Annotated in this window: 54 protein-coding genes and 3 pseudogenes (2 of these 57 only partly in view); 44 read left to right on the forward strand and 13 right to left on the reverse strand. The window is 39.1% G+C overall.

Annotated elements, in window-relative coordinates; genetic code table 11:
• From IGI38_RS15920 to IGI38_RS15970, 11 genes are all read left to right on the forward strand, one after another.
• Positions 1-412 carry the 3' portion of a PTS sugar transporter subunit IIB gene (locus IGI38_RS15920; RefSeq protein ID WP_438732379.1) on the forward strand. It extends 62 nt beyond the left edge of the window, so 412 of the gene's 474 nt are visible here — the last part of the coding sequence; its start codon lies beyond the left edge, outside the window; its stop codon occupies positions 410-412.
• Between the two features lie 15 nt (positions 413-427).
• Positions 428-1,186 carry a PTS mannose/fructose/sorbose/N-acetylgalactosamine transporter subunit IIC gene (locus IGI38_RS15925; protein WP_438732381.1) on the forward strand — a complete coding sequence of 253 codons (759 nt, stop codon included), beginning with the start codon at positions 428-430 and terminating at the stop codon, positions 1,184-1,186.
• A gap of 21 nt (positions 1,187-1,207) precedes the next feature.
• Positions 1,208-2,032 (forward strand): PTS system mannose/fructose/sorbose family transporter subunit IID, encoded by an 825-nt coding sequence (locus tag IGI38_RS15930; RefSeq protein ID WP_438732383.1) that lies wholly within the window; start codon positions 1,208-1,210, stop codon positions 2,030-2,032.
• A gap of 174 nt (positions 2,033-2,206) precedes the next feature.
• A complete protein-coding gene (locus IGI38_RS15935) occupies positions 2,207-2,878 on the forward strand; it encodes a ribulose-phosphate 3-epimerase (RefSeq protein WP_438732385.1) in 672 nt (223 codons plus the stop codon).
• A gap of 51 nt (positions 2,879-2,929) precedes the next feature.
• Positions 2,930-4,087, forward strand: a complete 1,158-nt coding sequence (locus IGI38_RS15940) for a mannitol dehydrogenase (RefSeq protein WP_438732386.1) — start codon at positions 2,930-2,932, stop codon at positions 4,085-4,087.
• A 501-nt stretch (positions 4,088-4,588) separates the two neighbouring features.
• Positions 4,589-5,614: a Gfo/Idh/MocA family oxidoreductase gene (locus IGI38_RS15945; protein WP_438732387.1), complete on the forward strand. Its 1,026-nt coding sequence runs from the start codon at positions 4,589-4,591 to the stop codon at positions 5,612-5,614.
• Positions 5,614-6,618 (forward strand): Gfo/Idh/MocA family protein, encoded by a 1,005-nt coding sequence (locus IGI38_RS15950; protein ID WP_438732389.1) that lies wholly within the window; start codon positions 5,614-5,616, stop codon positions 6,616-6,618. Before IGI38_RS15945 ends, IGI38_RS15950 begins: the two co-directional genes overlap by 1 nt.
• A gap of 82 nt (positions 6,619-6,700) precedes the next feature.
• The gene (locus IGI38_RS15955) at positions 6,701-8,038 is read left to right on the forward strand and encodes a PTS sugar transporter subunit IIC (protein ID WP_438732391.1); all 1,338 of its coding nucleotides are present in this window, start codon (positions 6,701-6,703) and stop codon (positions 8,036-8,038) included.
• 158 nt (positions 8,039-8,196) lie between these two features.
• Positions 8,197-9,012, forward strand: coding sequence for a MurR/RpiR family transcriptional regulator (locus IGI38_RS15960; RefSeq protein ID WP_438732393.1), 816 nt, complete (start codon positions 8,197-8,199; stop codon positions 9,010-9,012).
• Between the two features lie 25 nt (positions 9,013-9,037).
• Positions 9,038-9,358: a PTS sugar transporter subunit IIB gene (locus IGI38_RS15965; RefSeq protein WP_438732395.1), complete on the forward strand. Its 321-nt coding sequence runs from the start codon at positions 9,038-9,040 to the stop codon at positions 9,356-9,358.
• A gap of 3 nt (positions 9,359-9,361) precedes the next feature.
• Positions 9,362-9,673 (forward strand): PTS lactose/cellobiose transporter subunit IIA, encoded by a 312-nt coding sequence (locus tag IGI38_RS15970; RefSeq protein ID WP_438732397.1) that lies wholly within the window; start codon positions 9,362-9,364, stop codon positions 9,671-9,673.
• Between the two features lie 190 nt (positions 9,674-9,863).
• Here IGI38_RS15970 and IGI38_RS15975 read toward each other — a convergent pair whose 3' ends face one another.
• The 5 genes from IGI38_RS15975 to IGI38_RS15995 all read right to left on the reverse strand — a co-directional run bounded on the left by IGI38_RS15975 (position 9,864) and on the right by IGI38_RS15995 (position 14,196).
• On the reverse strand, positions 9,864-10,631 hold the full coding sequence (locus tag IGI38_RS15975; RefSeq protein WP_438732399.1) for a CPBP family intramembrane glutamic endopeptidase: 768 nt from the start codon (positions 10,629-10,631) through the stop codon (positions 9,864-9,866).
• Entirely contained in the window at positions 10,612-11,235 is a 624-nt protein-coding gene (locus tag IGI38_RS15980; RefSeq protein ID WP_438732401.1) for a TetR/AcrR family transcriptional regulator, read from the reverse strand. The genes IGI38_RS15975 and IGI38_RS15980 overlap by 20 nt, the downstream gene beginning before the upstream one ends.
• A 253-nt stretch (positions 11,236-11,488) precedes the next feature.
• On the reverse strand, positions 11,489-12,433 hold the full coding sequence (locus tag IGI38_RS15985; protein WP_438732403.1) for a sugar-binding transcriptional regulator: 945 nt from the start codon (positions 12,431-12,433) through the stop codon (positions 11,489-11,491).
• A 24-nt stretch (positions 12,434-12,457) separates the two neighbouring features.
• A complete protein-coding gene (locus IGI38_RS15990; RefSeq protein ID WP_438732405.1) occupies positions 12,458-13,231 on the reverse strand; it encodes a DeoR/GlpR family DNA-binding transcription regulator in 774 nt (257 codons plus the stop codon).
• Between the two features lie 14 nt (positions 13,232-13,245).
• Complete coding sequence (locus IGI38_RS15995) at positions 13,246-14,196, reverse strand: sugar-binding transcriptional regulator (protein ID WP_438732407.1); 951 nt, start codon at positions 14,194-14,196, stop codon at positions 13,246-13,248.
• Positions 14,197-14,514: 318 nt separating this feature from the next.
• On the opposite strand from IGI38_RS15995, the gene IGI38_RS16000 reads away from it, so the two are divergent.
• The 17 genes and pseudogenes from IGI38_RS16000 to IGI38_RS16080 all read left to right on the forward strand — a co-directional run bounded on the left by IGI38_RS16000 (position 14,515) and on the right by IGI38_RS16080 (position 30,586).
• Positions 14,515-14,907, forward strand: coding sequence for a transcriptional regulator GutM (locus IGI38_RS16000; RefSeq protein WP_438732409.1), 393 nt, complete (start codon positions 14,515-14,517; stop codon positions 14,905-14,907).
• Positions 14,908-14,922: 15 nt separating this feature from the next.
• Positions 14,923-15,468 carry a PTS glucitol/sorbitol transporter subunit IIC gene (gene srlA / locus IGI38_RS16005; RefSeq protein ID WP_438732411.1) on the forward strand — a complete coding sequence of 182 codons (546 nt, stop codon included), beginning with the start codon at positions 14,923-14,925 and terminating at the stop codon, positions 15,466-15,468.
• Positions 15,469-15,549: 81 nt separating this feature from the next.
• Positions 15,550-16,481, forward strand: a pseudogene (locus IGI38_RS16010) (PTS glucitol/sorbitol transporter subunit IIB).
• Between the two features lie 12 nt (positions 16,482-16,493).
• Positions 16,494-16,871, forward strand: a complete 378-nt coding sequence (locus IGI38_RS16015) for a PTS glucitol/sorbitol transporter subunit IIA (protein WP_438732413.1) — start codon at positions 16,494-16,496, stop codon at positions 16,869-16,871.
• A 14-nt stretch (positions 16,872-16,885) separates the two neighbouring features.
• Positions 16,886-17,428 (forward strand): glycyl-radical enzyme activating protein, encoded by a 543-nt coding sequence (locus IGI38_RS16020; RefSeq protein ID WP_438732415.1) that lies wholly within the window; start codon positions 16,886-16,888, stop codon positions 17,426-17,428.
• A 78-nt stretch (positions 17,429-17,506) separates the two neighbouring features.
• On the forward strand, positions 17,507-18,454 hold the full coding sequence (locus IGI38_RS16025) for an IS30 family transposase (protein ID WP_438725454.1): 948 nt from the start codon (positions 17,507-17,509) through the stop codon (positions 18,452-18,454).
• Positions 18,455-18,497: 43 nt separating this feature from the next.
• On the forward strand, positions 18,498-18,833 hold the full coding sequence (locus tag IGI38_RS16030) for a hypothetical protein (protein ID WP_438732417.1): 336 nt from the start codon (positions 18,498-18,500) through the stop codon (positions 18,831-18,833).
• Between the two features lie 5 nt (positions 18,834-18,838).
• Positions 18,839-21,250 carry a pyruvate formate lyase family protein gene (locus tag IGI38_RS16035; RefSeq protein WP_438732419.1) on the forward strand — a complete coding sequence of 804 codons (2,412 nt, stop codon included), beginning with the start codon at positions 18,839-18,841 and terminating at the stop codon, positions 21,248-21,250.
• Positions 21,251-21,397: 147 nt separating this feature from the next.
• Positions 21,398-22,264: a ketose-bisphosphate aldolase gene (locus IGI38_RS16040; RefSeq protein WP_438732421.1), complete on the forward strand. Its 867-nt coding sequence runs from the start codon at positions 21,398-21,400 to the stop codon at positions 22,262-22,264.
• 74 nt (positions 22,265-22,338) lie between these two features.
• Positions 22,339-23,564 (forward strand): annotated as a pseudogene (locus IGI38_RS16045) (L-sorbose 1-phosphate reductase).
• A 78-nt stretch (positions 23,565-23,642) separates the two neighbouring features.
• Complete coding sequence (locus IGI38_RS16050) at positions 23,643-26,258, forward strand: sigma 54-interacting transcriptional regulator (protein ID WP_438732422.1); 2,616 nt, start codon at positions 23,643-23,645, stop codon at positions 26,256-26,258.
• A gap of 174 nt (positions 26,259-26,432) precedes the next feature.
• Positions 26,433-26,837, forward strand: coding sequence for a PTS sugar transporter subunit IIA (locus tag IGI38_RS16055; protein ID WP_438732424.1), 405 nt, complete (start codon positions 26,433-26,435; stop codon positions 26,835-26,837).
• Positions 26,838-26,853: 16 nt separating this feature from the next.
• Positions 26,854-27,357 carry a PTS sugar transporter subunit IIB gene (locus IGI38_RS16060; protein WP_438732426.1) on the forward strand — a complete coding sequence of 168 codons (504 nt, stop codon included), beginning with the start codon at positions 26,854-26,856 and terminating at the stop codon, positions 27,355-27,357.
• 18 nt (positions 27,358-27,375) lie between these two features.
• Positions 27,376-28,173: a PTS mannose/fructose/sorbose/N-acetylgalactosamine transporter subunit IIC gene (locus tag IGI38_RS16065; protein WP_438732428.1), complete on the forward strand. Its 798-nt coding sequence runs from the start codon at positions 27,376-27,378 to the stop codon at positions 28,171-28,173.
• Entirely contained in the window at positions 28,170-28,991 is an 822-nt protein-coding gene (locus tag IGI38_RS16070; RefSeq protein ID WP_438732430.1) for a PTS system mannose/fructose/sorbose family transporter subunit IID, read from the forward strand. The genes IGI38_RS16065 and IGI38_RS16070 overlap by 4 nt, the downstream gene beginning before the upstream one ends.
• Before the next feature lie 17 nt (positions 28,992-29,008).
• Positions 29,009-29,698: a transaldolase family protein gene (locus IGI38_RS16075; RefSeq protein WP_438732431.1), complete on the forward strand. Its 690-nt coding sequence runs from the start codon at positions 29,009-29,011 to the stop codon at positions 29,696-29,698.
• Between the two features lie 303 nt (positions 29,699-30,001).
• Positions 30,002-30,586 carry a YitT family protein gene (locus tag IGI38_RS16080; protein WP_438732432.1) on the forward strand — a complete coding sequence of 195 codons (585 nt, stop codon included), beginning with the start codon at positions 30,002-30,004 and terminating at the stop codon, positions 30,584-30,586.
• 137 nt (positions 30,587-30,723) lie between these two features.
• Here the strand turns inward: IGI38_RS16080 and IGI38_RS16085 are convergent, their stop codons facing one another.
• Positions 30,724-31,698 (reverse strand): AraC family transcriptional regulator, encoded by a 975-nt coding sequence (locus IGI38_RS16085; RefSeq protein WP_438732434.1) that lies wholly within the window; start codon positions 31,696-31,698, stop codon positions 30,724-30,726.
• Positions 31,699-31,819: 121 nt separating this feature from the next.
• Between IGI38_RS16085 and IGI38_RS16090 the strand changes: the two genes are divergently transcribed.
• Both IGI38_RS16090 and IGI38_RS16095 read left to right on the forward strand, forming a co-directional pair.
• The gene (locus tag IGI38_RS16090; protein WP_438732436.1) at positions 31,820-33,007 is read left to right on the forward strand and encodes an MFS transporter; all 1,188 of its coding nucleotides are present in this window, start codon (positions 31,820-31,822) and stop codon (positions 33,005-33,007) included.
• Between the two features lies 1 nt (position 33,008).
• Positions 33,009-35,651, forward strand: a complete 2,643-nt coding sequence (locus IGI38_RS16095) for a glycosyl hydrolase (RefSeq protein WP_438732438.1) — start codon at positions 33,009-33,011, stop codon at positions 35,649-35,651.
• Between the two features lie 273 nt (positions 35,652-35,924).
• Here the strand turns inward: IGI38_RS16095 and fucO are convergent, their stop codons facing one another.
• The 4 genes from fucO to rhaB all read right to left on the reverse strand — a co-directional run bounded on the left by fucO (position 35,925) and on the right by rhaB (position 40,810).
• Positions 35,925-37,079 (reverse strand): lactaldehyde reductase, encoded by a 1,155-nt coding sequence (gene fucO / locus IGI38_RS16100; protein ID WP_438732440.1) that lies wholly within the window; start codon positions 37,077-37,079, stop codon positions 35,925-35,927.
• Positions 37,080-37,145: 66 nt separating this feature from the next.
• On the reverse strand, positions 37,146-37,964 hold the full coding sequence (gene rhaD / locus IGI38_RS16105) for a rhamnulose-1-phosphate aldolase (RefSeq protein ID WP_438732442.1): 819 nt from the start codon (positions 37,962-37,964) through the stop codon (positions 37,146-37,148).
• Positions 37,965-38,015: 51 nt separating this feature from the next.
• Entirely contained in the window at positions 38,016-39,272 is a 1,257-nt protein-coding gene (gene rhaA / locus IGI38_RS16110) for an L-rhamnose isomerase (RefSeq protein WP_438732443.1), read from the reverse strand.
• An 80-nt stretch (positions 39,273-39,352) separates the two neighbouring features.
• Complete coding sequence (rhaB, locus tag IGI38_RS16115; RefSeq protein WP_438732445.1) at positions 39,353-40,810, reverse strand: rhamnulokinase; 1,458 nt, start codon at positions 40,808-40,810, stop codon at positions 39,353-39,355.
• Between the two features lie 195 nt (positions 40,811-41,005).
• Here rhaB and IGI38_RS16120 point away from each other — a divergent pair, with 195 nt between their 5' ends.
• Positions 41,006-41,974: a helix-turn-helix domain-containing protein gene (locus IGI38_RS16120; RefSeq protein WP_438732446.1), complete on the forward strand. Its 969-nt coding sequence runs from the start codon at positions 41,006-41,008 to the stop codon at positions 41,972-41,974.
• Positions 41,975-42,217: 243 nt separating this feature from the next.
• Here the strand turns inward: IGI38_RS16120 and IGI38_RS16125 are convergent, their stop codons facing one another.
• On the reverse strand, positions 42,218-44,599 hold the full coding sequence (locus IGI38_RS16125) for a DEAD/DEAH box helicase family protein (RefSeq protein WP_438732448.1): 2,382 nt from the start codon (positions 44,597-44,599) through the stop codon (positions 42,218-42,220).
• A 218-nt stretch (positions 44,600-44,817) separates the two neighbouring features.
• Between IGI38_RS16125 and IGI38_RS16130 the strand changes: the two genes are divergently transcribed.
• From IGI38_RS16130 to IGI38_RS16145, 4 genes are all read left to right on the forward strand, one after another.
• A complete protein-coding gene (locus IGI38_RS16130) occupies positions 44,818-45,765 on the forward strand; it encodes an IS30 family transposase (RefSeq protein ID WP_438725454.1) in 948 nt (315 codons plus the stop codon).
• 324 nt (positions 45,766-46,089) lie between these two features.
• A complete protein-coding gene (locus IGI38_RS16135) occupies positions 46,090-47,934 on the forward strand; it encodes a glucose PTS transporter subunit IIA (protein WP_438732450.1) in 1,845 nt (614 codons plus the stop codon).
• Between the two features lie 18 nt (positions 47,935-47,952).
• A complete protein-coding gene (locus IGI38_RS16140; protein WP_438732451.1) occupies positions 47,953-48,672 on the forward strand; it encodes a glucosamine-6-phosphate deaminase in 720 nt (239 codons plus the stop codon).
• A 23-nt stretch (positions 48,673-48,695) separates the two neighbouring features.
• The gene (locus tag IGI38_RS16145) at positions 48,696-49,541 is read left to right on the forward strand and encodes a PRD domain-containing protein (protein WP_438732453.1); all 846 of its coding nucleotides are present in this window, start codon (positions 48,696-48,698) and stop codon (positions 49,539-49,541) included.
• Between the two features lie 103 nt (positions 49,542-49,644).
• On the opposite strand, the pseudogene IGI38_RS16150 reads toward IGI38_RS16145, so the two are convergent.
• Both IGI38_RS16150 and IGI38_RS16155 read right to left on the reverse strand, forming a co-directional pair.
• Positions 49,645-49,755: pseudogene (locus IGI38_RS16150) on the reverse strand (FosX/FosE/FosI family fosfomycin resistance thiol transferase); the annotation flags it as partial.
• Between the two features lie 380 nt (positions 49,756-50,135).
• The gene (locus tag IGI38_RS16155) at positions 50,136-50,459 is read right to left on the reverse strand and encodes a carboxymuconolactone decarboxylase family protein (protein ID WP_438732455.1); all 324 of its coding nucleotides are present in this window, start codon (positions 50,457-50,459) and stop codon (positions 50,136-50,138) included.
• A 536-nt stretch (positions 50,460-50,995) separates the two neighbouring features.
• Between IGI38_RS16155 and amaP the strand changes: the two genes are divergently transcribed.
• The 9 genes from amaP to IGI38_RS16200 all read left to right on the forward strand — a co-directional run.
• Positions 50,996-51,565, forward strand: coding sequence for an alkaline shock response membrane anchor protein AmaP (amaP, locus tag IGI38_RS16160; protein ID WP_438732457.1), 570 nt, complete (start codon positions 50,996-50,998; stop codon positions 51,563-51,565).
• Between the two features lie 46 nt (positions 51,566-51,611).
• On the forward strand, positions 51,612-51,809 hold the full coding sequence (locus tag IGI38_RS16165; protein WP_438732459.1) for a DUF2273 domain-containing protein: 198 nt from the start codon (positions 51,612-51,614) through the stop codon (positions 51,807-51,809).
• A gap of 60 nt (positions 51,810-51,869) precedes the next feature.
• On the forward strand, positions 51,870-52,436 hold the full coding sequence (locus tag IGI38_RS16170) for an Asp23/Gls24 family envelope stress response protein (protein WP_438732461.1): 567 nt from the start codon (positions 51,870-51,872) through the stop codon (positions 52,434-52,436).
• A gap of 23 nt (positions 52,437-52,459) precedes the next feature.
• The gene (locus IGI38_RS16175; protein ID WP_438732463.1) at positions 52,460-52,705 is read left to right on the forward strand and encodes a GlsB/YeaQ/YmgE family stress response membrane protein; all 246 of its coding nucleotides are present in this window, start codon (positions 52,460-52,462) and stop codon (positions 52,703-52,705) included.
• A 367-nt stretch (positions 52,706-53,072) separates the two neighbouring features.
• Entirely contained in the window at positions 53,073-53,543 is a 471-nt protein-coding gene (gene tnpA, locus IGI38_RS16180) for an IS200/IS605 family transposase (RefSeq protein ID WP_438732465.1), read from the forward strand.
• A 316-nt stretch (positions 53,544-53,859) separates the two neighbouring features.
• On the forward strand, positions 53,860-54,330 hold the full coding sequence (locus tag IGI38_RS16185) for a PTS sugar transporter subunit IIA (protein WP_438732467.1): 471 nt from the start codon (positions 53,860-53,862) through the stop codon (positions 54,328-54,330).
• 174 nt (positions 54,331-54,504) lie between these two features.
• Positions 54,505-56,058: a PTS transporter subunit EIIC gene (locus tag IGI38_RS16190; RefSeq protein ID WP_438732469.1), complete on the forward strand. Its 1,554-nt coding sequence runs from the start codon at positions 54,505-54,507 to the stop codon at positions 56,056-56,058.
• A gap of 36 nt (positions 56,059-56,094) precedes the next feature.
• A complete protein-coding gene (locus tag IGI38_RS16195) occupies positions 56,095-57,432 on the forward strand; it encodes a 6-phospho-alpha-glucosidase (protein ID WP_438732471.1) in 1,338 nt (445 codons plus the stop codon).
• Between the two features lie 114 nt (positions 57,433-57,546).
• Positions 57,547-57,671, forward strand: partial view of a MurR/RpiR family transcriptional regulator gene (locus IGI38_RS16200; protein WP_438732473.1) — the 5' end (the start) only. Its footprint extends 640 nt past the window's final position; 125 of the gene's 765 nt are visible here — the first part of the coding sequence; it begins with the start codon at positions 57,547-57,549; its stop codon lies beyond the right edge, outside the window.

Genomic DNA, 57,671 nt, shown 5'->3' on the forward strand with positions numbered 1-57,671 from the left:
TTGGGTACATGAAACAAAGGCCAATGAAATTGTCATTATTGATAACGAAGTCGCACAGGACGATTTTTTGAAAATGATTATGACGTCATCCGCTCCCGCAGGAATTAAGGTGCTGATCATGTCTGAGGAAGCAGCGATCACTTATCTGACACAGGAACCGGATGGGAATAAGCTGATTGTTTTAGCAAAAAATCCAAAGGTCATCAAAACGATTACTGATGGTGGTGTGAAGATCGAAAAATTGAACGTCGGTGGTATGGGTGCACGAAAAGACCGAACACAATTGTATCGCAACATTTCTGTAAGCGATGAAGAGCGTGCGTGCTTCAAGCAGATCATGCTGGATGGCACCTCCGTTTACGTTCAAGTAATTCCAGAAGAAAAGAGTGCGAATATCGAACAATACTTATAAAAAGGGGAAAAGAAAATGGAAATTAATGTTTTTCAAGCACTATTAATTGGTCTGATTTATTACCTGAGTATAAATGGTACACCTTGGCTCACCTTGTTAGGAAGTACAGTACTAGCACGTCCGTTGATTTGCGGGACGCTGGTAGGTCTGGTCCTTGGTGATGTCGTTCAGGGATGTATGATCGGAGCAGCAATCAGTTTACCTTATTTGGCCTATATTTCTGCCGGTGGAACTGTGCCGATGGATCCAGGTTTAGCTGGAACTTTAGGAACAGCCTTGGCAATGGCCGCAAATGCTTCACCGGAAGTAGCCGTTTCAATGGCAGTCCCGATCGGTTTATTAGGAACAGTCATTTGGATTGCCCATATGACTGTCGATATTTCATTCTTACACATGATCGATAGAGCGGCCGATGAAGTAGATTCAAAAAAAATTGATCGTATTCAGATGTTTATTCCTCAACTCTTTTTAATGCTGATCTCAGTGGTTCCTGTATTTATTATTGCTTATTTCGGATCAGGAGTGGTGAAAAATGTACTTGATGCTTTAGAAGGCAAGCCGCTTCATGTGTTAGAAGTAATCGGAGGTGTTTTACCAGCGTTAGGGGTTGCGATGATCTTGAAATCAATTATGAGCAAGGATACTGCGGCGTTTTACTTCTTAGGCTTTGTTCTAGCTGTGTATCTAGAATTGCCGATCATTGCCGTGTCGATTTTAGCCTTTATTACGGCGTTTGTTTATACGCAATTATTCTTCAAGCCCAATCAAGTTTAATTAGAGGAGTGTGACAGATTAATGGAAAATACAGTGGAAAAGAAATTAACTAAAAAAGAAATCAAGAAAAGTTTTTGGCGTTGGACATGTTTCTCTCATTCAAACTACAACTACGAGCGTATGCAATCCTCCGGCTTTTTATTTGCAATGCTGCCAGCCTTAAATAAACTTTATGGTGATGACAAAGAGGCGCTCCGCGAAAGCTACAATCGCCACTTGGAGTTTTTCAATACAGAACCTCACTTCGGTGGAATCATTGGCGGCTTGACGATTGCCTTGGAAGAGGAAAAAGCAGCAGGGGCTCCCATTACTGGTGATGCGATTAATTCGATCAAAACAGGACTGATGGGTCCATTGGCTGGAATCGGCGACACGCTGTGGCAAGGAACACTTGTCCCAATCCTTTTATCGATCGCTATTAGTATCGGCTCAGAAGGGAATGTCTTTGGTCCGATTTTCTACATTGTATCGATGTTTGCCATTATGTTGGGTCTAGCGTATTACTTGTGGATGCAAGGCTATAGTTACGGAAAAGAAGGAATCCAAAAATTAATGGGTGGCGATCTACTGAAAAAAGTCATGCTGGGTGCCAAAGTTATGGGTGGTGTCGTTATCGGTGCGCTAACGGCGAATTATGTCAGCTTAAGCACAGGGTTAGTCTTCAAATTTAATGATCTAAAGCTGAATGTACAAACCGATATTTTGGATAAATTGCTAAAGGGCATGCTGCCATTAGCTGTAACAATGATTGCTTTGTATTGTTTGAATAAAAAAATGAAATCCACAACGGTACTGTTGATCTTAGTATTAATCTCAGCTGTCGGAGCGATTATCGGGATCTTTTAACTTTGAAATAGTCATTTTTACGGCTATCAAAAAACAATTCAACACCCACAAAGAAGGTAACAGTCAGAATCCTGGAAGGCTTTTATAGGACGTTGTGAAATTGTTGCTCGATTTGAGAAGCGTTAATTGTCGCTTAAGTTACTATAAATAAAAACAAAGGACGTGCATAGTGTTATGGGATTGAGCAAATTTATATCTCCATCAATAATGGTTCCCAAAATTTATGAATACAAAGAGTACATGAAACAATTTGATCAGTACGATCTTTCTGTCATTCATTTCGATGTAATGGATGGTCATTTTGTACCGAACATCATGTTAGGTACGTCTGTTTTTAATGATCTAACAGAGATGACCCAAATTCCTATAGATATTCACTTGATGGTCAATGAACCGGAGAATTACATTCCCATGTTCAATATAAGAAAAGGAGACTGGATTAGTTTTCACCCAGAAACAACGAAGCAACCCTATCGCTTACTTCAAACGATAAAAGACATGGGTTGCAGAGCCGGACTAGTGATAAGCCCTGGGACGCCTATTTCCTATCTAGAAGAGTGTGTGGATCAATTGGATTATGTGACCTTGATGACCGTAAATCCAGGATTTGCCGGGCAGACACTTGTCCCCAATTCATTCGATAAATTAAAACGAATTCGACAGTTACTAGATTCCTACAATCCTGAGATCGATCTTTTGGTAGACGGCAATACAACGCCAGAGAACAGTAAAAAAATGGCTGAAAGCGGGGCAAATGGTTTCGTAGTCGGCAGTGCCTCAAAAATTCTCAAGAGTTCTAGTACTTTCGGAAAGTATCACGATGAATTTATGGCTGTATTGGGCTAACCAGTAACCAGTGAATTACTAATTTTAAAGTAAAGGTGGTCTGTTTAAAGTATGAAAAAAGCATTAATCTTCGGAGCAGGAAAAATTGGTCAGGGCTTCCTTGGAGACCTTCTTCATGAGGATGGCTATGAAATTATTTTTGCGGATGTTTCTGATGAAGTGATCAATGAAATAAATAAAAATAATTCGTATAGTTTATTCCTAACGAACCATAATTACGAAGAAAAAATTATTGACAATGTTTTTGCCCTATCACTTATAAGAAACCAAGCAGAAATAATTGAAGCGATTACGCAAGTAGATATCATTGCGACATCTGTCATGAAAACAAATTTGGTGAATGTAGCTCCTATTTTAGCTAAGGGCTTAAAGAGAAGGCTGGATGAAGGTCGAAACAGAGTACTTGTTATGGCATGCGAGAACGCCATTATGGGCACGGATACATTAGTGAATCTTATGACTGATACTGGAATTATTACGTTGGATCAGTTAAAAGAGATTGGTGCTTACCCTAATACAGGTGTCGACAGGTTCGTCTTTGGTGGGATTTATAACGGCAAAGAAGGCACAGCAATTAGCGACTCTCATGAACTTGCGATTGAACGTCAAAAATTAGATGATCCAGATAGTCGACCGATTACGGGAGCTGAGTACGTTAATAATTTAGAAGCCGTACTCAAAAGAAAAATCTATTTGGTGAATTGTTGGCTTGCGATAACTAGTTACATTGGCTATACACACGGATACACAATGGTTGATGAAGCACTCCGGGATGCGGACATTCAGAAAATAGTAAAAAAAGCAGTACTTGAATCTGCCGCAGGCTTAGAAAAGAAATTTGGTTTTTCTAAGGATGAAATGACTAAATATATCAATGAAATGATTATCAAACGGTACGATGATTATAATCAAGATGGAATCAATGATCCGATTGCTAGAGTTGCACGTCAGCCTATTCGAAAGTTATCTTCAGATGATCGAATAGTAGGACCTGCATACATCGCCTCCGAATATAGTTTACCGAATAGTCATTTGTTATACGGTGCTGCGTATGCTTTTAAATACGATGACCCTGAGGATGAAGAAGCAGTAAAACTGCAAGAATATATCAAAAAAGAGGGTATTGAGAACACTATCGAAAGAGTTTCTGGACTTCAAAAGGGATCAGAGATGTTTAACCTAGTTTTAGAATATTATAATGCTATCTGATATTGCTTTTTCATTTAGGAAGAATGGCATGAGTGAAGCATGTGGTTGTTGAGTAAAGTACTGAATAATCTTACTGTAATTAGGAGTCATTAGTAAGCTTTCTAAACGTTATGAAGCCCCATCATCTTAATTTGATGATGGGGATATTTTTGTGCCAAAAAGACGTTTTAGATTAGCATTGAAAAAACTGTCTTGCATTCTGAGAGCAGTTAGCCTAGGACTTGAAATCAAAAAAGAAGATAGTACTTTAGATAAACCGCGTACAATAGAACTAAAAATTTCTCCTCGCAAGCAATGATGGATAATTCCGTAATACTTAGTGAAAGTCATTTTCAGTATTTAACCTAGAAAATGAAAGCGGTATCCTTTTTGCGTGTTACGCATCGAAACTGTTGAGTTTGGATGATAGAGTGGGTTTGTACCAATCAGCTGATGGTGGTTGTTAGTTACTCTTCTTGAAGCGGCTAACGTATTAAAAAAGTTGGATTAGGAGGAATTATTATGTTAGTCATTGCCTATATTGGTTTTGGCAACAGTGTTTGTCAATACCACTTGCCCTACGTAGAAGCACGTAAAGAAAAAATGAAGGTCAAATATATCTATCGCAGAGAAGAAGATCGGGTAGGAGATTTAGAACGAGAAAGCTGGTATCCGGAAATCCAGTTCACTTCATCGATTGAGGAAGTGATGCAGGATTCCGAGGTGAATCTAATCGTGGTAAATACACCGGATCAGTTCCATGTCGCGTATACAAAAATGGCTCTGGAAAGCGGAAAGAACGTTCTTACGGAAAAACCGTTTGCGATGACCAGTGTTGAGGCAAAGGAAGTTTTTGACCTAGCAAAAGAAAAAGGATTACTAGCAATGGCGAATCAAAATCGCCGTTTCGATGCGGATATGCGAACCGTTCGCAAAGTGATAGATTCAGGCGTCTTAGGGGAATTGATCGAAGTAGAGTCCCACTATGACTACTATCGTCCAGGGATCGCTGAACATAAGGGGATGGGTGTGCTTTATGGGTTAGCCGTTCATCCTGTCGACCAGATTATTGGGGAGTTTGGAGTTCCTGAGAAGCTTGCATATGACGTGCGCAGTATTGATAATCCTGGTATCTCTGATGATTATTATGATATCGATTTTTTCTATCCCAAGGGATTGAAGGCTATCGTGAAAACCAGTTATTATGTGAAACTTGATTATCCTAGTTTTACTGTTCATGGGAGAAAGGGCAGTTTCCTAATGCCTTCACTGGGGCATAATTCTTCTAAAGAAAAACCGAATGGCCCCTACCCATTGCCAACAGAAGAGTATTCTGAAGAATTCTGGGGCACGTTGGCTTATGTAGATCAGGATGGACAAGAAGTGACTATGAACGTTCCTGTTGAAAAGGGTGATTATGGAATCATCTATGATAATATTTTTGACGTTTTAGCGGGAAATGCGGAGAAAATCGTTAAGGATGAGGAAGTCATCGCTGTGTTAGAAATTATTGAAGCTGCGATGAAAGTCGCGAAGGAGGCAAAATAATGCGGATAGGTTTATTAGGCGCTGGAATGATCGTGCATGATCTGTTAAGTTTTGCTGGCGAAATCAATGATATGGAGCTAAAAGCTATTTGTGCAACACCTGCTGAAGAAACGATGATTCAAACCTTGGCAGAAGACCACGGGATTAAAAAATGGTACACCGATTATGAGGAAATGCTTGCGAATCCAGATATTGACACCATCTATGTAGGTGTTCCCAATCATTTGCATTACATCTTTACAAAAAAAGCATTGCTGGCAAACAAGCACGTTATATGTGAGAAGCCCTTCACCTCGAACGAACAAGAGGCATTGGAACTAGCCGATCTAGCGAAGGCACAAAACTTGATCGTTTTAGAAGCTGTCTCAACACGTTTTTTACCCAATGTATTGAAAATCAAGGAATTGTTGCCTACCTTGGGCGAAATTAAGATTGTTTCGGCCAACTATTCGCAGTATTCTTCGAGATATGATGCTTTCAAGCAAGGAATCATTCAGCCGGCTTTTGATCCTGAAAAATCTGGCGGGGCGTTGATGGATTTAAATATCTATAACATCAACTTAATGGTCACTCTGTTTGGTGCAACTGCTAATGTAGAGTATCAAGCGAATATTCAAAAGGGAATTGATACGTCAGGAATTTTAAACCTTGATTATGGTGATTTTAAAGCTGTCTGTATCGCTGCTAAAGATTGTAAAGCACCGATCGTTACCTCGATTCAAGGGGATAAAGGCTGTATCATCATTGAAGATTCAGCCAATATTGTCGCTAAATTCAAACTACTGATGAATGATTCAGCGACTGAGGAAGTTTACGAGCTGAATGAAGGGAAACATCGGATGTATCATGAATTTGTCGCTTTTTGTGATATTATTGACAATCAGAAGCAAGCGGAAGTCGATAAATTAATGGCAGTATCGCTGGAGACGATGAAAATTCAAACGCAGGCCAGGAAAACCGTCGATGTAATTTTTCCGGCAGATGTCAGCGCTAGTAAAAAGTAAATTGCGATAGTTATTTAGGGATTGCGTAGAAAGCTGTCCGTAATCCCTGAAATAGACTACTAAAAAATAGGAGGATCTCCAAATGGATAAACAGAAGAAAAGTTTAATGGATAGGCTAATGGATTTTACGAATAAAATTTCTGAACCACTAGGTAAATTTGCGAATACTGATATTATTTCTTCCGTTGTTGCTGGTCTTGTTTCAGTCACACCGATTATTATGATTGGTTCAATTTTCTTGATCTTATATGTTTTAGGTTCGCCAGATGTAGGAACTAGCGGAAAACCGTTGATTGGTTTTCTCGCACCTTTGGCAGGTAAATTTGCCTGGATGAATAGTCTAACGATGAACATGATGTCACTTTATTGTGCCATTGCGATTCCTTATCACTATGCCCAAAAGAAAAAAATGAATACGTTAACCTGCAGCTTGTTAGGGTTGGCAACATTTTTGATTTTCACTATTAATGGTTACGATGAGGCTGGCGGTATTTTAGTCACTTCATTTAGTGCTAGCGGGTTATTCGTTTGTATTATTACCAGTATTGTCGGGGTTCAAATTTTGAAATTCTTCTTAGATCGAAATATCACGATCAAAATGCCTGACTCGGTACCGCCGAATGTTGGAAATGCCTTTGGTGCATTGTTGCCATTTGCGACAATCTTTTCTCTTGCGTGGTTGATTCGGACTATTATGAATTTTGATATGGTCTCTTGGCTGAATACACTATTGGAACCGATCATTACTTCTTCAGATAGTATATGGATGGCGATGTTCGTGACCTTTGTTTGTCTCTTGCTGTGGAGTGTCGGGTTGCATGGGGATAACATGTTTTTGGCCTTATTTACACCATTTGGATTAATGTGGGTTGATCAAAATGCAAGCGCTTTAGCAAGCGGTGTCTCTAAGTATGATTTGCCGAATATTTTAGCGGGCTTAGGCAATACAGGGCTTCTTCGATTGACCGTTTGGACAGCAGCGGTTTGGCCTCTCTTGCTTTTAATGATAATTTCTAAGAAAAAACAATTTCGAACGATTGGCTTAACGGCTTTGGCACCAGGAATATTTACGATTGTCGAGCCAGTAATTTATGGTTTGCCGATCGCGCTTAATCCGTATTTGATGATTACGTTCATTTTGAGCGGTACTATTTCTACAGGTATCGGTTATCTGTTGATGTCGACGAGCTTTTTTGCGAAATTTTATGCTGTTGTACCATGGGCAACTCCGCCATTTCTATTAGGACCGCTTGGAACAGGTGATATAAAAACCGCGTTGATCCCGATTATTTCTTTTGCCATCGGACTAGTAATCTATTTACCATTCTGGAAGATATATAATCAAAATCTTGATGAAGTAGAAAAACAAGAGGCAGAAAAACAGTCTGAAGCAGAAATGCTTCAAGTAAATGAAGCGTAAGTTAGGCTGTAAATAATGGGCTTCTTTTATGAGTGAAGATTTTTCTCAGTAGTAGGATGATATAATGAACGAAAGCGGATGCGCTTACAAGGAGTGTGAACTATCCATCGCATGTTGAATGGTAGTTCACAGATCATCCTAAACTGAGGAGTGAGGAAATGATTATTAAACAATTGCGAGAGGGAACGGCGTTTACCCATCAAGAATATGCAATCGTTCAGTTCATTTTAGAAAATCAGGAGTGTCTTTTGGATAAAACGGCTAAAGAATTAGCCGTTCTAACTTTAACCAGTCCAGCAACAATAAATCGATTATGCAAAAAACTTGGATTTAAAAGCTATCATGCGTTTCAACTGCAATATGTCAGTGAATATTCTCTAAACAAAAAAAATGATCAAACAAAATTGGATGCTCTGGCTTCAAATATCGAGCTATCTGAAACAGTTGAGGGGTTGTATCTTGAAACGGTTCGCTATACTCAAGAGATGATAAAAAAGAACTCATTGAATCGAATTATCAACCGCTTAGTTCACTCTAAGAGAATTGATTTTTACGCAAATGATGCGAACTTTACACGAGCACAAGGGGCTTGTTTAAAATTGAGCAGCCTTGGGATCAATACACAAGTTTTTAATACGTATAATGATTTTTATATTGGCTCCTTGTCAGATGGGGATAGTGTCGCGATCATCGTCAGCCATACAGGTGAAAATCTGGTAATGATCAATGCGGCCGTCGAGCTGCGTCGCAGAAATATTTTTACAATTGCGCTGACGAGTAATATCAATCGAAAACTAGATTTATTATGCAATGAAAGTCTTTATATTTATTCGGGTCATTACGAATTAACTTCGTTGCAATATGGGATTTCTGTCGATTATTTGCTAGATGTGATTTATACCTGTCTGGTTTCTAAGAAACGAAAGAATCCGTTTGATTTTGATCCACAATTTATGGATCTGAATGTTAATTAATTGAAGAAGAGAAAGGAAAGTATGGATGAAAACGATTATGTTAGTATGTGCTGCTGGAATGAGAACAAGTTTATTGGTTACGAAAATGGAAAAGGCGGCAGAGGCACAAGGTGTTGAAGCGAAAATTTTTGCATTATCTGCATCAGAAGCTGATCCCGAAATTGAAAAGGGCGAGATCGATGTGATTCTATTAGGTCCGCAAGTACGTTTTTTGTTGAAACAGTTTGAAGAAAAGACGGTTAGCCTAAAAGTACCCGTAGCAGTCATTGATATGCAAGACTATGGCATGATGAACGGGGAGAAGGTTTTCGCTACTGCGAATAAATTGATAGAAGAGGGAGTTTAGTAAATGGAGAATCAGAATCTAGCAGTCATCATGGGATTGATCGTACACGGTGGTAATGCCAAAAGTCATGCGATGGAAGCTATTCAAGCTGCAAAAGAGCAGCAGTTTCAAGAAGCGGACAAGAATATTGGTTTAGCCAAGGAATCTTTGGTAGAAGCACATCACGCACAGACCGGCTTGCTGACGGCAGAAGCCTCTGGCGAAACAACCGAGATCTCATTATTGATGGTTCACAGTCAAGATCATTTAATGACATCGATCGCTTTTACCGATTTGGCGGAAGAGCTGATTGCGATCTATAAGAAAATAGCCTAAAAGTCACTTGAGCAGCAATTTATCTGTTGCCGCACTGCGATTTTGAAACAAAATACTTCTTTCAAAAAACTATTTAGGCTGATTGATCCTTCTCAGCAATGACTTTAGGTGTGGAATTTGTGGAACGGTTAGTAAAAGAATAGGATCAATTAGAGAACCCTCAGGAATTTTTTATTCCTGAGGGTTTTTACTAAACGGCATCAATTTGTTTTGGATTTTTGCTTGTTTGTTTATCAGTAAAAATGAAGAAAATTCCGCAAAAGCTCAATAAAAGAAGAGCTGGAAGGATTTTATTGTTTGAAACATAGACATCCCAAAAGGAATTGATGGCCGCGTGAAAAAGCACGCATAAATAAATACTCTCATATTTGTTCCAGATAAAAGACAGCAAAAGGGATAGGCTGAAACAGGTCAAGGTAAACCATACCAAGCTCATAGAACTTTGATTCGACCCATTGATCCACCACAAAGGAATATGCCAGAAGGTCCAAATCATACTGACAATCACTGCTGAAGTCAGGATGGAATATTTCTTTTGCAGCATCGGCTGTAAAAAGCCACGCCAACCGATTTCTTCGATACCTCCGCCGATGATCATGATCGGCAGCTCCAGCAGAGCGATAGAGATCGGTACTTTTTGCACGCTTCCACCGAGTAAGGTCGGCAAGAAACAATAAAGCCACGCCATTCCAAAAACCAATAGATAAGCGCTGATCGGTTGCTTAATAGTCACGATATTTTTTTTGAAGGCGCGATAGTCTTCGGGAGAACTTGTTTTCTTTTTAAGGTAGAGTTCGTTGAAGGCAGGTGAGATACCGCCCAAAATAAATAGAATCATGATCAATGGATTCGAAAAAGGAAGATTGCCAAAATGGGTCAACGCTGCTGCTAAAAGCCAAAAGCTCCAAGAGATGATGATCGTCGAAAGTAAATAGTGCTTAATTGTTTGGTTTTTCATAGTAGACTCCCTTTTGTTCTTTCTTTTTAGCTAAAAAATCTGCGAGGGTATCTATCAAGAGCTCTAATGATGCTTGCCGGGCCTTCGAACCATAATCAACATTGGTCGCGGTGAAGTGAAGGCAATCCATCAGGTAAGAAACGATACCAAATGCATGAACATCGTCTTGCTCAATTCCTAGAACTTTTGCGATACGCTGAAAATTATTTGTTTGTTTTTCTTCTAGCGAGGTCTTCATCTTTTTTGGTAATTTATCCATCAATGAAGTTCGATCCTCTGGTTGAAGGTAGAGAACGATACTATCCTCCGCTAAATAGATTTCTTTTAACGATCGTTGAACTGCCAGATGAAAATCGCCCGTCTGGAAATCAATAGCGAGAAATGTACGGAATAGTTCTTCCTCGCTCTTTTGAATGACGTGAAAGAGCAGCTCTTCTTTAGAAGGGTAGTGGTTATAAAATGTTCCTTTTGCGATTCCGACAGCGTGAATGATGTCTTCTACCGTGATCTTTTTCATTCCTTTGATCTTTATCAGTCGGATCGTCTCGCGATACATCGCTTCTCTAAGTTGGTTCTTTTCTTCTTCCGTCACTATTTTTGGCATGCTTTTCTCCTTTTTTTGATCAAGTTATTGTTATTGGTGTGTTTATTTTGACTTGTTCGATATCTTTTGGTCACTTTAAAGTATACTAGGCCTATTCTGACTGTAAAGTTCTAAATAAAGACTGCTAGGTCAAGGGGAAAGAAGAGGAAACTAAACAAGCGTTGGAAGTACTGATAAAAAAGTACTTTCAACGCTTGTTAATCCATAATACAATAACGGTTTTGTAAAACGCATCATTCTTGAGAAAAGGGTCTTATTTCAAATTTTTTTCAATCATTTGTTTGAGTAATAACCCTGTTTCATAATCGGTAATCAATACATTGATGTAGCGACGCTTTAGCATCGCATAAATCGCTTTTGCTTTATTTTTGTTAGCGGCAACTCCAATAGAAAATTTTGTTTTGCTCAGCTTTTCAAGAGGAAAACCGATTGTCCGATTATACAGTTCACCTTTAAGAATCTTTCCATCACTGTCAAAAAACTGGCAGCAGCAATCGCCGACCGCTTCCCTTAATTTCAATTCTGTAAGATCCTCTGGCGAAAGGACATCACGCCATTTACTTTTTTGCTTTAACGTTCCGCCGATTCCCACGATCGCGACATCTAAATCATTCCAGAAAGGAAGCAGTTCATTGAGTAGCTCATCAGTGTTCAGCTTCTTTTTATACCCTTTTTTTTCTTGGATTACACGAGTATTGACGTAAAGGCAGCGACCTGAAAATTTTCCAGCCATTTCATGAACCATTGAGTTCACATGGTACTTGATATTTGTTGGACTTGATCCGCCAGCTAAAGGAATGAAGGTTACGTGTTTCGCTTGCTTGTATCCTGTCTTTGTGACAACTTTCGAAATTGTTTTTCCCCAACTAATACCTACATTATCCCCGTTTTTGATGATTCTTTGAATATATTCTGCTGCTTCTTCATAGAGACTTTCATCATCATAGGGTGAACGTGATGTAGAAGCAATGATGACATTTTTAAGCTCAAAGTGATTTTTTAAAAAAGATTCTAACTCTAGTAATTTTTCATCGTAATAATCAATTTCGATAGTGACGACATTGGAATCTCGCGCTTCTTTTAACATGCGAGAAATCGTTGCTCGGTTGACATTTATTTCTCTAGCAATCTCATTTTGGCTTCGACCGTCAATGTAGTATTGATAGGCAATTTTAGCTAAGGTCTTTTTTCTGCACATCCTTATTTCCCATCCTCTCTGTCCTCATTGAGATAATGAAATGACTTCTATTTCTTTCTCTAAGAAGAAGTGTTCAAATTCTTTTGCGACAGGGGCATCGGTTAAGAGAAAATCTATTTGCTCTGGGATAAAGCTTTGAAAAGGGAAGGTCGTCCCAAATTTTGAATGATCTGCAAGAGCGACGATCTGCGTCGTCTGGTTGCCCACAACACGTTTTACCAAAGCCTCTTCTGGTGTGAATTCCGAAAAGCCGAATCCAGTATCGATTCCTCTGCAAGAAGAGAAAACAACATCAAAATAATAAGTGGATAAGTACTCGCAAGTTTGTGATCCATGGAGACTCTCTCGTTTACTGAACATTTTTCCTGGAGGCAAATAAACCTCTATATTTTCGTTTTCCGATAAAGAAATAGCACTTGATAAATTAGTTGTGACAATTCGGGTACCGACCAAGCGATCCAATTTAGCAATTTCCAGAGCGAGATAATAGGAAGTAGAACTGGCATCCAGAAAAATTAATTGACGATTTCCGACAAAATCAATTGCAGATTGGGCGATTTTTCGCTTCTCTTCATAATGCTGTGAACGCTTGAACTCCGAGGTTGCCTCTATTTCTGTAACTGTCAACAAGGAAACACCACCTTTATGTTTCTGTACCAAACCTTTTTCGACAAGTGAATGAATATCTCTGCGAACGGTTGATTCACTGACAAATAAAAATTCGCTCAGCTTTTCTATAGAAACATATTTTTTCTCTGAAAGCAGAGTTAATAGTTGTTTTTCTCTATTTGTGTCCATTTTTACAACTCCGTTCACTCGCAGGTCTTAAGAATTTCCTGTGCTGTTTCTTCATCAGTAATCAAAGTATTGATTGCACCACTTCTTAACGCACCAATGATTGAGGGAACTTTTTCGATTGAACGGGCGACCCCAATAGAATTAGGAACGTTGAACATTCCTTCCATTCCGATACCAATGGTGCGATAGTACAGGTCATTTTTGATGATGTTCCCGGCGATATCATAAAAGTTTCCGCAGCAATCCCCAACTATTTGTTTTTCCTTTAACTCATCGATTTCTATTTTAGAAAGAATTTCTCGCCATTGACTCGCATTTTCAACAAAAGGATTTCCGATGCCGACTAAAGCAATATCTAAATTTTTCCAGTAATGATTGAGATCATCAAAGTTTTTAGAGCACTGGATCTGCTCTTTCAAAAGTTCAGATTCTTGGACCAAGCTGGCGTTCATAAAGACTGGTGTTCCTTTAAAAGCTTTTGAAAGATTGTTAATAATCGTATTTACGTGAGTATCAAAGGACGTTTTTTCAGGGCTGCCGATTAGCGGAACAAAGGTTGCCTGCGTGATTTTGTTAGATTTTACCAACTCAGTTAGATCAGCCAATGTTTTTCCGGAGGTGATTCCAACGGTATTTTCTGACTTAATGATTCGACTTAGATAGTAAGCCGCTTCAGTTAATAACTGTTCATTTTTTTGCTGTTCTGAGTTATCCTTCTGATTCCCTACGATAACTAAATGCTTCATTTCAAATTTTTCTTGAAGTAATGCTTCCAGTTTGAAGAGTTCCTCTGGGATGTCCTTCAGTTTTATTTCAACCATTCCTTCATTTTGTACCTGTTTAATCATTCGACTAACGGTAGTTCGATTCATTTCTAGCTCGTTTGCGATTTCATTTTGACTTTTGTTTTCTACATAGTATAGATAACCAACTTTGGATAATAATCGTTTTCTTTGTGTTTGCATGAGTTCCTCCTCTTTTATTTCAATATATTTATTTTCAAACCGTATACCATCTTTCTAGTGTGCTAAAGCACAATTGAAAACTGGCAACCTCATGTGTTCGTTTTCATTATATAGCATAATGAGAGAAAAATATATATTTATATATATTATGATATATGCACAAGTGTGCATATATTTATTAAAAGATATTTTGAACAAAGGTTTAGGTGCTGATAATACAGTATTTTTCAGAAAAGAGCTAAAAAAATCAATTCAAAAAATACTTGAAGCTGAAAGCGCTTATTATAATAAACTCATAAATCAATAGGAGGTGTATCAATGTCATACAGCAGAGAGACCATTTTTATCTTGTATGCACTTTTTATCATTGCTTTCTTTATTCAATGCTATTTATCGTATTTGCAAAACAAGGCTCTGCAACAGGAAGTAATGAAAATGAATCGAATGCACAGCAATCATTGTTACGTAACAGTTGGGAAAAAGCGGGCCCGCTTTTTCAGAAGAGGGTATGTCGTGATTTTAGCAGTGGATGCTTCACAGACTATCGTTCAGGCAAGGATCTTATCTGGTTTGACTGTGTTTGCACGTATGAAGCAAGAAACAGAAATCGTTGGCCAGAACATTAATTATTGGAAGCAATTGGAAAAACGGCAAATGACCTATAAAGACCATGCTGTTGCGGATGCGATTGACAAATTATTGGCAGTATAAACAAGGAGGGAAATCATGAAATTTGTAGAAGCGTTCACGAATGCATTTAATGCAGGGGGAGAAAATTTAGTTGGGTTGATTACGGGGATTGTTCCTACGTTGGCCTGTTTGATGACATTCATCACAGCAATCATCAAATTAATTGGTGAAGAAAGAGTGGAGAAGTTAGCGGCAAAAGTAGCAAGATTTCGCTTGCTGAGATACACGCTGTTGCCATTTTTAGGATTATTCATTTTTACTAATCCGATGTGCTACACAGTGGGGCAGTTTTTACCTGAAAAATATAAGGCATCTTATGTTGATGCATTGTGTGCGATCGGACATCCAATTACTGGACTTTTTCCGCATGCCAGCTCAGGTGAGTTGTTCGTCTATCTAGGTGTAATCAGCGGAATTCAAAAATTAGGTCTTTCAACTTCACGTTTGGCTCTTTACTATTTATTAGTTGGATTGATTTTAGCAATTGTACGAGGCATTCTAACAGAAAGATTATGGATGTATTACGCTAATAAGGCAGATGTGTCTTACCGAAACTCGTCAGAAATTTTACCAGCAGAATAAAAAGAATGATCGGTCACATTTAGTAGTTATGTTCATGAAAATAGGTAATCTTGATACCATTGTACGAAGGAGAGAAAAAATATGTATAAATCAGTTATTGTTGAAAAAGGAAATGGCGGCTGGGGAACACCCTTAACTATTACTCCTCAAGAGAATCAAAAAATTGTTTGTATCACAGCAGGTTCCATTCATCCAGTTGCACAGAAAATCGCAGAACTAACTGGAGCACCAGTTGTTGATGGCTTCAAACATCCAGTAAGCGACAAGGAAACGGCGTGTGCGATTATCGATTGCGGCGGTGTATCGCGGATGGGGGTATTGCCTAAAAAAGGTATTTTGACAATCAATGTTAACGGCGGCGGCCCTTCTGGTCCGTTAGCACGTTTTATTAAAGAAGGAATCTTTGTATCGGGTGTTGCTGAGAAAAACGTTTCTTTGGCGAATGAATAGGAGGCAGGAGAATGGAACAAGAGAAAAAGAATTTTTTTGGAAATTTAATTGAAGTATTTGGTCGCGGAGCTGGGAAAGTTACGTCAACCTTTTATGCTGCGGGTCGTGAAACGATGGACGTTATTATTCATAACGTCCTGCCATTTATGTTCTTTGTTTCAGCGTTAGTTGGGATCATTACATCAACCGGTATCGGTGATATCATCGCCAATGCATTATCTCCGTTGGCGAACAACATTGTTGGTTTGATTATTCTGTCCTTTATTTGCGGCTTTCCTATTTTGTCACCACTATTAGGACCAGGTGCAGTAATTGCTCAGGTATTAGGCGTGTTGATCGGAACTGAAATCGGCCGTGGAAATATTCCGCCGCAGTTTGCTTTGCCGGCATTGTTTGCGATCGATGTTCAAGTAGGCGCGGATTTCATTCCCGTTGGTATGAGTTTAGGCGAAGCAAGACCTGAAACTACGGAATGTGCTGTACCGGCGATTCTTCTAGGTCGCTTCATTACGGCGCCGGTGGGTGTATTGATCGGTTTTGCATTATCATTCAGTTTATTTTAAGGAGGTTAAAAGGTGACTGAAGCAATTTTTGATACGGAGATTATTCGATTAGGTTCGTGTGCTAAAGAAATGCTGGAAGAAAATATGATCGTTCTATTTGGAAAAGAAGTTCCAGAACTAGTCGAAGATGTTTCATTTATTCATTCCTCTAACAAACTAAAGATGGAACCGAAAAAGGGCGATTTTTTAGCGATTGGAGAGAGTACATTTGAAATCGACGAGGTGGGTCGGTTAGTTTATAAAAACCTTTCAGAATTGGGACATTGCACGATTCAATTTGTAAGGGATGATTCTGAAGAAGAGATATTACCAGGAACTATTTTAGTCCGAACAGAAGAACTGCCAACGATTGATATTGAGACGCAGGTTAGGATATTTCAAAGAGAATAAAGGGGAAGCATGAGATGAGTAAAGGACAAACGGGAGTTGTTTTTGGCATACAAAAGTTCTCCATACATGACGGGCCAGGAATACGTACCGTTGTCTTTTTAAAAGGATGCCCGTTAAAATGCCTATGGTGCCATAATCCAGAAGGAATCTCAAAAGAAATTCAAGTACGAAAGAAAACTGAAAACAGTGACATGAACGCCGCGTTGATCAATAAATTGAAACAGATTAATCATGGTTGTCAATCATTGATAGAGCACCCGGTGGTTCAGGATTTTCGCCACGCTGGTTTTGAACTGGTTGGAAATTATGTCACTGTAGAGGAGATTCTGAAAGAAGTGGTAAAAGACCAAGCTTACTATAAAAAAAGTGGTGGTGGATTGACGGTTTCAGGGGGAGAACCGATGTTTCAATCAGAGTTCTTGTTAGAGCTTTTGTGCAAGACGAAAGAATTAGGGATCAACACTTGCGTTGAAACAAGCGGATATGCTTCTGAGTCAGCTTTTTTAACTATCTCACCCTATGTCGATCTTTTTCTATTTGATATTGCTGAATTGTAATATTAATCGCAACAAAGAACCCATCAAAAATTTCTAGTAAAATGAGTTTAGGATAACAAACTACTAGGAGTGATTTTGATGGGTTCACACAAAAAGCTTACACGAGATAATCGAAAATGTATAGAGACGATGATTTATGATGCCAAGAGTATTCAAGAAATAGCGGACAGAATTGGTGTTAGCCGAACAACGATTGATCGTGAGTTGAAACGAGTACCCGAAGATTTGATCTATAATGCCGACAATGCGCAATTAGATGCGGAAATGAAGCGCAGTGCCTGTGGTGCGAAGTCCAAATGGACTTCTGAATTCGCTTATCAGATTGAATGTGATCTTGAAGACAGCTGGTCCCCTGAACAAATTGCGAATGATCGTCAAATAGTTTCATTCAAAACCATTTACAATTGGCTCTATGCCGGTATTCTTAATGTGTCTAAACAGTGTCTGAGACATAAAGGCAGAAGACAAGAAAAACAAGAAGAGGCACGAGGCAAAATGACTGTAGGGCATACCATTGATGAACGCCCAGCTTCTGTGTCAACTCGAGAAGAATTTGGACATTGGGAGTTGGACACAGTTGTTTCTAGCAGAGGGGAAAGCAAAGCCTGCGAAGCAACGTTTATTGAACGGAAAACACGCTTTTATTGGGCGATCTCAATGAGGGATCGTACCGCGAAGTCAATGGCACAAGCGATTAAAGCTTTTGTGCAAGACCTAGGGAGTCACAAGGCATTTTTAAGCTTTACGGTCGACCGTGGGAAAGAGTTTTCTTGCTGGAAAGAAATTGAGAAAGATTTAGACGTACCTATGTATTTTTGTGATCCATACTCCCCATGGCAACGCGGATCTAACGAAAATGGGAATGGTTTATTTAGAGAATTCTTCCCTAAGGGAACTGATTTTTCAAAGGTACCCCCTACGGAGAAACAGGAAGCATTACGCAAGATAAATATGCGTCCTAAAAAAACATTGAACTGGAAAAATTGTTGGGAAGTCTTTCAAGAAGAAATGTTGCAATTAATTTGACAATTCAGCTATTAAAGAAACAGATAGCGGAAAAAGCAAAAAATTGATCGGTGCAGGAAGTGGGAAAATTTTTACAGCACTAAAACTACTGAATAAGTTAAATAAACCAATTATTCTTCGTTGTCCGATCATTCCGACATTAAATGATCGTCCGGATCACTTTGCGAAGATCGCAGAATTAACGAAGCAAAATAACTCCGTTCTCGGTTGCGAAATTATGCCCTATCACAATTATGGGATCTCGAAGGCCAAGAAAATCGACTATTCTTTTATTGAAGAGTTTGAAACACCTTCAAAAGAAACAGTCGAACAGTGGAAGGCACAAATAAAGAAAGAGGGTGGAAAACTGGTGGATTGGAAAACAATTTTCCTCCGCTAATGATTATGAATAAACGAATTGAACAAATGAAAGAAAATTTGCAACAGTTGAATCAGGCGGGTGTTCGAAAAACCTTTTATTATCGGTTTATTGCCGAAGCAATACGACAGCATCAAGGTGAACCAGTGCAGATTATTCGTGCAAAAGCAATCGAGAATATTTTGTTGAAGGTACCGATCACGATTGAAGACCCAGAGTTATTAGTAGGATCAATGACGGGACTATGTCCGGTATTTGACGAGCATGCAATTTTTGATGAACGAATCAATCAAGCAGATGAGATTGTGAGCGAGTATCTGGAAAAGAAACGAATGGATGATACGATCAATGCTGGAAAACAATATTCGGAGGATGATGTTCGAACATTTGAAGATGATTTTACGAACAAAAAAAGTCGTTGGGCACTGATGTCTCGGGTTCATCATGACTCGAATATTACGTATGAGGAGCTTCAACGCTTAATTTCTGTGATGGAAGAAAAATATGTACGACCAAACGGACCGATCGACAAATATGAAATAGGCAGAGAGTTGGAACGCGCATTTAAATTTGATTATAAAGAGGATAAAGAATTAGTTACTTCTTTACCGTGGTTTGTGGCAAATCATCTATCACTGGATTATAACGCAGTATTGTCTGTTGGATTGAGTGCGTTTACCGAGAATCTCCAAAGTCTGAGACGGCATAATTCTAATGATGATGAAAAAAAGGAGTACTATGACGCGGCTTTGATCGTCACAGGAGCCATGAAACAATTCATGTTGAGATGTGAGGCGTATCTTAACCGCAGAGTTGAAAGTGAAGCATTAACAGATGTTCGAAAAGTGGAATTAACGAATTTAGCTGTAGTCTGTAAGAAATTATCAACTGAAAAACCAGAAACTTTTTACGAGAGTATTCAGTTATTATGGTCTCTACACTTAATCGCGCAATTTTGTGGTGCGTCGGCAATGTCCTTCGCCAGAATTGATCAGTATTTGCTACCATTTTATCAGCAGGGAATTACAGACGAAGACTGCTCTACTGAGTTTATGGAAGAAATTTTGTCTAATTTATGGGTTAAGATCAATGAACCAAAAATGCGGACAGTTCAAAGTTTGACGCTTGGTGGGATTACTCGATCTGGGGAGAATGCCTTCAATGATTTGTCACGTTTTTGCATGAAAACATTAACTGAGCTGAAATTACCCTATCCGAATGTGGGTTTGCGAATCAATCAGAAGAATCCTGCGGATATTTATGATTATGCAGTTGCTTCGTATCGAAACGGCACGGGAAATCCGATGCTGTTAAATGATCATATTTGGATTGAAAATATGCTTAGTCTAGGTTATCCCGTGGAAGATGCAAATGATTACTACAACATGGGATGTGTCGAGATCATGATCCCTAACAAATTGCCGAATTGGGGTGTCACGGAGGCGATCGCGTTTCCAATGGTATTGGAGAATACTTTCAATAAAATTGGTCGGCATCAGTTAAGCATTAGTACCTTTGATGAATTTATGCAGTTGTATTTTGATGAAATGAAGCAAGCTATTCAACGAGATGTTCAAGAGGCGCTAGCTAAAAAAACGAGTCAAGATGGAAAATGCTTTGATCCATATGCTTCGTTGCTGATAGATTCATGTATTGAACAAGGCAAAGATATGTTTCAAGGCGGTGTCGAATACCCAACACATTGGTCCATTTATGCCTATGGCTTGGGGACATTGGCTGATTCTTTACAGGTGGTTAAGTCCGCTGTGTTTGAGGACCGATTGGTTACACTAGATAAAATGAGTGAAATATTGCAAAAAAACTTTGAAGGATATGAAGAGTTGCGTGAAATCTTCCAAAAGGATTACGCTAAATTTGGGAATAACATGGCCGCAGTTGACCAGTTAGCGGATCAGGTCTTAAGTGAATTTAATAAAGAAATCTTTTCTCTAAATAAGGGACTCCATGAGGATAAGTTTGTTACGACGCTATTCGGCTATTTCTTCCATATTTACCACGGGGAGATCACGGGAGCTACACCAGATGGTCGTCTAAAAGGAGAACCTTTCAGCGATAGTATGGGTCCGAGCCAAGGAAAAGACATTGAAGGTCCGACATCGCTGCTGAATTCTACATTGTTATTGGACAATCAACACATTACTGGCGGTTACGCATTGAATCTGAAAATAAACCCGCAATTTTTAAAAGAGGATCAAGGCACGGAAGCCTTAAAATACTTATTGATGACGTACATGTCCGAGGGTGGACCGCAAGTACAGGTGTATACATCGTCAGTAGAAGATTTGAAAGATGCGCAAAAGTATCCTGAAAAGCATACAGATCTCATTGTGCGAGTAGGCGGGTATTGTGAATACTTTGTCAATTTAGATCGCGCTCTGCAGAATGAAATCATTACTCGTACCCTACACGAATGTTGAAACTGAGGCTGTTGTCTCAGTTTTTTTCATCCCGTCCTCTAGAAAAAATGACATCAAAATTGAAAAAATTTCAACTTTAGTGTCAGACGACTGTTTCTTTAATTATAAAGCTATACTGAGATCAGACAAAAGAAGGGATTTGATTAGATGTTAATGGATATGAAGAAATTGCTAGAAACTGCTTATGAAAATAAATTTGCGATCGGGGCATTTAACGTAGCGAATAGTGAATTTGCGAAAGCGGTGATTCAAGGAGCAGAAGCACAAAATGCACCAGCCATTATTCAGATTCATCCGTTGGAAATCGCGTTGATGGGGGATGCCTTTGTTGCTTACCTAAGCGAAGCAATCAACAAGACCAGTATTCCAATGGCACTTCATTTAGACCACGGAGGCTCAATAGCTGATGTTTTACGAGCAATAAAAAATGGCTATAACTCTGTCATGATTGATGCTTCTCATTTAAATTTTGAAGAAAATATTGCTTTGACCGCAAAGGTTGTTGAAATCGCTCATAGTGTCGGAGTGGCCGTCGAAGCAGAACTAGGAACGATCGGAAGTAATGAAGGCAGCGGCGAAGGGGGAGCGGATGAAATCTTGTATACAAATCCTGAACAGGCAAAAGAATTTGTGGAAAGAACTGGAATTGATTTACTGGCGGTAGCGATTGGGACTTCTCATGGAATTTATCCAGAGACGAAGGATCATAAGATTCGAGTAGATTTATTGAAACAAATTAAAGAAAGAGTATCTGTTCCGATGGTCCTGCATGGCGGGTCAGATAATAAGGATGCCGAAATCAGCGGAGCTAGTCAAAATGGTATCGCGAAAATAAACTTAGCCTCTGATATGAAAAAGGCATTTTATGACACTTTGCGTAAGCAGTTAGTGGAGCATCCAGACCAATACGAATCCTTTCAAGTACTGCCTAACGCAACGAATGCTGCTCAGATGATTGTTGAACAAAAAATCAAATTATTCGGTTCGAGCGGAAAGGCAGAATTGTATAAGTAATAATTATTTAAAGATTTCGGTTCCTCTTTTTACAGGGAAAAATTAATTCTTAACTATGAATAAGGAGAAAAAATATGCTGACTGAAGCAATACGGATTTATGGAAAAAAAGACTTGCGTTTAGAAACATTTGAATTACCAAAAATCAAAGAGGATGAGATCCTTTTCGAAGTCATTGTTGATAGTATCTGCATGTCCACGTACAAAATCGCGATTCAAGGTGAAGAACATAAAAAGGTACCAGGTAATATCCAGAGTAATCCTGTGATCGTTGGACATGAAATCTGCGGAAATCTTGTAAATGTCGGGGGAAAATGGCGTGAAAAATATGATGTATCCAAAAAATATGTAATCCAGCCTAACATTCCTAAAGGGATTAAATATCCCGGTTATTCAATGGAAAATTGCGGTGGTGATGCGACCTATATTATTTTACCTTCAATTATTATGGAGGAGGACTGTCTGATCCCTTTTTTAGGAGATTCCTATTTTGAAGGAGCTTTAACAGAACCTTTATCCTGTGTGATCGGAGCCATTAATGCAAATTACCATCAAAAGAAGCATACCCATCATCATGACTATGGTATCAAAAAAGGTGGAAATGTTTTGATTATGGGGGGCACAGGTCCAATGGGCTTGTTTGGTATCGACTGTTCTATTAATCGGGGCAATACGCCTAAAAACGTTGTTGTTACAGATATTGATGATGCAAAACTCGAACGTGCGAAAAAGCTCTACCCAGGAAATAATCAAACGAAGGTCACCTATATAAATACGAAGGAACTGTCGGATCAAGCAGAGTATCTGGAAGAAATTATTGGAGCTAAGTACGATGACATTTTCATTTTCGCACCCGTGGAGGCGTTAGTTCATATTGGCGACCAAGTATTGAATGACGACGGCTGCCTGAATTTATTTGCCGGTCCATCAAATAAAGAATTCTCCTCGAATGTGAATTTTTACAATGTACATTATCGAAATACGCACTACGCTGGGACATCTGGCGGAACGTTAGGCGATGCAATTGATTCGATCAAATTGATTGAACAAAAAAAGTAGATGTTTCAAAAGTGGTCACTCATGTTTTGGGGCTGAAGGATGCCGGGAGAGTTACTTTGGATCAGGTGTCGATCGGCGGAGGGAAAAAGCTTGTGTATCCACATTGTGAACTGCCTTTTGCTTCATTAGAAGAGTTAATGGCTGAAGACACTCCCTTAGCAAAGATCTTGAAGAAAAATGACGGACTCTGGTGTAATGAGGCGGAACAATATGTCTTAAAGCACTGTAGAAAGCAGGTTTGACAATAAATCGCAGGTTCGCTCTGTTTTTTTTCCTGTGCTTTTGATACTCTGAATATAGAAAAAAGATAAGGAGAAGCCATGAAATATACTGCAGAAGAACGTGTGTATGAAAGCCTACGCTTATTAGAACAAGAGCATAGAGAGGGCGTGACTGCGAATCAGCTTGCTGAATTCTTAGGGATGAAACGCAATTCTGCTAGTCATTACTTAACTATCTTACTAGAATCTGAACAGGTCCAACGTTCAGAAACCAAACCAGCTAAATGGCAAACCATTGAAAATGTTGCTGATGAAAAAGCCGATGTTTTCGCAGATTTTGTCGGGTATCAAACCAGTTTAGAACCGGAAATAGAGCAGTGTAAAGCAGCGATTGAATACCCCCCTCGAGGCTTGCCAATCATTATCAACGGCAAGAGTGGTGTCGGGAAAAGCTATTTGGCTTCTCTGATTCACGCTTATTCTTTAAAAGAGGCGCTGATTCAAAAAGATGCTCCATTCGTGGTACTTAACTGTGCGGATTATGCCAATAATCCGGAGTTACTTTCGGCCACTCTTTTTGGTTATAAAAAGGGAACATTTACAGGCGCGGATACAGATAGGACAGGACTGATTGACGAGGCGGACAAAGGCATCCTCTTCCTAGATGAGGTTCATCGATTAAGCTATGAAAATCAAGAGAAACTCTTTTTACTGATGGATCAAGGAATTTATCGTCCTTTGGGTGAAAAAGGGGATATTAAACGAGCAGACATTCGCTTTATTTTTGCGACTACTGAAAACAATGATGATGTTCTATTAGATACCTTCCAAAGAAGGATACCAGTGAGTATTTATTTACCGGATTTTCATGAACGGCCATTTGAAGAACGGATTCAACTGATTTACCGTTTTTATAGAAATGAAGCGGCAGCATTAAAGAAGAATATCCTTATTGATAGTTCAGTGATCGATTTTTTAAGTTTTTCCACTTTTGAAGGAAACATTGGCAGACTAAAAAATCTAATAAAAATCAGCTGTGCGAACGCTTGGCGTGAAGCGAAACAAGAAGAACGGTTGGCGATTAAACTAACTCATTTTCCAAGTCGGTATACATTTGAGAAACATAGCAAAACGATCTTTGACTCAATCGAAATCGAATGTAGTCAAGAAAGCCTTATCGATAGTCAAGTCTACCCTTATTCAAGAGAACTGATTGAATCCTTATGGGATGATATTGTCTTTTTTGATGCTAGTGGATTCAATAAAAATATTTTTTCGCTACTGAAAAATAAGACCAACCGGATCATTAAACAAATTGAGAACGAGCTTCAAAATAGTGAGAGATCAGATGAACTTAGTGAAACGATCCGCTCAAGTTTTGTTTCTCAAATGGAATATACCTTGAAAAATTATGGAATCATTTATACGCAAAACGAATTAGCAGGTCTCTTTCAGATATATAAATATTTTCAGCATATCAAGCCTTTTGAAAATAGTGCGATGATGACAGCGTATCAGACGATTCGAAATAATTTCTCCAGAGAAAATTATCTTGCCCGGAAGCTGATTGAACAGCTGGATCACTATAAAATCGTTAATCCGCTTCTGGTAGAGGTGTTTTTTACCTTCTTCATCGAGAATCGTTGGCAGTCTAAGGCGAGACTACAGGGGTTGATCGTCACGCATGGATCAAGTACGGCCTCCAGTATTGCTTCAGTAGCGAATTACTTATGCAGAGATTTCATCTTTGAATCGGTAGATATGCCCATCGATGTTTCTTTAACGGAGATTATCTCAAATGTCAGAAATTTTATTGAACAAATCGATACTAGAGAAGGGCTAGTCTTATTGGTAGATATGGGATCGTTGAGAGAGCTTTTCAAAAAGATAAAGACCAGCCTGGAAGGTGAGCTTCTGATTATTAATAATGTGACGACAATGATTGCATTAGACATCGGTACAAAATTATCTAACGGCGCGTCCTTTGATGAGTTGATCAAAGAATGCAGTGTGGGGTATACAAGTGAGGCGCAATATTATGAAGGGATATCTAAAGGAGACAATATCATTGTTTCGTGTATTTCTGGTTTAGGTATTTCAGAAAAACTCAGAGATATTATCAGTGAGTATGTGGATGCTGAGAAAATAGAGATTATCACCATCGATCATGAACGATTGATACAAGAAGATCAGCAGGCTGAGTTGCTGCAGGATACACGATTGATCATTACTACTTCAAAAGTAGCGATAAATGCAGATATTCCAATTCTAGAGATGGAAAAAATTTGGAGTCCTGTCGGTGAAGAAGCATTAAGAAAAGGGTTGCGTGATTCGATTTCTGTAGAAAAATTTGAAGAACTGAAACAATCGCTGGTAAGGTTCTTTTCAATAGAAGGAATTTCAGATCGGTTAACTTTCCTGAATCCCGCGATTGTGATTGCCGATGCAGAGCTAGTGGTCTCCGCTTACGAAGAATATTATAATATCAACTTCGAACTATTTAAACGAATGAATTTATGTATGCATATCTCCATTATGCTCGAACGGTTGATTCTGGAGGATTCAAGTGGAAACGATGCCGAGTTTGATTATTCTGCAGAGGAAACAGAGTTTAATCAAGTCAATCAAACAATATTTGATTCCATAACAAAAAAATACAATGTTGACCTCAGTGAGTATGAAACTCATGTTTTATATACTTTGGTTAATTCGTAAAGGCGAAGTGTTCTAAACACTCCGCTTTTTTGACGGACCATTTACTTCACCGTCAGTAATCACTGACGGTGGAGGTTTTTGATTTGAAAAGACTATCCTCATGAGGTTTTTAACACACAGAAATTTTTGGCATGCAAATTGCTTTATAGAAAAGTGAAAGGAGTGAAGAAGAACATGAGAAAGATTTTGATCGCTACTCATGGCTATTTTGCGGATGGGGTAATGAGCAGTTTGAAATTGTTAGTAGGAGAACGTGAGGAGATTACGATCATCAATGCCTACGTTGACGAAACAGATGTAACGAAACAGTATGATACTTTTTTTAACAATCTTTCACTAGATGATGAGGTCGTTGTTTTTACTGATTTATATGGAGGAAGTGTCAATCAGCAATTATTCAACTATACAGAACCGCATAAGGCCATTCTTATCACGGGCTTTAACTTACCGATTCTTTTAGAAGTCTTGTTAACTCCTGAGAGAATAACAAAAGAAAAAGCATACCAATTGGTAGAGAACTGTCGCAATGAATTAAAAGTTGTTGAACCAGAAAACAAAGAGGAAGAAGCATTTTTCTAAAAAGGGAGAGATAAAAATGATTGTTACGATTCGTGTAGATGACCGTCTGATTCATGGGCAAGTAGCACTGTTATGGACAAAAAAATTACAGGCGGATGGGATAGTGGTAGCCAATGATGCTGCTGCAACAAATGAAACACAGCAGATGACACTGAAAATGGCCGCACCTTATAATGTGAAATTAACCATCAAAACGATTGAGGATTCTGTCAAATTATTAAATAATCCCAAAGCCGACAAAATGCGCATTTTCGTATTAGTGAATTCCATTAAAGACGCGCGAAATTTAGTCGGAAAACTTGATGGAAAAGGCTTAACGATTAATATTGCCAATGCTGGTCGTTTTGATGGAGAGGATATTTCGAAAAAAATGACGCTGACTAAAACGGTGCTTGTCAGTGATTCGGAATTAGTTAATTTAAAAACGTTGATCGATTCAGAAAATGACGTCATTCTTCAAACGTTACCAGATGAACCAATAAAAATGGCTGCTGATTTGCTGAAGTCGCATGGAAAATAGGATAGGGAGGAATAACAAATGGTAGTACAAGCTTTTTTGCTCGCTATTGTCATGTTTGTCACCTATGGGGGGAATTGGTTGACTGGTCAAAGTATGATCGATCGACCAATCGTAGTTGGGCCATTAGTCGGACTTGTGTTAGGTGATTTGGAATCTGGAGTTATCATAGGAGCCTCATTAGAAGCTGTCTTTATGGGAGCTATCAATGTTGGTGGTACAGCTGCTGTGAATCCGGCAGTGGGAACGGTTTTTGGTACAGCCTTTGCGATATTGCTGGATGGCGGTTCAGAAGTAGCGTTAACTTTAGCGATTCCGATTGGTATTTTGGCGGGGGCGATGGAGACACTTATTTCGATTGTGCTGAGTGCATCTGCTGAACCTTTTGATCGATTGGCTAAAGAAGGCAAGGAGAAAAGCATCGTCGCTTTGCACTTTGGTTTGTGGGTACTCAAATTTTTGGTCTTCTCGATCATTGTTTTTGTGGCGGTACTGGTTGGCTCTGGTCCAATCAAGACTTTTGTTGACTCCATTCCAGATGTTGTTATGAACGGACTGGCGGTTTGTGGTGGATTGTTACCGGCGGCTGGATTTGCCATCTTATTGAAGATGCTGTGGGAGAAAAAGATCGCTATTTTCTATTTCTTAGGCTTTGCTTTAGTTGCTTATTTAAAATTACCGTTAGTTGCTTTAGCCATCATTGGAACGGTAATCGCTGTATCTGGCGCAATGCGAGATAAAGAAATATTGGATTTAAAAAATACTAAAACAGCTGCGGTCGCTACAGTTGAGGATGATGAGGAGGACTTTTTCGCATGACAGAAAAAAATGAATTAACTAGAGATGATAAAAAGATGCTCAATTCAATATTTTGGCGCTCGTTTCCTTTATATGCTCAGTATAGTTATGCTAAAAATGGCGGTGCCGGCTTTTGTTATGCGCTGATGCCTGCGATCAACCGTTTTTATAAATCTGCAGATGCCAAAAAAGAAGCATTGTATCGAAATATCGTTTGGTTCAATACGACTGGGAACTTTTCTTCCTTTATTATGGGACTTGTCGCTTCAATGGAAAAAGAAAACAGTGAGAAGTCCGATTTCGATGAAAATTCCATCAATGCCGTCAAATCAAGTCTAATGGGGCCGATGGCAGGAATCGGCGACTCCATATTCTGGGGCGTGCTTCGAATTATCGCTGCGGGTGTTGCGATTGGATTAGGAAACAACGGGAACATCTTAGCCCCTATCGTATTCATCTTACTCTATAATGTACCGTCAATCATTACACGCTATTATGGAACTTACTTAGGGTTTACATTAGGTTCCAAATACATCGAAAAAATTTATTCTAGCGGAGCTATTCATATCATGACAAAAGCTGCCAGTACATTGGGGCTGATCATGGTTGGAGGTATGACTTCTACGATTGTCACGTTTACTGCTAAATTTAAATGGATGCAGGATGGAAAAGCCGTATTAGAGCTACAGGATATTTTGGATCAGATTTTAGTTGGAATGGTTCCTTTAGGAATAACAATGTTGTGTTTCTATTTAATGAACAAAAAGGTGAGCTTCAACTTAGTACTAGTTGGAATCGTCGTACTAGGAATTGTCCTGTCCCTGTTAGGAATTGCATAAAATAGGAGGAATAATCATTGATCTATTATATTGATTCAGCCGATGTTAACGTGGTTAAGGAAGCTAATCGAGTTTACCCGATTGCGGGAATAACCATGAACCCTACAATCGTAATGAAAGATTTAAAAGGTGAAAAAATCCCTTTCTTTGATCTGATCCATCGAATTAGAGAAATTATTGGTGACGAAAAGGAATTACATGTTCAAGTGGTTAGTACGACGACTGAAGGGATGATCAAAGAGGCCAAGCATTTACGAGAGAAAATTTCAGGTCGCTTTTTTGTGAAAATCCCAGCCTGCAAAGCCGGATATGAGGCAATGAAGGTACTCACAGCGGAAGGAATTGCTACGACAGCAACCGCAATTATTGACGTAAATCAAGCTGTTTTAGCGGCACAGAGCGGCGCAAGCTATGTAGCAATTTATGTGAATCGCGTCAGTAATATTTCAGCCGATGGCGATAAGGTTTTAGCTGATACGATAAAAGTATTCAAAGAAAACAACTTTGAAGCCAAAGTGTTGGGCGCCTCCTTCAAAAATGCTTTGCAAGTCGAAAAAGCAGCAGTCAATGGCGTATACGGTTCAGCAATCGGCTACGATGTCTTTGAAGCTTGCGCCAATCATATCTTGACCGAGGCTAGTGTGGGGCAGTTTAAGAAAGATTGGGAATCTTTGTATGGAGCAGAAACATCCATTTGTGATTTTTAACTTTGTATATAAAGCTACTGACGCAAAAAGAGTAGTTATAAATAAATTTTTGATTGAAGGATCAACCATCGCGCTAGGTGGTTGGTCTTTTTTGATAGCTTAGAAGGAAATAGAACACTAAAAAGGCAAACTGATTAAATTTATTGTTTGCATTTAGAATTAGGACTACAATAAATCCTTTTTTACCTCACAAAAACTTCATACCAGACTGAAAAAAATGACTCTAGCCTTCCTTTTTGTGATGGTAGGATAAGTCTAACTAATGGGAAGAAGGTGGTTGTCATAAAAAAGCTTTTGAATCTGATGAATATTTCTATTGGATTGCTGATCATTTCTGTTGCGCTGAATCTTTTTTTGTTACCTCATGATATTGCTTCCGCAGGAGTTGGGGCGATCGGGCATTTAGTAGAGATCCATTTTGCTTTCAAAAGTATCAACGTGGTTTGGCTGATCAATGTCCTGATGCTTGTGCTGACATATGTACTATTAGATAAACAAGTTTTTTCAAAAATTTTTATCGGAAGTCTGCTTTTTCCGCTTTTTCTGCATTTTGTTCCTACAACGCCATTATTTTTTTCTCATATCGCCTCTTTGATAGTAGGAAGTACGTTGTTTAGTCTAGGTGTTTTTTATCTGTATAAAGCTGGTTCTTCAAATGGGGGTGTGACTGTGCCGCCGATAATTCTCGATCGGTATTTTCAAATTCCCGCACATCAAGGGTTGTTGCTAACGAATCTAGTCATCATTTTTTTGAATTTCTATATTTTGAGTCCCATCGATGGACTATTTGCGACAATGTCGATTCTTATTATGAGCATTTCGATGAAGCTTTATGCTGCTATTGATGACATGAGGATAATGCGAGTAAATGCCAAGATTGATCGTTGATATTGAATGCTGATGTGTTCTTGAATTCTAGTGTTCAGACGTAATGATTGCTGCCTTTAATTTTAAAATACCCGAATAAGTCGACCGTTGATAATCATGGTCGGCTTATTCGGGTTATTGCTAGAAAAGCTCATGAACTATTTCAATAAATGACGGTATTGTTTTGGTGTTAATTGGAATCTATTTTTAAAAAGGCGATAGAAATGACTTTCGCTTTGGTAGTTGACGATTTCTGAGATTTCGGAAATGGTTTTTGTGGTTTCAGATAAGTATTTTTCGGCTAATATTAGTTTTTCATTCGTAATCAACTGAGAGATTGTTTTGCTCGTTTGTTCTTTGATGTGCCGGGATAAATAGCCTTTACTGTAGGAAAATTGTTCTGTTAGATGTTCCAATGAGACATTTGCCGGATCTTGTTTGATTCTGGCAATCACAGCATTGGTCAGCTCGTCCATCTGTCTTTTTAACGGGTGCTGAAGCTGGACCAATTGTTCTAGAAAAATCATTAAGTAGCCAAGTACAGTATAGGAAAATGCGAAATTCGCTTGATAATATTCTGTGATCAATCGCTGTAAATAATAGTGAACATTATCTAAGTCGGATTTGTGATATATCAAATAGTCCCCAAAATTAAACAATTGATTCGTCAGTGGTATAGATTGTTGAGTGATATTAGCAAAACCATCGAATATGTTGGGGTGGATCAGCAGGTTGACGACCATCGGTTTAGCAGCTTCCTTCGCTAAACGGGAAACTAAATGAGGAACGTCTTTGTTGATTAAGAAGAGACTGCCTGATTCCATAATAAATGGCGAATGGTTGACGACATTTAACAGCTTTCCTTCAGGAACATAGACGATTTCAATGTAGTCATGATAATGCAAGTTGGAAGGCAGATCCAAATAGTGAGAAACGATCGCGAAAGGCAGCGTTTCGTCCAATTCGACACTGGTTAGAATTTTATGCAATGGCAGACTGATTTCACTTGAGTGGCTTAGTTCGCGATAAGGATCAAATACCGGGTCAACAATGACATAGGGACTTAATGGCTGCCTGGTTTGATCAATTCGCGGAATATGGTCAACATTATAGAAGCTCGGCTCTTTTTTCATCGTTTTTTCTCCTTTAGATCATATTATCACAGTTTATGGTGGTTTTTCCGCATTGTATGCGTTTTCTTGTGTATATACAATAGATTCAAGAGTTGAATAATCACATAAAGGAGAATGCAAAATGCAAACGAGTTTAAGAATCAAGGTAGGAATTTTTTCATTGAGTATGCTTTCGATGGCAACCCTGCTGATGTCGCCTGTATTAGGAGCGATCGCGGGTGCTTTTCCATCGAGCGGTATTAATCAGATCCAAATGATTTTATCCGTGGCAAATTTAACGGGGATCGTAGCAGCTTTTGTTGTAGGACGAATTGCGTTATCCATTTCTAAACGGACGATCGCTTTAGTCGGATCAGCGATGACATGTGTGTTTGGTCTTATTCCATACTTTTTCCACAGTCAACTAGTTGTACTTATCATTTGTTCGGGACTGATCGGTGTGAGTGTGGGCTTTATTACGAATGTCATCCCCGGATTGATCGCCGACTATTTTTCAGTTGAGGAACGGCAAGGGGCAATGGGGAAACAGGTTTCTTTTGTAAGTATTGGCACGATGTTTTTGATGTTTCTTTCGGGAAATTTGGGAGCGGGCCTTTGGTATCGTTCGTACCTAACGTATGTTTTTGCGGGTATCGTTTTCTTGATTGCTTGGGTTTGTTTACCAAAAACGAATGTGGAAGATCATAATCCCCAGCAGGAAAAACATTCAGTGACCGAGGTCATCAATAAACGCGTGTTGATTGTTGCTTTAATGGGTTTTTGTTTTATGGTAGTGAACAATGCTTTTAATAATAATATCTCACTGCTGATTACTGAAAATAATCTTGGCGGGAGCGATATTTCGGGGCTAGTAACGATGCTAGCCCAATTAGGCGGATTGATTACGGGACTTTGTGTTGGCAGAATCTCGAAGGTTATCAAATCACATATGATAGCTTTTGCTTTTGTGATTGAAGGGGTCTCATTACTTATTTTGGCGGTTGCCGGCAATTTGCCATTGGCGATCATCGGTAGTTTTCTTTCAGGAGCAGGACAAGCGATGTTCTTCTCTCAAGCGCCATTCTTGATCACGATTTTAGTTCACCCTATTTTGATTCCTATGGGGATGGCGGTATTATCGACAGCTAATTCTGTTGGCGGTTTTTTGAGCCCAACAATCATTAACTTTTTAAATCAAGCATTTGTTGGTTCAACTGCTGCTGGCGCAATGCTTGTTGGCTGTGTGCTCTCAATTATCGTTGCGGTAGGAGCGATATTATCGAATTTTCAAAAGAAAAGTATGCGTCTGTTGGGACAAAAAGAGGTGTGAGATGATGAATAAGATTGAGGAACGTTTTAAAAAACCGACAAATGATAGCCGTCCCAGACTGAGGTATTGGTGGCCTGGCGGGTATGTGGCAAATTACCTAGAGGAATTGGATAGTGAAATGAAGGAAATTTCTGAAGCTGGCTTTGGCGGTGTTGAAATCTCTGATGTATATGACGCGATTTCCGAAAAAGATGCGCAAGTGTTAGATCCTAAAAAATACGGCTTTACCAGTGACAATTGGCGAATTTCGGTGAAACAAGCTTTGAAATCAGCAAAAAAATATGGATTGAAGGTGGATCTGACTATCGGGCCTCATTGGCCAGCATCAACCAATGAAGCTGATCCTAACGATTTTGGAACCGCGAAAGAATTAGTATATGGAAGTTATTCGTTTAACGGAGAACTTCCATCAGGGACAATCATCGAATCTCTTTGTTCACCCCATTATAAAACGAGCGAAAAAAGGATTGATGGCGGAGAGATAAATAATAAATTGATCGCCGTTTATACAGCGGCGCATATTGATCATAAGGAAGTCGAAATGCCTCCCGCAGTTCCTTGGGAGGAGGCATACACTGTAATTAGTGATGAGATTCGATTTGATTCATTGGAAGAAATTACTGCCAAAGTAAAGGAGGGGCGACTAACCGAGGCGGTAGGGACCACTCATTCTAACAGTATTATTATCGCGGTTTTTGAACGAGGAACAGGACAACGTGTCAACATGTTTTCGATGGGCAGTTCTGCTCGGCCAGATGTCATGGAGCCGTATGCCTATGTCGTCGATCATTTTTCAATCGAAGGCTTCAAATGGATTAAGTCTCTTTGGGAAAAGAATTTTTTCTCGGATCCAGAGTTCCTTGAACTTTTGCAGAAGGTTGGAGACTGCTTTTTCGAGGATTCTTTAGAGCTGCAATCTGTCGGACATTGGACCACAGATATGCTGGAGCAATTCGAACAACGAATGGGATATGATATTCGTCCGTATCTGCCTTTTGTATTGGGAATCAATCAGGATAACGGGTTAGGTGTTGAAAGTTCTAGTTTTCAAGTTGAAAAAGAAAGCAAGAATAAGATTCAAGAACTGCGGCATGATTATTTTGAAGTCTTGAACCAATTGTATCAAGAACATCATTTACAGCCGTTGAAGAAATGGGCCAATACATTGAAAATGAACTATCGGGCGCAGCCATACGGTTGGGCGATCGATTCGGCTGCGGCTGCAGCGAAATTGGATGTTGCTGAAGGCGAATCTTTAGGCTTTGGCGAAGACGGAAATGATGCTTTTCGTCTGTTAGCGGCTGGGCGTGATTTTGGTGGAATTAAAATTTTATCAGACGAGGCAGGCGCTTATCTTTTTCAAGGGTATGCTACGACGTTATCTCAATTGTTTGAAACATTACACAAAAACTATATGGCGGGAGTCAACCAGACTTATTGGCATGGAATCCCCTTCAAATATGCTCCAGGAGCTCAATGGCCGGGATTTTCCGCTTTTAATCCTATGCTAGGGGGACGCGGATTTGCAGAACCATGGGGCAAACGTCAACCGGTCTGGGAATATTTACCAGCATATACAAGTTATTTGGGCCGTCTTCATGAATTGTTGAGACATGGGAAAAATAACTTGGATGTATTAGTCTATCAAGCTGGACACAATGCAAGTGAAAACAAAAAAATCGAAATTGGCGATCAATTAACCAAGATGGGTTACCGTTACCAAGTGATGACGGAAGGGTTGTTTTCAGAACCTGTAACGATAAAAGATCGTGTTTTATATACAAAAGGCGCAAGCTATCGCAGTCTTGTCATTCCAAAGGAAGTGGCGCTTTCAGAGAAAGTTAAAAAAGCTATTGATGAATGGTCTAGGCAAGGCTTGTCTGTTATCTATCAAGCGACAGCAGAATTGGAAGAGCTAGTTCAGATTTTAAAAGTCTCTGATTTCAAAACAGATACTGGAGATTTGTTGACGTATCAACGTAGCAGTGAGCAACACAAATTTATTTTTTGCTACAACCAAGGTGCTAAAAGTTTATCACTTTCTGCTTTTCTGAATAGTTACGAGGTACGTGAATGGATGCCTTGGACTGGCGAAATTGCTACGGTGAGAGGAGCTCAGTTAAAAGCTAAAGATTGTCGTATTTTTGAAGTACTTGGTGAAGGATCAGCTATAGTCGAGGAATTGGAAAACGCGGAGGTGCTATCTTTGAAAAAGCACCCGTGGACATTAACCCTTGAAAGCTGGGAAATGTATTCACCAGAGAATCTAGTGAACAAGAAAACTATGAGATCCAAGGAGCTGTCAGAGCTAAGTTATTGGAATAAGCTTAATGATTTTAAAAATTCTTCTGGTGTCGGAACTTACAAAACTGTATTCGACTTGAAGGATCAAAAACCGCGAGGTCTTCATATTAATAGTGCGGCAGGAAGTTTGCTGGTCAGACTTAATGGACAAGAGCTCCAAGGAAATCCTTTAACTGGTGATTATTCTCTGCAACACTATTCTCTCACTGAGAGTTTCGAATTGGAAATCGTTGTAGGCAGTACATTGAATAATTACCTGAATACATCGCCGCTGGCTGAACATTACGGAGAATTTCCAATGCAAAATTATGGTATCGAAGATGTAGAACTGCGATTCTAACCTATTCATATATCAAAAAGGAGCTGCCCCAAAAGTCTTTTAGACTTTTGGCTCAGCTCCTATTCACGAATAAACGGCGACTCATAAGTAGCGCCTGCGGAAATAAGCCAAAATTTCTTGACGCTGAACACTTATGAGTCGGCCTCTTTCTGTGAGGAAAGATTGATTGGTAGATAAAATACAGGAGTTAGACTGAAGAAAATTCATTTCAAAAATAAAAAAATCAGACGACCTTTTCTGAATGATTCAGTGAAAGGTCGTCTGTTGTTCATTTTATAGCATTGATTGGTAAAGCTTGGCGATGTCTTCTACAGAGGCCTCTCTGGGGTTTCCTGGTGAACAAACATCACGGAAAGCATCTTCAGCAATTTGTTGAATATGTTCTTTTTTCATACCAATTTCAGTTAGGTTTTGTGGAATACCTACATCGATACCTAATTGTTTGACTGCTTGCACTGCAGCGTCGCGTACATCGTTTAACGGCATGTCAGCTGCCCCCGCTACCCCTATTTTGATCGCAATCTGACGAAATTTTTCACCGGTATATTCTTTATTATAGTCCATTATTAATGGTAACAGCGTTGCGCAGGCTACCCCATGGGGCGTATTATACCAAGCAGATAGCGGATGCGCCATGCCATGGACAAGACCCAGACCGACGTTTGAGAAGCCCATTCCAGCGATGTATTGTCCAAGGGCCATTTCTTCGCGGGCAGTTTGATCTCCTGCGACGGAGTCACGTAAAGCTTGAGCGATAATCTCAATTGCTTCAAGATGAAGCATATCTGTCATAGTCCAAGCGCCTTTGGTAATATAGCCTTCAATGGCGTGAGTCAATGCGTCCATTCCAGTAGAAGCACAAAGTCCTTTAGGCATGCCCATCATCATGTCGCTATCAATGAAGGCAACCACTGGGATATCATGTGGATCTACACAAACAAATTTACGTTGGTTCTGTTTGTCTGTGATTACATAATTGATGGTTACTTCCGCAGCGGTTCCTGAGGTGGTAGGGACCGCTAAAATCGGCAGCGCAGGATTTTTTGTATCTGCGACACCCTCTAAACTTAAGACATCTTCGAATTCAGGGTTTTTGTTGATAATTCCAATAGCTTTTGCTGTATCGATCGGTGAACCGCCGCCAATAGCTACGATGTAATCAGCTTTTGCTGCTTTACACGCTTCAACGCCAGCTTGTACATCTTCGATTGAAGGGTTAGGAACGATCGCATCATAAATTTCATATTCGAGTTCAGCGTTCTTTAGGACCTCCATCACTTTAGTTGCTACATTAAATTTGATCAGGTCCTTGTCAGTAACGACTAGCGCCTTTTTAAAGTTGCGTTTTTTGGCTTCATTTGCGATTTCTTGAATCGCTCCTTTACCGAAGTAGGATGTTTCATTCAAAATCATTCTGTTTACTGTCATTTTTTTCGCTCCTTATTCATTTGATCCTTTGGTACGAATTTTTCTTTTAAAACGATGCTTTAGTTATTAAGCATCAAAGAATTCTGGATTAGGGATGATCCCAAATTGTTTTGCTAAAGCGACAAAATTCTCATCTGAAATAGTTTGCTTGATGCCGCCTTGTGCCTGTACGTAAGTATAGACTTCGGCCGCTTTTTCAGCGGTTTCGATCAGGCCAAAGGTCTCATCCATTGTTCGACCAGCACCGTAAACACCGTGGAAGGACCAAAGAACAAGTCGAGCTTCCTGCATTTTTTGAGCAGTCGCTTCACCGATTTCATTGGAACCTGGAATCAGCCAAGGCAACACTTGAACGCCTTCTGGGAAGACGACTAGGCATTCTGTACACATTTCCCAAAGTGTTCGAGTGATGGCTTTAGAAGTCAGTTCATGACTGAAGGTCATGGCTAATAGGTGGGTTGCGTGGCAATGCATCACCACGCGATTTTCTGCGTCCACTTTTAGACGAGCAATGTGGCTCATCAGATGGGCTGGGAGTTCACTAGTAGGCACGCCGCCGTCCGTATACCCCCATAGTAAATCGACACTTTGCCCATCTTCGGCAACACGAATGACACCGAGATTATTCGCTGGGTCCGCTGCGACATTTTTAAAATATTTTCCTGAACCGGTCACGATAAAGTAGTTTCCTTTAATTGCTGAACCATCAAAGTCCATGGGAATATTTCGTAAAACATTTTTAGTATCTAAATACTCGTTAACTGCTGATTCCGCCAATAAATAAGAGATGTTTCCGCCATTTCGTTCATCCCAACCTAGGCGATAGAGATTGCTGGTCACGTCAACCATTTCTTTTACAAAGGGTGCTTCTAAAATGTTTTTCATACTTGATTCCTCCATATTTTTCTTGAACGGTGAATCCCATTCAACTAGTTTTTAACGTGTTGCTAGAACGTTTTTTTCATAATCCAGTACATCTTCGTACCAGTCCATTCCAACAGGGACATTGTTTTGTTCACAGAAATAATTCCAGACATCGGCGTAAGGGAAGTCCTTCATTTCTTCCGTTAATACCATCCGTTTAGTATGATCAAAGGCCAATTCGATTGTCTTCAAATCGTCGATTGGTTCCAGCATCGCTTTTAAAAGCGCTTTTTGTGTATTTCGGGTACCGACGACCCAAGCGGCGATCCGATTAATCGTTGCATCAAAGAAATCCAAACCAATCGTGGTCTTGCTCAAAAGATCATTGCGAACAATCTCTTTACCGATCTCTTGCAATTCATCATCCATAAGGACAACATGGTCAGAGTCCCAGCGAATAGGGCGGGAAACATGCAGCATGATGCCTTTTGAAAACAAAGCCAGTGAAGACAATTTGTTCGAGATAACTTCTGTAGGATGAAAATGACCGGCATCTAAACAAATGAGCTTATCACGAGTCAGACCATATCCCATATAGAATTCATGAGATCCGACAGTATAGGCTTCGGCACCGAGACCGAACAGTTTACTTTCAACCGCCTCTTGGGTATATGCTTCATTCAATTCTTCAGTAAAAATCTCATCTAGTGATTCCATCAGACGTTTTCGAGGACTGTAACGATCAATCGGGTTATCCTTCATTCCGTCGGGGAGCCAAAAATTATTGATACAGGTTTGTCCCGTTTCTTTTCCGAGGAATTCAGCGATTTTCCGACTGCGTTTCCCATGTTCAATCCAAAACTCTCGAATTTCTTTATCGGGATGAGCCAAGGTCATGCCATCCTTCATCATTTGATGAGAGAAGAAGGTAGGGTTGAAATCTAAACCAATCTTTTGCGTTTTGGCCCAGTCCACCCATTTTTGAAAATGTTTTGGTTCGATTTCGTTTAGTTCAACGGATTCATCTGTATCAAGGTAAATAGCATGGAGATTCAATTTATGGCTGCCTGGGATTAAAGATAAGGCCTTCTCAATATCTTGTCTTAATTGATCGGGTGTGTGTGCTGCTCCAGGGTAATCGCCTGTGGCCATGATACCGCCTGTCAATTCACCGTCCGGCTTTAAGAATCCTTTGACATCATCTCCTTGCCAGCAATGCATGGAGATTTTCACTTCTTGAATTTTTTTCAAGGCGGCATCCGTATCGACACCGACATCAGCGTAGCGTGCCTTTGCATCTTCATAACGTTTTTCTACTGTTTTTGACATCATTTTTCCTCTTTTCGTTCGATTGATTTTTAATTCGTTTATTTTTCTAACACAATTATTAGTTCCTTTTTGTACCTGTCTTAGATGATTGATTTGGTGAGTTCCAGATATTTTTTAAGTGCTGCAGGATTCTTGCTTTGTGGATGAAATTCTTTCAGCGGGAAAGAGTTCTTGATTCCTTCGCGACCTTCCGTTAGCGTTCCAAATCCCTCTGTAGCGACCATTTGGACCATGATATTTCCAATTGCGGTTGCTTCGCTTGGACCAGCAAGAACAGTGACACCGCAAGTATCTGCGGTTAATTGATTTAAGAAAGTATTATTTGAACCACCGCCTACGATGTGAAGCTTTGTGATCCTTCGACCAGTAATTGTTTGCAGCTTGTTTAGTTCCACCGCATAACATAAGGCTAGGCTATCGTAAATACAACGAGCCAATTCTCCCGCAGTTTCAGGAATTTTCTGCATGGTCTCTTGGCAATAGGCTCGAATTTCAATAATCATGTTCTCAGGATTTAGAAAGCGAGGGTCATTCACATTGATCAAGCTTTCGAAGGCGGAAGCTTGACTCGCCAATTCCGCCAATTCAGGATAAGAATACTGATAGTCTTGGCTGCGTGCGACTTCTTGGATCAGCCACATACCCATGATATTTTTCAAAAAACGGACCGTTCCTTGAACACCCCATTCATTGGTAAAGTTGGCTTGGTAGGCCTTCGAAGTTGAAATTCCTTCATCGATTTCTACCCCCATCAAGGACCAAGTTCCTGAGCTGATATACGCCCAATCGGTGCCTTTACCTGGCGTTCCCGCAACAGCCGAAGCAGTATCGTGGGAGGCGATGGTGATGAACATGGCATCTGGGAGGTCATAGTCAGGAAATTTCTCTTTAAGCAGCGATCCTAAAATTGATCCTGGTTCTGCTGAATTTGGGAAGAGCTCTTTGTCGATGTCGATGGCGGTTAAAATATCTTCATCAATCTCTCGGGTTTCCAAGTTCATTAGCTGCGTAGTCGATGCATTAGTCTTTTCTAATACCGCGTGGCCAGTCAAAACGTATCCCAGGTAATCAGGGATCAGTAATAATTGTTTGGCTTGTGCCAATTTAACTGGACTTTCCTTTAGCAATTGAAAAACGGTGTTGAACGGTTGAAGCTGGATGCCCGTCTTTTGATAAAGTTCTTGCAATGGGAAATTTTGGCCAAATTCCTCCATAGCATGTGCGGTTCGATTATCACGATAGCTGACCGGCAAACTCAAGGCTTGACCTTGATCATCTAGTAAGCAATAATCCACCCCCCATGTATCGATACCGACGTAACATTTTTCAATGCCGCGGTGCTTTATTTTTTCTAAGCCGATCAAAATTTCCTTGATTAAGTGTTCTGTGTCCCAATGGGTTGTTCCTTCAATTAAAGAAAACCCATTTTTAAAGCGATGAACCTCTTCAAGTGAAATACGATTAAATGTATCCTTTTCCGAGAGCATTAAACGTCCACTTGAAGCACCGATGTCTACGGCTATATAAGTTTCTGCCATTCTTATTCCTCCTTTTAAAACGAGTCACTATTTTACATAACTAATTAGATATGCAAAAACTTCAATCATATGATTAGTAACTGAGCGTGGATTCTTTCTTATCACGATTTCTACCTCTATTATCAGAATTCTGGGTTGTGTTATCAATGACGAGGATATAGAATAAGTGTGACGAATTTACAGGGATGTGAAAAAATGCATGAAGTGACTAAAGAGTATTTGCACCGCCATAATCGAGTCGAAGAGGAGCAATTGAAACGTAAGAAATTTATTATTGATATTCCCGAGAACTCGTTTCAAACGAAAGAAGATAGCATGGTTTTGCTGAGAGATTATTTTTTGAAAAATAATTCTGTTTATATAAGCAAGCACCCGCGGTTTGCTGCTTATCCAGAACATAAGCATCATTTTTTGGAATTGAATTATGTTTATTCAGGGAAATCGATCCAGTATATTAATGGCAATCGAGAGGTGATTCGTAAGGGGGAAATTCTTTTACTTGATCGTGGCTCTGCCCATGCGTTAAGTGAGCATGATGAGGATGATATTATGATCAATATCATCTTTCCGAATGATAAAGTGGATATCGATTGGCTTTCTAACCTTAACGAAAAGAGCAGTGTACTATTTAGCTTTTTAGCGCAAACCTTAGCCAATCGTTCCCGGAAAAATTATTTGATTTTTCGTTGTTCTGAGAATGAACATGTTCAAATGATTTTGGATCAAATGATCAATAAATATTTTATCGAGCCGAATTTTGCTAACGAAATCATCTCTTTGTATATCCCGATTCTATTTACTGAATTAATCGGAAACTGCACCTATGATTTTTACGAAGAAAAAAAGGACAAAACAAATCATCAGGTGGTCATCGATACATTGAAATTGATCGAAACCGACTTCGCATCAGTAACGTTAGAAAGTGCGGCACAACAGCTGGGATACAACAAAAATTATTTGAGTAACATCATTAAAAAGAAGACCGGCGAGACATTCTCCAATTTATTAACAAAAAGACGTATGAAGCAGGCTAAATTCCTAATCGAAAATTCCTCCCTATCGATCAGTTCGATCATTGAACTGATCGGACTTAAAAATCGCAGCCATTTTTATCATCAATTCAAAGAGGCCTATGGGGTACTTCCAAATTCGTTTAGGGAGTGAGCATAGGAGAGAGACGAGAACCACTCATCAGTCATTACGGGCCTATTAAGGATTGAGCTCTATTAGCAAAAAAACTACCTGCCTAGGATTAAAGCCTCTGAATAAAAGTTGTTGAAATCATGAAAGGTACGCACAAAAATAAAGACCTTGGATTCTAAATTCTACTAGAGATTTAGGAATCCGAGGTCTTTTTAAACCATTTGAACTGTTGTATAATGTCTCATTTAGCTCACTATGAGTAATTTATTGCCAAATTTTATGCTCGATAATTTCTAATTTATCAGGATTAAGCAGAGTATTTAATCGTGCATCAATCAGGTGCTTTCGGCCGGCGAGGTTTTTCGTATAGAAAATTTCTGCCGATGAATTGCTTTTTTGAATCTCTGTTATGAAAGTTTGAGCCTCCTTTTTATTCTTGCTGTAACGAGCGGGGACTGCAAAGTAGGCATGTTTAATTTTTAAAAGATACCTAGGATTCTCGATTTCACCCAATGCTTCGCTAACTAGGTCATTAAATAGTTTTTCCTGATGATAGCTAGCGGTAATTTCACAGGAGAAGACATACTCATCCCAACTAATTGTTAAGGGGATATTCTCAGATAGCAGGCCTTCATTTATTAGTAATTGATAAATTATTTGAACTATTTTTTGTTGGATTTGACAAGATTTTCGCCAAAGCCTTCTCTTCTTTTGTTCTTTAAAATAGAATGCTAGATTCCCGTGAAGCAGGGATTGAAAGAAGGTCAGCGATTTTTCTTTTCTATTTTTAAAGCTAGTCGGTTCAAAATCCAATTCTTTTTCTGCAGGCTGGCTTCGAATAAACAGGGGCATTGCCAAGCGAGTTCCTTGCTTTAAGGCATCATTCCATAGTGTAAAATATTTTTCACGCTCTTTGGCTTGATAAAGATTGTGCTGTGTATAGCCGCTGATTACTTGAATATCCGGTAGTTCAAATCGTTCACTGCCTGTTGAAATCAGCGGTGCGGCAAGCAAATTTAAGCCTTCGATAAATGATAAACGTTTAAAAATAGAAGCGAATGAAGGTTGTTCTGATAACGGAATATTCGGATAAATTGCTCCAATATGCCAAATATTGGTCAGCTTTCCTTTTCCAGTTTTCCGTAACCCTCTGCCGCGAATCTGCTGGGTTTGGACGTAGGAACCCGCCGCGTTTCCCATGATTATGGTGTTAATCGAAGGGCAATTCCATCCTTCTCCCAATAAACTGACCGTACCGATTAATAAATTGAGAATACCAGAATCTAAAAGCTGTGTTGTCAGGGATAATAAGCTGCTTCTATTTTTGTCTGTCATGGTCAAATAAACATAGTTAGACAGATTCTTCTCTTTCTGAAATGCTGAGTAATTTATGAAGTAATTCTGATAAACATCCTGACTGATGATGAGGAATTCTCCGCAAATAGCGGCTAGAGAAGTTTCAGGTTTAAGCAGGTCCTTGAGATCTAAAAATGCTGGCGCAACACCATATTCTAAATACCTTTCTTTTCCATCTAGAACATCCTTTTTGATATGATCAAATAAAAGTACACCGCGCAGCATGTTTTCTAAATAGCTCTCTTCTTTTATAACAATATGCTGGATTGCCTCTTTTACCAAAGGAATGTTTGATTGATTCTTGCCTTCAAAGTTCGGGAAAAGCCTGAGCTTATCGTTGTATAGCCAGCCTATTTTTGATAAATAGTTAAATATAGTTAAGCGTGGATCTGCATGATATAAATATTGATATAAATCGATGATACTTTTTCTTGTTTGCTGAGGAATTTCAAATTTCTTTCGGTTTGTCCCTAAAATCTTCCAATGATCCCCGCCAATTTGATAGTGCTGCTCATTCAGGTAGAATAGACAACTCAAATAAACGTCAAAATTCTTATAGATAAATGCTGTACAATTCAAAGGCTGTTGAATAAAATCTTGAGCTAACAGATAATCAGTTACTTCTTGATTACGACAAAGCGTGGCTACAATTTGATTTTGATTCTCTAAAAAATCTGAGAATTGTTCCTGCGCTTCTTTTGTCACAGGGATTAAGTAGACATAGTCCTGATAAGGGGCAAGCACCTCTTCTTTTATCAACTCGGAAACAGAGATTTCTTCATCAATCGTTCCCGTTAATCGAATATAGTTCTTCCATTCTTTTTGATTCGCATCAAAGGGAGGTGTTGCGGTTAAGGCTAATGTTTGCAAATCATTCGTATGTTCTCGTAAATGCAGTAAAAGGTCAGACCAACTTTTCTTTAAGTGATGCGATTCGTCTAGCACAAGAAAATTAATACCATATTCTTCAAAGTAACGCGTCCACTCTTTTCCTTTACTACACAGATTTTGATAAGTAGCGATAGTAATTTGAGTTGGCTGAAGCAGATTTTCAGAGATTTCCCATTGAGGATAATATTCCTGAATCGTATCCATCCACTGCTTTTTCAACAGTAAAGAGGGGACTAAAATTAATGTTTTTCTCTGTATTTTATCAATAATCGTTATCCCTAAGATTGTTTTGCCTGATCCGGGTGGAGCGACAATATGGATACTGTCATTATCCAAATAATTGGCTAATTGATCGATTGCTCGTTGCTGATAGGTTCTTAACTCGATAGTCGGTACCATCTTTTCTCCTCAAAAATTTTTGTTTTTTTCAAGTAAGTCTTTAATTAATAACCAGCTTATCATGGATTTATTTTAAAAAGAAGAGTGCGTGTTCAGGTGTATCTGTAAAGAAAATAGTAATTTTATTAGCTGAATTGTAATATTAATCGCAACAAAGAACCCATCAAAAATTTCTAGTAAAATGAGTTTAGGATAACAAACTACTAGGAGTGATTTTGATGGGTTCACACAAAAAGCTTACACGAGATAATCGAAAATGTATAGAGACGATGATTTATGATGCCAAGAGTATTCAAGAAATAGCGGACAGAATTGGTGTTAGCCGAACAACGATTGATCGTGAGTTGAAACGAGTACCCGAAGATTTGATCTATAATGCCGACAATGCGCAATTAGATGCGGAAATGAAGCGCAGTGCCTGTGGTGCGAAGTCCAAATGGACTTCTGAATTCGCTTATCAGATTGAATGTGATCTTGAAGACAGCTGGTCCCCTGAACAAATTGCGAATGATCGTCAAATAGTTTCATTCAAAACCATTTACAATTGGCTCTATGCCGGTATTCTTAATGTGTCTAAACAGTGTCTGAGACATAAAGGCAGAAGACAAGAAAAACAAGAAGAGGCACGAGGCAAAATGACTGTAGGGCATACCATTGATGAACGCCCAGCTTCTGTGTCAACTCGAGAAGAATTTGGACATTGGGAGTTGGACACAGTTGTTTCTAGCAGAGGGGAAAGCAAAGCCTGCGAAGCAACGTTTATTGAACGGAAAACACGCTTTTATTGGGCGATCTCAATGAGGGATCGTACCGCGAAGTCAATGGCACAAGCGATTAAAGCTTTTGTGCAAGACCTAGGGAGTCACAAGGCATTTTTAAGCTTTACGGTCGACCGTGGGAAAGAGTTTTCTTGCTGGAAAGAAATTGAGAAAGATTTAGACGTACCTATGTATTTTTGTGATCCATACTCCCCATGGCAACGCGGATCTAACGAAAATGGGAATGGTTTATTTAGAGAATTCTTCCCTAAGGGAACTGATTTTTCAAAGGTACCCCCTACGGAGAAACAGGAAGCATTACGCAAGATAAATATGCGTCCTAAAAAAACATTGAACTGGAAAAATTGTTGGGAAGTCTTTCAAGAAGAAATGTTGCAATTAATTTGACAATTCAGCATTAAGAAATACATCAACGAGAAAGTCCAATACGTTATATTTGTTTCCTAGTTCGGAGTAAATAGATAGATTAGAGAAGCAAAAACGCGATACTAGAATCTTACTGTTACTATTAAAAAAATGGTAACGCTTCAAATTTTTAAAAGACCGTATTGACAATCTTTTTTTATGATGATAGTCTTGGAGTAACAAAAAAAACAAATTTAGCAGGGTTCGTTACGGGTAAAGCTGGCAATGCCTAAAGAAAGTATGTTTATTATGCATACTCTCTTTAGGCATTTTTTTATTGGATTCGGCTAGAAAAGGAGGAGAATTATGGATAATCGTGAGCTGGCAAAAGCGATATTAAGTAATGTGGGAGGAGAAAAAAATATAAGCCATTTTACAAATTGTGTGACAAGGCTGCGTTTCCAATTGAAAGATGACATGAAGGTTAATCAGCAGGAAATCAGTCGATTGGACGGTGTTTTAGGTGTTCAGTTTCAAGGGGATCAATTTCAAGTCATTCTTGGTGGTAGGGTAGCGAGTGTAGCCAACGAACTGAATGAGATAACTTCTCTAACAGGCAGTGATGATGAAAATAATGGGGAAATCGGAGTATCCAGCGTGTTGAATACGCTGTCATCAATTTTAACTCCAGCATTGCCGCCAGTTATTGCGGGAGGATTGCTTAAAGGCTTCATTTTCATGTTCATTAATTTTGGCTGGGCAGATGGCGGTACGGATACGATTATTTTTCTTAATGGTTTATCAGATGCGATGTTTTACTTTTTCCCATTTTTGCTTGCAGTAAGTTCAGCAAAACGATTTAAGACGAATGAATATTTAGCACTAACGTTAGCTGGTTTAATGATGTATCCATTTGCGATTGCTGAAGGCCAGCAGGTTATGAAGCTTTTTGGGTTCATTCCAATCGCTGTAGTTGATTATAGTGCTTCGGTTTTACCAATCATTTTTTCGGTTTGGTTACTGAAATATGTTAAACGTTTTTTTGATAAGTATATTCCAGATATGGTCAACATGGTATTTTCACCGTTACTATCTTTGCTTATTGTGGCTCCGATAGCGATGAGTGTGCTGGCGCCATTAGGGTATTACATCGGGGAATATATTGCCCATGGAATCAAATGGTTAATTGACTTTTCTCCTTGGCTGGCAGGATTAGTCGTCGGAAGTACTCGGCCGATCCTTGTATTAGGGGGGATGCATCATGCCATGAACCCGCTTGTTCAACAAGAAATCTCAAGCTTTGGTTCTTCACAAATGCTGGCGATGATGCTCATGAGTACTTTTGCGCAGGCAACAGCACCACTTGTCGTTTATTTCAGAGCGAAACAAGCAAAAGAAAAGCAAGTGGCATTATCAGCAGTAATTCCAGGTTACCTAGGGATTACGGAACCTTCGATTTACGGGGTCCTTGTTAAATACAAAGGTGCGATGATTGCGACCTGTCTTGGCGGAGGTATCGGAGCAGCCGTCAGTACCATGTTAGGTGGTCAGAGTTTTGGTTTTGTCATGCCGGGCATCCTTTCTTTACCTGCCTTCATGGGAGAAGGATTTATCGGAATCATTGTTGGGATGATCATTTCGATCGTTTCGACAGCCATTTTAACTTTCTTATTAATGAACCGTTTCTCAGAAGGGGAAAAAGATGTGCAAAAGGATTCGCTTGAAGAAACAACTTCTTCTCAAGTGCAGGAAGGCAGTCTGTCGATCCATTCACCAGTGAAAGGGAATCTCCTGTCGCTAGAGTCGATTGATGACAATACCTTTTCTCAGGAAATCTTAGGTAAAACATTGGCGATTGACGTACCAGATGGCAAAGTATATGCGCCGTTTGAAGGAAAAGTGAAGGCAGTATTTCCAACGAATCACGCGATCGGCTTAGAGGCATCTAATGGCGTCGAGCTTTTGATCCACATTGGTTTAGATACAGTAACACTTGATGGTGAAGGGTTTGAATTGAAGGTAAAACAAGGTCAAGAAATAAATAGAGGCGATGAGCTGTTAACTTTTGATCCATCATTCATAAAATCTAAACACTTGAATGATGCCGTAATCGTCGTGATTACGAACTCAGAGAAGTATAAAACAATTAATAAAGCTGCATCTGAAATGATTGATTTAGATGGAAGTTTATTCAATATTGCAACGAATTAAGAGAAAGAGGGAAGAAAAATGAAATTAATCATCACAGAGGACTATAATGAAATGAGTACAGTAGCAACCCATTATCTTTTAGGAGCGATGCACGGGCAATATCGCCGAAACATATCGATCACTGCTGGTTCTACTCCTAAAGGGGTTTATGAAATTTTAGTCCCATTAGTGAAGGATAAGAAATACTTTGAGCAAGTACATTATTACAACTTTGATGAAATTCCATTTAAAGGTGAAGAAGATCGTTATGGAGTAACGATGAGTAATTTGCACACGATGTTTTTTGGACCAGCGAACATTGATAAAGAGAAGATTCACGTGCTTGACTGGACCAATTATGAGACACAGGATGAACGGCTGAAGGAAGACGGCGGACTTGATTTTGTGTTGCTTGGAGTAGGTGCGGACGGACATTTCTGCGGAAATTTGCCGGATACTACAAAATTTGGTGATTTAACTAGTCGTGTTGATGAAGATGCTACACCAGATATGGTAGATGTTTTATTGAACGAAGTTGGCGGCGTAGAAGAGAAGCGTCCAGATTTTTATGTCACCATGGGGCCTAAAAGCATCATGCAAATCAAACAATTGGTGATGATCGCCAGCGGAGAGTCAAAAGCAGAGATCGTGAAGAAATTAGTTGAAGGAACTGTTACAGAAGAGTTCCCAGCTACCCTATTAACAACGCATCCGAACATGACACTGATTGTTGATAAAGAAGCCGCATCTTTGCTATAGTATTTAATGTCAGGAGGAACCCAATGCAAATAACACAGAGATTAAATAATAATGTTGTTTTGGTTGAAGGGGAATCCGGTCAGCCGATGATCGTTATGGGAAAAGGTGTAGGATATAAAGCTTATCCTGGAAACTTGATTGATGAATCATTAATTGAACGAAAGTTTATATTGAAAAATGAACCGAAAAGCGAAATCGATAAAGTCTCGGCATTAATCAGTGAAATCCCATTACCATTTATCACACTAAGCGATACGATCCTAAAATTGGCTGAGAAAGAACTTCACACTGAATTTGGCTTAACGATGTTGATTTCCCTTACCGATCATATTTTTTCTGCTGTTGAACGAAAAAAACAGGGGATGTCTATCGTTAGTCCTTTACATTGGGATATCAAGCAGCTTTATCCTTTAGAGTATGCTTTAGGTGAAAAAGCAGTGGCAGCTATTAACGAGGTTGTCGATGTAGAACTGGATGAGACGGAATCTACGGCGATTGCGATGCATTTTATCAGCAGCGGCAACAACTATGATTCGATTCAGCAGGCGATGAATGTTACGAAGATCATTTCGGAAATTATCTCGATTATTCAGTATCATTTTCAAATCAAGATTGATCAGAATTCGATAAATTTTTCTAGATTGGTCTCGCACCTCCAATATTTTTTGATTCGCCAAGTTAAAGGGATAAAAATGATGGATATGAGTGAAGAGATGATTCGCATAGTCATTGATCAATATAAGTCCTCTTTTCAATGTGCAGAAAAAATAATTCGCTACTTAAACAATAACCATAATGTAAAACCTCCATTAGAGGAAGAGGTATACTTGACGATGCATATAGAAAGAGTTCGACAAATAGAGATGTAATAAAACAGTTATCCATTCAGCACTATGATTGAGTAAAAAAGCATCCATTCCGTTATTGGAATGGATGCTTTTTCGCGATTTAACACGTCATAACTTTTGTAGACTAGGAGTTACAATATCTAGCTAACCGCTCCACGAGAGTTCCTGTATGCAGTTCAAACAAATGATTAGCATAATCGTAAAAATAGAGGGACGCGCCTTCACCTTGGATTCTAGAATGTCCCTCTTCAATTTTAAGACCTACATTTTTTATTCGTAAGCGATACTTTTCTAACTCATCGTAATTAATTTTGAAAGCGATAGGATGATAGGATTTTTGTTTTTCGACAGAATCATCCTCCATTAAAGCAATCCAAAAAGAATTTTTCAGGATGAATCGAAAATTCAATTGAAATGCTGGAGTATATTTCTTTTGCGTTGAATATACTTTTGAGCATGGTTGAAGAACGCTCAAGATTCTTTACGATGAAGGTGACATGACTAAGTGGAGACAAAGTGACTCAATCCTTTTGAATAAAATCTGTAAATCAATTGATAGAAGCTTAGTACTAATTGGGTTATCAAAAAAATCTTAACTATTGAAAAGGGGAAAGGCTAAGAGTTTAGTGATTCATTCATATCATAGGATTCAATGGCTATTGGTAACGCGTTAATAACTTCATTTCCTACAGCAGGTAGTCCGACTAAAATTGCGCTGATCACTTCTTCTTTTGTTGCACCCGCCTTTTTTGCCAGTATAACGTGAAAAGGAAGCCCACTTGTTTTTCCTGTTGCAGCGAGGACAGCAAGATAAGATAGATGATTCGTCTTTTCATCTAAGGCGCTGATGTCTCCCCAAGTTTGTACGAGCTTTCCAAAAGCTTGCTGATGTTCAGGTGCTTCTTTAGCAAATGTTTCGAATGAATGACTTAATTTCATAGGATACCTCCAATTTTTTTAATCATTATACCACTTGGAACTCAGTGGGTAATGAGGAAATCAGAGTTAAAATATAAAAAAAATTTCTATTCAAAAGAGCTTAAAACCAACTGAAGTGACCAGCAAATCGGACACCTTCGTATTTGCTCAGTTTTTTAAATTTTTAAACAAGTTTATAGATAAATATTTGTTTTTTTAGAAATTATGCTCGTAATCCAGTAGTAATTAATAAATATTATTTATAATGCCGACGCATAACTTATTACTTCTTTGTTGTCAAATAGTAAGCTTAAATAATGCGAATTTGGATATTACGAGCAGAATCCTTTAAAAATAAAATAAACCACGTTACGATAATATTATAAAGTGTGGCAAAGATAAACGAAAATAACTTCGGGATACGATGTAGAAATGTGGCGAAGTAATGCGCGATATTAGTATGAATCCGTTGTTTCTTGCTATAGAAAAAATAAATCGTATGACCTACCACACTAAAAGAAAGCTCAATTTGGAAATTATCTAAAAGGAGGTGCACCATGAATCGTGGAGTAAAGGCAATCGGGATTATTAGTTCGCTAATTTTGATGTCGGCATTATTGATGGTCATCGCGATTAGCTCCCCGTACCTGAACCTGCCATTTGGCATTCGACGAACCGAGTTTTTAAGGAATTCTCTATCAAATGATTATTTTCGCCAGTATTTATTTTGGATAGCTTTGGTTTTCACGGGAGTCTTATCGATTTTCATTTTAGTCATGATCTTTTACCCAGGAGTAAAACAGACATTTGTACTTAAGGAAAATAAAGGTCGTCTTTCGTTAGACAAAAAGGCGATTGAAGGATTAGTTCGTTCGAAGCTGAAGGAGACAGGTTTTGTTGCTTCTCCCGACGTTAAGGTTCGGGCAACGAAGAACAAAATCAAGGTCAAAGTAAAAGGTCAATTGAATCGCACATCTGCTCATGTTGAGAAAACAGAAGTATTAATGGAAGAAATTCAACATGAACTGCAGGAGATTATAGGTAGTCGGGAAAAAGTCAAAGTGGATATTGCGTATACGTCTTTTGATAAGGAAGGGCCGACTGTAAACCGTTCACGAGTTGAATAGTATAGGGGACAAAAATGAATGTTTGATCGTACGAGGAGGGAGATACATGGAAGATTTTTTTGCTCAGTATAAACTCCCGATTATTTTCGGAGGGGTCGGATTGATTTTGGCCATATTGCTTGTATCTATCGGTTTTTTCAAAACGTTATTGATCGTTTTATTAACAGGTTTTGGCACAGCACTTGGCTATTATCTGAAACAAACTGGTGCACTAGATGACTTTTTTAGTCGCAGAAACAACTGATCAATGATCTATTTCTAAATTAGACACAATAATTTTTGTTCAAAACAGGAGGAATTTACAATGGAAAACAATTATGGAAACAAAACAGCCGTATCTGAGGAAACGAAATCAACTGCTTCTCCCACAGTGAAAGGTGAATTGACTTACGACGATAAAGTCATCAAAAAAATCGTTGGTACAGCTATTGAACAGATTGATGGATTATTAACGGTAGATGGTGGTTTCTTTTCTAATATTGCGGAAAAATTGGTGAACACGGATAACGTTACTACTGGTATTGAAACAGAAATCGGTAAAAAACAAGTGGCAGTTGACATGGATGTTGTCATTGAATACGGCCGAGACATTCCTAAAATCGCCGATCATATCAAAGAAGTGATTCGGGATGAAGTCGCTAAGATGACTCATTTAGAAGTCATCGAAGTAAACATCCACGTAGTTGATATCAAATCAAAAGCGGAATATGAAGAAGACAGTGAAACAGTACAAGATAAAGTTACGAGCGCTGCTAAAACAACAGGAGAATTTGCTTCAAAACAAACAGACAAAGCAAAAGGCGCAGTTAACCGCGGAACAGATAAGGCACAAGAAAAAATTGAAGAAAATCGTGAACCACGAGTAAAATAATTAAATTATAGGAGGAATTTATCATGGGTTTATTATGGTCATTAATTATTGGAGCAGTTATCGGAGCAATCGCCGGAGCGATTACAGGCAAGGGAAATAGTATGGGATGGATCGCAAATATCGTGGCTGGTTTAGTCGGCTCAGCTTTAGGTCAAGCGTTATTAGGTTCTTGGGGACCTTCATTAGCTGGTATGGCGATCGTGCCATCAATTATTGGCGCAGTAATTCTAGTTTTAATTGTTTCATTTTTCTTGGGACGGTCTAAATAGATCTAACGACAAAGATGATGAGAGAGATCAACAGAAGTAGGAAGCCTGTAAGTTAAGAGATACAACTCCTTGATGAAGCTTGTACCCAATAACTAGTATGTTAGATTTACAGAGTGTTTCCCCCGAAGAAGGTTTCTATTAGAAAAATAATTGGGTATAACAGCTCAATCTTAATGGAGAAGGAAAGCAATTATGGTGCTTTCCTTCTTTTTTTAACGACTTCAGTCAGTTTCGCTCGCGGTAGCGAGTGAAACAAAAAAACCGCGCGTTTCTACGCGTGGATGAAAAAGCTTTAGCGTTAAAAACTCCTTTCGATATACTAATAAGTGGCTACCAACCGCTCATTTTATCGAAAGGAGTTTTTTTCATGTCATCAAATGACGACAAAAGTTTATCACATACAAGATGGAATTGTAAGTACCACATCGTGTTCACTCCAAAATATAGAAGGAAAGTAATCTATGGAGATTTGAGAAAGGATATCGGAAGGATTTTGCGCAAGCTCTGTGAAATGAAAGAAGTAGAAATCATCGAAGCTCATGCAATGCCAGATCATATTCATATGTTAGTAAGAATTCCACCCAAAATAAGCATTTCCTACTTCATGGGATTTTTAAAAGGGAGAAGCGCGACACTGATCCATGAACAGCATGGAAACTTAGTCTATAAATATGGGAATAAAAGTTTCTGGTCAAAAGGGTATTACGTAAGTACAGTGGGTTTGAATCAGAAAACAATCGCAAAATATATACGAGAACAGGAATCAGATGATCGTATTCGAGATAGTATAAGTAAACAAGAATACGTTGATCCGTTCAAGAGTAAGAAAAAGAAATAAAGTAGCGAGCGACGAGCGGTTGGCGGTCTTTTAGAAAGCTCCATTTATGGAGTATGTGAGCGGGGACCTCTTCTAGAGGTGTTAAAAAGCCACCCGTTTTCACGGGTGGATGGGTTACTGTTCCATTCTAACGGACTTGTTTACACAGAATATGAGTATATGTAGAAGTTTTATTTGGGAAAGACCTAAAGGATAGGTAGTTTTTTATGATGATTCTGTTCCTATTAGTGGACTTAGGTCCATAACGAAGAAGGTAGATTGAATACTTTGTGGGGAGTCGGTACATTTATTGATGCAAATAAAAGGAGGACATGAAATGATTTGGAAGAAGAAGCTAAAAATTTATGCACCGATTGACGGGGAGTTTGTTGCTTTAAGGGATGTTGAGGACGAAGTATTTTCTAGCGGAATGATGGGTCAGGGCTTCGCTATTGAGCCAATTATGGAAACGATCATTGCCCCGGCGGATGTTGAAATAATCAGTGCGAGTGAAAATATGCGTCATGCACTAGGCTTGCGCTTAAAAAACGGGTGCGAACTTCTGATCCATGTTGGAATCGATACCGTTTCGCTGCGTAATCAAGGGTTTACTGTGCTAGTAAAGGAAGGAGATACTGTCAAACGCGGAGCACCTTTGATGCAATTTGATTCACGGCTAATCAAAAAAGCCGGGTTAAGAAATACCATCATGATAGTTATAACAGAAGCAAAGAATTTTTCATTAGACATTCCTGCAAACTTGAAAGAAATGAAGGCAGGGGAGTCTTTAGTGCTGATCATTAAATAAGTGTGTACTCCAAACCAACTGAACTAGTTGTTATTAAAAAAAGTGTACGGCATTTTTGGTCTCTATCTGTGGACTTGGGTCCAAAGATCTGAAGAAATATTGTAACTGGTTTTATAAGTTGTTAGTCTTAGGTCAAGAGATACGTATACTCAATAAAATGAATGGAGAGAAATGATGAAAAGTAAACTTTCTCAAAGGATGCAAGACTTTTCTCGTGCAGTAATCGTTCCAGTCAAGTTCATGGCAGTGATGGGGTTGTTCTTGGCAGTTTCTGTTATTTTACAATTAGAATTCATGCCGAGTGTTTTGCAGACCTTTGGCGGATTGATCAAAACGATGATGGACAGTATGTTAAATAATTTGGCGCTGATCTTCTGTGTAGGGATCTCGGCATCCTTAGCGAAAAAGAAAAAAGTTGAAGCCGCTCTTATATCACTGATCGCATTTTTATTCTTTTTAGCTGCTAATAATGCTTGGTTGACGCTGACTGATCAATTGGCTGAAGCTGGCGAAATGGGGCTTTTTGGAACAGGTCAAGCTATAGTGTTAGGTTTCCAAGTCGTCGATATGAATGTCTTTTTAGGAATGTTAGTTGGTTGTCTCGTTGCGTTTATTCATAATCGGTTTTCGGATAAGGAATTCGTCGATTTTTTAAGTATTTACGGCGGTTCGCGTTTTTCGTTTATGATTTTGATTCCGGTTATCTTAGTAACAGCGATAGGAATGAGCTATATCTGGCCGGTCGTGAATAGCTGGATTTCTTCATTATCAGGTTTCATTTTAACGACGGGATTATTAGGGGTTTTCATTTATTCATTTGGAAATCGCTTCTTGATTCCGACGGGCTTGCATCATTTGTTGTGGATGCCATTTTGCTTTACCGCATTGGGCGGAACGGCGAAAATTGGAGGGCAAGTTTACAATGGTGCGGCAAATATTTTCTATGCGGAAATGGCGAACGCCGGGTCTATCACAAGTTTAGATCCGTCCTTACGTTTCGCGACGTTTGGTTTTGTTAAAATTTTCGGCTCGATCGCCGTTTCGTTAGCGTTGATTCACTGTGCTAAAAAGCAGCGCAAAGAAGAAGTGAAGGGGATGATTTTACCTTCGATGTTTGTTGCTGCGGTGGCAGGAATAACTGAGCCATTAGATTTTTCATTCTTGTTTGCATCGCCGTTGCTGTGGTTGGTCCACAGTTTATTGACGGCTGTTTCGGAGACGATCCTTTGGGGAATCGGGGCTAGAACGTATATGCTCTATGGGTTGATTGATACATTTGTTTCGAATTCCGTCTTCAGTCCTTCAGTTACTAAGTTCTATTTAGTAATTATTGTCGGAGTTATTATGGCAGTCATCTGGTATTTTGTTTTCGTCCTATTAATTAATAAATTAAATATCAAAACACCTGGTCGAGAAGACGACGTTGCAGAGGAAGTGGTACTGGCGACTGCTGCAAATGGGGAACTAACTGCCGACAGCAATGATGATTTTGATTTGGTCGTGGCAGGTTTAGGCGGAGAAGGAAACATCGAAAGTATTTCTAATTGTTTCACTCGATTACGAGTAACAGTAAAAGATGAGGCACTAGTGGACTCTGCTCAACTAGAAAAAATCTCTCAACAAAAAGGTGTCGTTTTAAATGGAACGAATGTCCAAGTCATTATTGGCATGGGTGTCCAAGGGTTCAAAGAGGATATTTGCGAAAGATTGGGTATGAGCGAATCATAAAAGGGTAGAAGGTTATATTTTGAAAGGAAGAGAACAATGAAATTGGAAAAACAGTCAGTTGTAATTGCAGGCGGAGGAAGTACTTATACCGCAGGAATTGTCATGATGCTTATTGAAAATCAGGATAAATTTCCTTTACGCAAATTAAAATTTTACGATAATGATGAAGAACGTCAAAGTGTTGTCGCCAAGGCTTGTGAGGTGATCGTCAAAGAACGTGCACCCGAAATCGAATTTTTAGCGACAACCGATCCTGAGGAAGCATTTTGCGATATTGATTTTGTGATGGCCCATATTCGGGTTGGCGGGCTGTCGATGCGAGAAAAGGATGAAAAGATTCCGCTAAAATATGGTGTTGTAGGTCAAGAAACTTGCGGACCAGGCGGGATGGCTTACGGGATGCGCTCCATTCCAGGTGTTGTGGAACTAATTGATTACATGGAAAAATATTCACCGAATGCTTGGATGCTTAACTATTCTAATCCGGCTGCGATTGTGGCGGAAGCAACCAGAAGAATGCGGCCAAATGCAAAAATCATCAACATCTGTGATATGCCTGTAGCAATCAAAAAATCAATCGCTGATATTGTTGGTTTAGAAAGCGAAAGTGAGATCGTTGATCGGTATTACGGATTAAATCATTTTGGTTGGTGGACAGAAATGACCGATAAACAAGGCAATGATCTATTGCCAAAATTAAAAGAACATATCGCGAAATATGGTTACGCGTCAGCTGGCGGGGAAGAAAACCCGTTATTGGAAGAAAGCAGCTGGATGGATACCTTTCAAAAGGCTAAAGATGTTTATGCGATTGATCCAACAACTGTTCCTAATACGTACTTGAAATATTATTTATATCCTGACTATGTTGTTGCCCATGCCGATCCAAATTATACACGAGCTAATGAGGTAATGGATAATCGTGAGAAAAATGTATTTGCTGAATGTGAAAGAATTGCGGCTGCTCAGACAGCAGAAGACACAACGATCGAGGCTGGAGAACATGCGGAATTCATCGTTCAATTGGCAGGAGCACTCGCGTATAACACATATGAACGAATGCTTTTAATCGTCAAAAATGAAGGGGCAATCGCTAATTTGGATGATGATGCTATGGTTGAAGTGCCATGTATTGTCAGCAAACGCGGCTATGAACCATTATGTATGGGCAAGATCCCACACTTCCAAAAAGGAATGATCGAACAGCAGGTGGCCGTTGAAAAATTAGTTGTCGATGCTTTTGAAGAAAAGTCGTATCAAAAATTATGGCAGGCGATGACTCTTTCTAAGACTGTTCCGTCAGCATCTGTTGCTAAGCAGATTTTAGATGAAATGATCGCGGCTAATGGTGAATGGTGGCCTGAATTAAAATAGGTTTTGCTGATAAAAGTATGGATGATTGGAAACGATCATTCATATTTTTTTCTGTGAAAGTTGAATTCGCTATCTTGTGAGGTAAAATAAGAATAAAGGGTAAGGAGGATGGCTATGCTTTTTTCCGATATTGTCAATCAGCATTATGAGACATTAAATGAAGTGGATATCCAAATGGTCAAATACATCAATGCTCATCCTAAAGAAATGACGAAGATGGGAACAAATGATTTTGCGAA

It is taken from the genome of Enterococcus sp. AZ128 (assembly GCF_051714485.1).
In the GTDB taxonomy this organism is placed as follows: domain Bacteria; phylum Bacillota; class Bacilli; order Lactobacillales; family Enterococcaceae; genus Enterococcus_A.

Excerpts from the sequence above, each read along its gene's own strand:
- IGI38_RS16170 (WP_438732461.1), top strand. The coding sequence starts at position 51,870 with ATGGAAAACAATTATGGAAACAAAACAGCCGTATCTGAGGAAACGAAA.
- IGI38_RS16125 (WP_438732448.1), bottom strand. The coding sequence starts at position 44,599 with ATGGTACCGACTATCGAGTTAAGAACCTATCAGCAACGAGCAATCGAT.
- IGI38_RS15955 (WP_438732391.1), top strand. The coding sequence starts at position 6,701 with ATGGATAAACAGAAGAAAAGTTTAATGGATAGGCTAATGGATTTTACG.
- rhaB (WP_438732445.1), bottom strand. The coding sequence starts at position 40,810 with ATGGCAGAAACTTATATAGCCGTAGACATCGGTGCTTCAAGTGGACGT.
- IGI38_RS16190 (WP_438732469.1), top strand. The coding sequence starts at position 54,505 with ATGAAAAGTAAACTTTCTCAAAGGATGCAAGACTTTTCTCGTGCAGTA.
- IGI38_RS16025 (WP_438725454.1), top strand. The coding sequence starts at position 17,507 with ATGGGTTCACACAAAAAGCTTACACGAGATAATCGAAAATGTATAGAG.
- IGI38_RS16155 (WP_438732455.1), bottom strand. The coding sequence starts at position 50,459 with ATGAAATTAAGTCATTCATTCGAAACATTTGCTAAAGAAGCACCTGAA.
- IGI38_RS15970 (WP_438732397.1), top strand. The coding sequence starts at position 9,362 with ATGGAGAATCAGAATCTAGCAGTCATCATGGGATTGATCGTACACGGT.
- IGI38_RS16055 (WP_438732424.1), top strand. The coding sequence starts at position 26,433 with ATGAGAAAGATTTTGATCGCTACTCATGGCTATTTTGCGGATGGGGTA.
- IGI38_RS15935 (WP_438732385.1), top strand. The coding sequence starts at position 2,207 with ATGGGATTGAGCAAATTTATATCTCCATCAATAATGGTTCCCAAAATT.
- IGI38_RS16145 (WP_438732453.1), top strand. The coding sequence starts at position 48,696 with ATGCAAATAACACAGAGATTAAATAATAATGTTGTTTTGGTTGAAGGG.
- IGI38_RS16130 (WP_438725454.1), top strand. The coding sequence starts at position 44,818 with ATGGGTTCACACAAAAAGCTTACACGAGATAATCGAAAATGTATAGAG.
- IGI38_RS16195 (WP_438732471.1), top strand. The coding sequence starts at position 56,095 with ATGAAATTGGAAAAACAGTCAGTTGTAATTGCAGGCGGAGGAAGTACT.
- IGI38_RS15940 (WP_438732386.1), top strand. The coding sequence starts at position 2,930 with ATGAAAAAAGCATTAATCTTCGGAGCAGGAAAAATTGGTCAGGGCTTC.
- IGI38_RS16095 (WP_438732438.1), top strand. The coding sequence starts at position 33,009 with ATGATGAATAAGATTGAGGAACGTTTTAAAAAACCGACAAATGATAGC.
- IGI38_RS16000 (WP_438732409.1), top strand. The coding sequence starts at position 14,515 with ATGTCATACAGCAGAGAGACCATTTTTATCTTGTATGCACTTTTTATC.
- IGI38_RS15925 (WP_438732381.1), top strand. The coding sequence starts at position 428 with ATGGAAATTAATGTTTTTCAAGCACTATTAATTGGTCTGATTTATTAC.
- fucO (WP_438732440.1), bottom strand. The coding sequence starts at position 37,079 with ATGACAGTAAACAGAATGATTTTGAATGAAACATCCTACTTCGGTAAA.
- IGI38_RS16185 (WP_438732467.1), top strand. The coding sequence starts at position 53,860 with ATGATTTGGAAGAAGAAGCTAAAAATTTATGCACCGATTGACGGGGAG.
- IGI38_RS16035 (WP_438732419.1), top strand. The coding sequence starts at position 18,839 with ATGAATAAACGAATTGAACAAATGAAAGAAAATTTGCAACAGTTGAAT.
- tnpA (WP_438732465.1), top strand. The coding sequence starts at position 53,073 with ATGTCATCAAATGACGACAAAAGTTTATCACATACAAGATGGAATTGT.
- srlA (WP_438732411.1), top strand. The coding sequence starts at position 14,923 with ATGAAATTTGTAGAAGCGTTCACGAATGCATTTAATGCAGGGGGAGAA.
- IGI38_RS16165 (WP_438732459.1), top strand. The coding sequence starts at position 51,612 with ATGGAAGATTTTTTTGCTCAGTATAAACTCCCGATTATTTTCGGAGGG.
- IGI38_RS15980 (WP_438732401.1), bottom strand. The coding sequence starts at position 11,235 with ATGCCAAAAATAGTGACGGAAGAAGAAAAGAACCAACTTAGAGAAGCG.
- rhaA (WP_438732443.1), bottom strand. The coding sequence starts at position 39,272 with ATGTCAAAAACAGTAGAAAAACGTTATGAAGATGCAAAGGCACGCTAC.
- IGI38_RS15990 (WP_438732405.1), bottom strand. The coding sequence starts at position 13,231 with ATGGACACAAATAGAGAAAAACAACTATTAACTCTGCTTTCAGAGAAA.
- IGI38_RS15950 (WP_438732389.1), top strand. The coding sequence starts at position 5,614 with ATGCGGATAGGTTTATTAGGCGCTGGAATGATCGTGCATGATCTGTTA.
- IGI38_RS16135 (WP_438732450.1), top strand. The coding sequence starts at position 46,090 with ATGGATAATCGTGAGCTGGCAAAAGCGATATTAAGTAATGTGGGAGGA.
- rhaD (WP_438732442.1), bottom strand. The coding sequence starts at position 37,964 with ATGAAAAACATTTTAGAAGCACCCTTTGTAAAAGAAATGGTTGACGTG.
- IGI38_RS16065 (WP_438732428.1), top strand. The coding sequence starts at position 27,376 with ATGGTAGTACAAGCTTTTTTGCTCGCTATTGTCATGTTTGTCACCTAT.
- IGI38_RS16080 (WP_438732432.1), top strand. The coding sequence starts at position 30,002 with ATGAATATTTCTATTGGATTGCTGATCATTTCTGTTGCGCTGAATCTT.
- IGI38_RS15985 (WP_438732403.1), bottom strand. The coding sequence starts at position 12,433 with ATGTGCAGAAAAAAGACCTTAGCTAAAATTGCCTATCAATACTACATT.
- amaP (WP_438732457.1), top strand. The coding sequence starts at position 50,996 with ATGAATCGTGGAGTAAAGGCAATCGGGATTATTAGTTCGCTAATTTTG.
- IGI38_RS16085 (WP_438732434.1), bottom strand. The coding sequence starts at position 31,698 with ATGAAAAAAGAGCCGAGCTTCTATAATGTTGACCATATTCCGCGAATT.
- IGI38_RS16175 (WP_438732463.1), top strand. The coding sequence starts at position 52,460 with ATGGGTTTATTATGGTCATTAATTATTGGAGCAGTTATCGGAGCAATC.
- IGI38_RS16060 (WP_438732426.1), top strand. The coding sequence starts at position 26,854 with ATGATTGTTACGATTCGTGTAGATGACCGTCTGATTCATGGGCAAGTA.
- IGI38_RS15995 (WP_438732407.1), bottom strand. The coding sequence starts at position 14,196 with ATGCAAACACAAAGAAAACGATTATTATCCAAAGTTGGTTATCTATAC.
- IGI38_RS15930 (WP_438732383.1), top strand. The coding sequence starts at position 1,208 with ATGGAAAATACAGTGGAAAAGAAATTAACTAAAAAAGAAATCAAGAAA.
- IGI38_RS16070 (WP_438732430.1), top strand. The coding sequence starts at position 28,170 with ATGACAGAAAAAAATGAATTAACTAGAGATGATAAAAAGATGCTCAAT.
- IGI38_RS16090 (WP_438732436.1), top strand. The coding sequence starts at position 31,820 with ATGCAAACGAGTTTAAGAATCAAGGTAGGAATTTTTTCATTGAGTATG.
- IGI38_RS15960 (WP_438732393.1), top strand. The coding sequence starts at position 8,197 with ATGATTATTAAACAATTGCGAGAGGGAACGGCGTTTACCCATCAAGAA.
- IGI38_RS16040 (WP_438732421.1), top strand. The coding sequence starts at position 21,398 with ATGTTAATGGATATGAAGAAATTGCTAGAAACTGCTTATGAAAATAAA.
- IGI38_RS16140 (WP_438732451.1), top strand. The coding sequence starts at position 47,953 with ATGAAATTAATCATCACAGAGGACTATAATGAAATGAGTACAGTAGCA.
- IGI38_RS16020 (WP_438732415.1), top strand. The coding sequence starts at position 16,886 with ATGAGTAAAGGACAAACGGGAGTTGTTTTTGGCATACAAAAGTTCTCC.
- IGI38_RS16120 (WP_438732446.1), top strand. The coding sequence starts at position 41,006 with ATGCATGAAGTGACTAAAGAGTATTTGCACCGCCATAATCGAGTCGAA.
- IGI38_RS16050 (WP_438732422.1), top strand. The coding sequence starts at position 23,643 with ATGAAATATACTGCAGAAGAACGTGTGTATGAAAGCCTACGCTTATTA.
- IGI38_RS15975 (WP_438732399.1), bottom strand. The coding sequence starts at position 10,631 with ATGAAAAACCAAACAATTAAGCACTATTTACTTTCGACGATCATCATC.
- IGI38_RS15965 (WP_438732395.1), top strand. The coding sequence starts at position 9,038 with ATGAAAACGATTATGTTAGTATGTGCTGCTGGAATGAGAACAAGTTTA.
- IGI38_RS15945 (WP_438732387.1), top strand. The coding sequence starts at position 4,589 with ATGTTAGTCATTGCCTATATTGGTTTTGGCAACAGTGTTTGTCAATAC.